The sequence below is a fragment of the Mucilaginibacter mali genome, from assembly GCF_013283875.1.
Lineage (GTDB): Bacteria > Bacteroidota > Bacteroidia > Sphingobacteriales > Sphingobacteriaceae > Mucilaginibacter > Mucilaginibacter mali.
The window spans coordinates 398,551-456,221 of sequence record NZ_CP054139.1; the positions used below are offsets into that span (position 1 = coordinate 398,551).

Below are 57,671 nucleotides of genomic sequence, written 5' to 3' on the forward strand. Positions count from 1 at the left end.
TGGGCGTATAAAACACTATTATCATCCCGCCGAACCGCTGGAATTACTTAAAACTATTGGGAATAATATTGCCCAATTGCCGGATATTATTCTACTGGACCTGCATATCCCTATTATCAGCGGCTGGGAAATGCTGGATCATTTTGCGGATATCCAGCGTATAGCCGGCAAACGCATAGATGTCCATGTCCTTTCAGATTCGCTGGACCACGCAGACCGGATCCGCAGCCAAAGCTATTCTTTTGTCCGCAACTTTTTTGTTAAGCCTTTAACAAGTTTAGCATTGCGGGAAATGCATCAGTATTATGCACAGTTTGCGGTTCTGCCTGTATAGTATCGGTATCAGGGGAATGAGTAAATATAACAGCTTTGACTGTTTAAGCATTTCTGTTTTGTTGGGGGATATTTTGTAAATTGCTGAATCAATTGTTAAAACCAACTATAAACATGTCGCAACCAGTTCATCCAGATTATATTAAAGCATCTAATCTTATTTTAATAACCTTAGTGTTATCTGTTATAAGTTCGTTTTTTACGCCTAACATTGGTATTGTTACGCCGCTAATGAAAATAGGCGTGGTGATTTTATCAATAATCATCAATGGGTTGATCGCTTATTTTATCCGCAGAGGGAGCGAAACTGTTAAGTACATACTTTTAATATTGTTGCTGTTTGGATTAGCCAGCATACCCATGATGATCAGTTTGTTTAAAACCAGGCCTGTGTCATCCATTATTAGCCTGGTATTAATGGCCATACAGGTTTGGGTAATAGTGATCCTGTTTAAGATACCCAAACACAACATTAGTTACAAGCCAGAAAGAGGTCCCGATGCCGTGTAATTTGCAATTATAAATGCCGCGAATTTTTAACCAGCCGATCAAGGATGAAAAAAACACTAATACCCCTGTTGCTTTGTGCCTGCGCTATTAATACAATCGCCCAAAAGAAAATAATAGTATCGCCCGATGGCAGCGGTAACTACAAAACCGTGCAGGAGGCATTTAACGCTGTGCCGCTTAACAATAAAAAGCCGGTAATTATTTTTGTAAAAAACGGCACTTACCGCGAAAAGCTGCATCTGGACAGCACTAAAAATTTTGTGGAGTTGATAGGTGAATCGCGGTTTAATACCACACTGATCTATGACGATCATACCGGTAAGACCGCGCCTGATGGTAAGGTGATCAGTACGCCCACATCTTACAGTTTTTTAATTAAAGCCGATAATTTTAAGGCGCACGATATCACCTTTACTAACGATGCCGGCTTTACCGCAGGACAAGCCGTTGCGGTAGAATGCCAGGGGGATAAGGCTGTATTCTATAATTGCCGCTTCACGGGTAACCAGGATATCCTGTTTCTGAACAGCGCCAAAAGCCGCCAGTACTATAAGGATTGCTATATTGAGGGGACTACCGATTTTATCTTCGGCGCGGCTACGGCCTGGTTCGAGAATTGCCATATCCACAGCAAAAAAAACTCGCACGTTACCGCGGCCTCAACCCCGCAGGATCATCTTTATGGCTTTGTATTTAACGATTGTACCTTAACCGGCGATAGCACCCTGCACATGGTATCCTTAGGCCGGCCATGGCGGCCTTATGCCTGGGTGGTTTACATGCATTGCTATATCGGCCAGCAAATAAAAGCCGAGGGCTGGAGCAACTGGAATCAAACAGAAAGCTATAAGACCGCACGATATGCCGAGTTTGAAAATTACGGCCCGGGCGCCTCAGCTAAAGGGCGGGTTAACTGGGCCCGGCAATTAACCGCAACAGATGCTGCTAAAATTACGCTGGCCAATGTTTTCCCAGGCTGGGATCCCTTAGCCGAACTCCGTTAATTGAATATGGTACTTTACACATTGCTATCCGCGCAGGCTTGTACGTACCTATAATTCCACAGGTAGATTTTTTATTAAACAACACCACCCATCACCGGGTCCGTAAAGCTTGATTTGCCGGTTTCTACCCGGCCTGCATATCGTACAGCAAACGAATTGTGCCCGTTAACTTTTACGCTGAAATCGTACCATCCGTGATTTTTTTGCAGGTCGATAATCAGCGGTTCGCCTTGTGTTTTACCTTTTACTACTTGTTTGATATTGTTATTGTGATATCCATGATGGTTGATCTCGACTGTGTAGTCCTTGCCGCTTAAATTATTAAGGCGCAGGCTTACATTGCCTGTCAGCGTGTTTTTATTTAAACGCGAACGCTGATATTCCAGCGTAATGGCCAGTTGCGGATCTTCGGCATTGCCCATAAACTCGCGGTAAAAGCCGTTCGGGCCGTAAACTCTTAAATGGTAATTGTCGTGTTCAAATTCGTGCAATGGCCATTGATCGGCTAAATCGGTGCCGGGCTTTAAGCCATAAGCCCAGGTGCGCAGCGGCGCTAACTGATCCTTACCCATCTGCATATAGTTACCCGGTGCATAAACATTAAACGGCGCGCCCGCGGTGGCTTTGCCGAACACCTCGTTTTTATTGTCGAATTTTATTTCAAACGATTTCTTATCTGCGCTTAAACGCCCGTCAACCTGTAACTGGTAAGGGATTGAACACGATGGTTTAATGCCTGCTTCCTGTTTGGGCATGTAAGGCGATGCATGTGGCGTGCTGTTAAATGTCGTGATCTCATCCGTGGTAAGTTCGTGATAGTTATCCGGCAGCTTTTTAAACTTGGCCTGGTGGATGCCTGCCAAAAATTCTTTTCTTGGTACCGGGGCCGGACTATGTAAAGGCGCGGCGTCGCCGGATCTGAACACTGAAGTCAAATCGCCGCAGATAGTCCGGCGCCAATCGCTGATGTTTGTTTCTTTTATTGGTTTGCCGGTTTTGTGGCTTATAAATTTTTCCAGGAATTGGAGAGTAGAGGTATGGTCGAATACTTCCGAATTTACCCAACCGCCCTTGCTCCACGGCGATGCGATAACCAGCGGAACACGGAAGCCTAAACCGATCGGGCTTTCGCGGTCGTATTTTTCGGGGAAGCCTTTTCGGGCTTGCTCCTGTTCCAGCGTTACAAACTCCACACGGGTATCCATTCCGGGTGTTACCTTGCCGGTGCCGGCCTTGTGCGAGTGCGGCGCAACAAAGGGAGGGACATGATCGAAATAACCGTCATTCTCATCGTAGGCTAAAATGAAGATGGTCTTTTTCCAAACCTCGGGATTTTTGGTCAGGATATCGATCACTTCAGATACATACCAGGCCCCGAACCATGCCGAGGTGGGGTGATCGGAAAAGTTTTCGGGTGCGGATATCCACGATACCGTAGGTAATTTACCACTATCCACATCGGCACGGAACTGGTGCAGCACATCGCCCTTAGGGATTTTTAGCATGCGTTTGGTGCCGTTATCATCGTATTCAAGGTCAACCAGTTCACGGTGATCGGGCGCGTTACGATTGGTATCGAAAGCTTTGCGGTGCAGGCTTTTTTGTTGTTCGGTTAAACTGTCAAAAGGTTTTTTGCGGATGTTTTCCAACTGTGTGTTAACCGATGTGGCCTCGGCCTGCATTTTAGCCAGTTTAGCCTTCAGTTCTTGGGTTTTCGCATCACCCGCCGGCAGATCGGCCATTTGTTTTTGCAGTTGAGGGATGCTCTCTTTTAAGTCGGCAGCGCCTTTCTCTAAGGCACGCACATGCAAATCATACAAATGGATATGATACTGCCCGAAAAACTCCAGCGGGTTATCCTGGAAATTGGAAAGCCAGGCATCTTCCTCGCCTTTAAAGCCTGTATCAATGGCTACTTCATTCTGATAGCATTTCCACGATACGCCGCGTTCTTCCAGGCGCTCAGGGAAGGTGGTCCAGTTCAGTGTGCCGTAATCCATGTCGTCGTTCCACACATGTGCCCTCGAGTTTTCGTTTTGTTCGGCTCGGATGGTTCCCGTCCAAAAGTGTAATCGGTTAGGGTTGGTGCCGGTAAGCGACGAGCAGAAGTTTTGATCGCACACGGTAAAGGCATCTGCAAGGGCATAATAGAATGGGATATCCTCGCGGGTGTGGTAGCCCATTGTTAAAGGCATATCGGCATAGGCTTTTGTGCCGCTACGCTTCACGTTTAGCCATTGATCGTAACGGCCATCATTGCGGGCATCAACCTGGTTTTGCCACGAGTGCGGCAGCGAATGCATCCAGGTAGCCTTGGTACCCTTAATATCCAATCGGAAGGGCGTATAGGTTTTACCCGCGGCATTGCTTTGCAGCCAAACCTTATTTTTATTAGGCAGGTCGATAGCCTTTGGATCGTTAAAACCGCGTACACCCTTCAGGCTGCCATAGCAATGGTCGAACGAGCGGTTTTCCTGCATCAATATCACAATGTGTTCAGCATCCAGGTAGGTGCTGCCCGGCGCGGCGTTTATCGCCATCGCCTTTTGTATCGATTCGGGGATCAGGCCTGGCAAACTTGCCGCGCCGGCTAATAATGCTGCTTTTTTTAAAAAATCTCTGCGGTTGTCCATTTTAGTTTTTGTCAAAATTACCGGGCATCAGTTGTTTGCACAGACCAAAGGATAAGGTCATGCCGTTGCCGCCTACGCCGTTTATTACGGTTACGCCAGGTTCAATGTTCATAATAAGTTCAGTTTCACCGTTGGTCATTTTGGGGTAGATGCCATGCCATGATTGCAGCAATTCCCAGTTTTTAAAGTTAACGAATGTACGAAGGTAATCGATTATAATAATGGCCGATCTGCCCATATATATACCCGGCTCTTCGCTGATGTGAAATAAGCGGGGCGTGTCCACCTGTTTTTGCATGCGCTATGTGATGAAATTGGTATTGTTGCTTGCTGCAAAACTAAGATTTTAAAGTTTTTGAAATATAAACCGATGGCGATACGCCAAACTGTTTTTGAAACGCCCGGCTTAGCACGGCGCTTGAGGTAAAGCCAACCTCTTCTGCTATCTCGTAAATTTTGTAATCGCCGGTAGTCAACATTTCAGCTGCTTGTTTTAACCGGGTTACCGTTACCAGTTCGGCGGGCGACAGATCGGTAATGGCTTTTACCTTGCGGTATAGGGTAGGCCGGCTTAAATTCATTTGCTCAGCAAGTTCTTCCACATCAAAATCCTGCTTTGTGAGGTTCACTTTGATCAGTGTATCCAGCTTATGCAAAAACTCGCTATCGGCTTTGGAGTGCGCCATTGTTTTCAAATTGGCCACTGGCGAATGCGCATAATGTTCCTTTACAATGTCCCGGTTCTTCAGCAGGTTAACGATCTGCATTTTTAAATGCCTTGGTGAAAAGGGTTTTTCAATAAACGCGTCCGATCCGCAATCCAAGCCCTCTATTTTGCTGGCGAAGTTGTTTTTAGCTGTTAAGAGGATGAACGGGATATGGCTGAAATTGATATCGCTTTTCAGCTGCCTGCAAAATTCAAACCCATCAATACCAGGCATCATCACATCGCTTATGATCAATTGTACCGAATGCTTTATCAATATTTCCTTTGCATGCGCGGCATCGCCAGCCGTTAGTACCGAGTAGGCTTCCGACAGAAGGCTTTGTATAAATTCACGAAAATCGGGTTGATCCTCTACGATCAGTACCACGGGTTTGGTCGGTTCAGTCTCAATTTCAGGCGCTGTGGCCGTACTTGTTTCGCCTGAATTATCAGGCCCGATATTCATTTCCACAGCCTGGTGTAGTGGAATAACGAGTTTAAAAGTGTTAAGCTGATCCTGTTCGGCCAAATACTCCAACTTACCCTGGTGAAGATCTACCAGCGCCTTGGCCAGTGGCAGGCCAATCCCGGTACCCGGCTTATGACTGTGCTGTTCTCCCCGGACGAAGGGTTCAAATATCTTTCGTGCGGTATCCGGCGATAGAACTGGTCCATCATTCTTCACAATGATGCAAAACTCATCTTCGTTCTCCTTCAGTAAACGAACGATCATCCTGCTATCGGCATATTTGATGGCATTGCTCAACAGGTTGCTCAATATTTTATTGAATGCATCGTGATCGATATAGGCAATCAATTGGCTATCGGTTACATCTATTTGCAGATCGAGTTTGGCCTGTTGGGCCTGCTCACGGAAAAGCGCGCAAAGGTTGATCAGTAGTGCCGATATATTGGTACGGTTAAAATTCAAACTGTAACCATCTATCTCCGTGCGCCTGAACGAGAGCAACTGATCAACCAGATCCAGCAGGCGGTCGGTATTACGGTTAACCAGCATCAGGTCGTTTTTAGCGGTGCCGATATCGTCGGCCTGCATTACTTTTTCAAGCGGGGCTTTAATGAGCGATAGCGGCGTACGGATCTCGTGTGTTACATGGGTAAAGAAATCTATCTTGGCCTGGTAGATCTCCCGTTCCTTTTGGGTTTCCAGGTAGGCAATTTTGCGGCGGTTCTTTTCTTCTGACCTATCATGCAGTAGTTTATACACAAAGTATATGGCCACGCAAACCAGTATCATATAAAAAATGGTGGCCGGCAATCCTGCATAAAATGGCGGGGTAATGCTGATCTTTAGCGTACGCACCGGTGTCTGCACACCGTTATCGCCAACAGATGCACGCACTTTAAAAACATAATCGCCCGGGGCTACCTGGGTATAATATACGCGCCGGTTAGCTGGCAGGGTGATCCAGTTTTTATCCAGCCCATCTATTTTATAGCTGTAAATAGCTGTACCGGGTGAGGCGTAACTCAAAGCAGAGAAATCTATACTAAAGGTTGTTTTGCCGGGACCAAGCGTTACATGGCCGGCATAGGGCAATTGTATCTGTCCATCGTCCGTGTCATCGGTTGTTTGATGATCAGCCTGAAGCCCGGTGATGTATAGCTGCGCGCGCGTTTGCGCATTTACCGGAGCCTGCTGCCAATGGCGTATAAATCCCTTAGATGAGCCAAAATACAGCCGCCCCTGCGAATCTTTAAAAGCCGAACGGTAGTTAAACTGGTCATTCAGTAACCCATCGCCCTTGGTAAACGCGTGTACATTGCCCTGTGCCGGTTCCATACAGATCAACCCGCCCGAACTGGTTACCCATAAGCGCCGCTTATTGTCTTCTATTACATTAAAAAGGTACTTATCGTTAAACTCGGCCGGCAGCTTATACTTGGTAAAGCCTGCTTGCTTTATATTGTACTGGCATAAGCCGCCGTTTTCGGTGCAAAGCCATATGCGTTGGCTGCTGTCCTCGTAAACGTCGGTAACAACGTTGCTGGTCAGGGTGCCCTGTACGTCGGGCTGATGCTCAAAATGCGTCCAGTATTCATTTTGGGGCGATAGGGTATAAACCCCGTTGCCAAAGGTGCCCACCCATATTTTACCCGAATGATCTTCGATAATGCTGGATACGTAACATACGCCCAATTCATTAACGTGTGTAAAGTTATCGCCGGTTTGATTGTAGCGGTAAAGGCCAAGCTGCGTACCGAGATAGATCTGCCCCGACCGGGTTTTAAAAAGCACGTTAACAAAGTTGGTCTTCAGGTCGTGCTCCCCCGGGCCAAAGCCATAATGGCGGATCACCTTTAAACTATTTATATCCAGGATATCCAGTCCATGCTGATAGGTGCCCACCCATAGTTCCTTACCCACACTCAGCAAGCCATGGATGTTATTGTAGGAGATACTGCCGGGCTTCCCGGTAAAGCCTACGTGCGTAAAGGTGTTATCACGCAAATTAAGTCGGTTCAGGCCGGCATCTTCTGTACCTACCCATAAGTAGCCGTTGGTATCCTGGCAAAACTCGCGCACCAGGTTGCCATGCAGCGATCCCGGTGTGTCCTTGGGGAAGAATTTTTCAAACTGCGCGCCCGTTGCCGAATAGTAATTCACCCCGCCGAAGTAGGTGCTGATCCACATCCCCTTCTCGCTATCCTTAGTAATGGTATAAACGGCATTGTCGCTTAGGCTGTAGGGGTCGTAAAAGTTTTTGCGCAGGTTTCGTATCGATCCTGTCGTGGTATCATAAATATAAATGCCCGATTCGGTACCGATCCAGATATGGCCATTCCCATCCGGGCAAAAGGCGCGCGCCATGATCTCGGTATGGTCTTCGTCAAAAGTGAGGATGTCCTTATAGGTAATATCGGCAATATTAAGCAGCTTAACCCCATGATTGGAGGTGCCGATGTACAAATGACCCGCACCGTCCTTCCATATTTTTTCGATACGACGGGCCGTTATAGCGGGTGTGTTTGCAAATACATCGTAGTATTTAAACGACCAGGTATCGGATGCGAAGCGCACCACATAACCCGATTCGGTAGCCAGCCATAATTCGTTAACCGAGCCGCGGGCAATTGCAGTCAATCGTTGCGCGTTGGCTATTTCTATGGTCTGGAAATGCCCGTCGTGCGTAATGCAGTATAGCTTACCCGAAGCGATGAACCAAACGTTATGCTTTTCGTCTATCACAATACCATCAATAATTTTGCCGGCGGTGCGTGTTTCCAGTTCAAACCGCTCCAGCTTCATATCAAAGCGGTAAAGCCCGTTTTTGGTGCCGATCCAAAGCTTATAGGGATCGTCCTGCGTTAGGTTGTATACATAATTGTTGCCCAGGCTAAACTTATTGCCTGGCGTGTATTTGTACGATTTAAAAAGATACCCATCAAAGCGGCACAAGCCATCGCGGGTGCCAAACCACATAAAGCCCTGCTTATCCTGCAGGCTGCATAACACGCTGTTATAGGGCAAGCCGTCCTCTACCTGGTAATGCCTGAAATAGTAAGGCTGCGCGATGGAAAATACCGGCGCGAGGCTGAGCAGGAAAAGGAAGATGGTAATTCGCTTCAATGGTTTTAGTGCAATTGGTAATGTGGCAGTACGAATATAAATATTAAACGCTGCTACGAAAGCCGCAGCTATGGATTTGAACGCTGGTGCAAACAAATTGAACGATTGTGCACATCTGCCGCACCCATACGGCTAAGCAGGTAACATCACAATTGAACGATTGCGCAAACAAATTGAACGCTTGTGCCAACCAGTAAGACCCGATTCCTGCCCAATTTTGACTTACCGGATGCATTGCCGACCAGGCACCGCCGGCTAACAACCAATTAAAAAACCTATTTATTACTTATGATGACCAAATTTACCTGGCTCATTCTTTTCTGCTGTATCCCGTTCTGCCTTTTGGCGCAGGAAAAACCGAAGATGTATTATACCGACACCTCGTCCACTGGTATTAAAATAGCCAAGGACCCGGTTGTGGTGAAGTTTAAGGGATGGTACTGGATGTATTATTCAAAACAAGCCTTTCAAAACACGGCCGACGGTATGCAGGGTTGGAACATTGGCATAGCGCAAAGCCGCGACCTGTACCATTGGAAAAAGGTTGCCGAAATAAAACCCGATGCCGCTTATGAACAGCATGGGCTCTGCGCCCCGGGCGCTACGGTAAGGGGCGGGAAGATCCACCTGTTTTACCAAACCTATGGCAATGGCCCTAAGGATGCCATCTGCCATGCATGGTCTGCCGATGGCATTAATTTTACCCGCGACGCTACCAACCCTGTTTTTTCTCCCAAAGGCGAGTGGACCAACGGCCGGGCCATCGATGCCGAGGTATATCATTACAATAATCAATACTTCCTGTTTTTTGCAACGCGCGATAAAGCCGGCGAGATCCAGAAGCAAGGCGTAGCTACGGCGTCAAATAACACCAATTTTAGTCGCGGCGAGTGGAAGCAGGCCACCGATGATGCCATACTGGCACCGCAACTGCCCTGGGAGGGCAAATGCATAGAGGGCGCCAGCATTATTAAGCGCAATAACAAGCTGTATATGTTTTATGCCGGCAGTTACAACAACATGCCCCAGCAAATTGGCGTAGCCGAAAGTGCCGACGGCATTCACTGGCGCCGTGTATCTGATAAACCCTTTTTGGCAAATGGTAAGCCCGGCAGCTGGAACTATAGCGAATCGGGGCACCCAGGCATATTCGAAGATGACGACGGGCAGACCTACCTTTTCTTCCAGGGGAATAACAATCATGGCAAATCCTGGTACCTGTCGAACGTAAAAATCGGCTGGAACAGCGAGGGTCCGTACTTAATGCCCGAATAATTTAAAAAAAGAAGAGCAACCCTAAATAAACGCGTATGGCAAGAAACGAGCAATCCATTTATTAAACCACAATAACCAAATTATAACCAACCAAAAATTATGAGATATAAACCTTTACTTGTAAAAATGATGGCAACGGCGGTTTTGCTGTTGATTGCCATAAGCTTTACGGAGCATGTGCTGGCCCAAACAGCAAAGGCCCCGGTAACCATCACCGGTAAAATTGTTGATGAGCAGACCGGCGAAACCTTGCCCGGCGTTACCGTCAAGGTAAAAAACACCACTCGGATGACCAGCACTAACCTTGCCGGCGTTTACAGCATCGCCATAAACAATCCGCAGGAGGTGCTGGTGTTTACCTTTGTGGGTTACGAGCCACAGGAGCGGGCTGCCGGATCGTTAAAAACCATCAACATATCCTTAAAACCTACCGCAAGCAACCTGAACGAGGTGGTAGTAGTGGGTTACGGTACGCAGAAGAAGCAATTTCTGACAGGTTCTGTAGCCCGGGCCAACCTTGAGGCGTTTCACGATGCGCCTGATGCCAACTTTGTACAAATGCTGCAGGGTACGGTAGTGGGCCTAAACATTGGCCAGGTAAACGTAGCCGGCCAAACCCCGGCGATACAAGTGCGTGGTGCATCTACCCTAAATGGTAATACTACGGTGCTGATCATCCTGGACGGGATCCAGTATAATGGCGACCTGCAATCTATCAACCCTGATGATATTGCCACGATAGATGTGTTGAAGGATGCCAGCGCTACCGCTGTTTACGGGGCGCAGGCTGCTAACGGGGTAATTTTAATTACTACCAAAAAAGGTAAGCAAGGGAAAACCCGTGTAACTGCCTCCAGCTCGTACGCTACGCAAACGCCAACCCAAAATCTGAAACCACTTGATCCTGATGCATATCAGGAGCATGTGCGGATGCTTTACTATCAGCAGGCTTATTTGGCGCCCGATTATACCACGCCCGACCCTACTTTCAACCTTAATCTTCATCTTGATGCGGCATCAAGAGCTAACGCCGCCGCCGGAAACAGCTACGATTGGTGGGGTAATTCTACCCACCTGGGGCATATGTACGATAATAAGGTAAGTATTTCGGGCGGGACGGATCAGATCAACTACCTGATGTCGTACAATAACACTAATCAGCAAGGCTTTATTGTCAACGACCTTTTCAAAAGGCAAAGTGTGCGTGTGAACCTGGAAACCAAGATAGCTCCGTGGTGGACAGCAGGTGTGCAATCATTCGCCACATTTGTTAATAAAGATGGGGCAGAACCTACGCTGGCAGATATCATTCGCTTTTCTCCGTTTGTTGTCCCTTTTAATGCCAGTGGCGACTTGCTGCAAAACCCGGATAACACCGTTGGCCTTAACCCCTTCCTGTCGCAATATGTTGATGATATAGAACGGAACGATTACTTCTTCGCCAATTTTTATACCGATATCAAATTTCCCTTTATGAAGGGGCTGTCATACCGCATCAACTACGGTAATAACTACCGCGATACTAAACAGTACCGTTCAAGTAAATACGCGCAGAACGGGCTTGGCGAAGCTTACAAAAACAATACCTTTTACAACGATTATACACTCGATAACATCCTGACCTATCAGCGCGATTTTGGCAAGCATAGCATAGAGACCACTTTGCTATACGGTTCAATCGAGCGTAAAAACCAAAACACCAATGCCGATGCCCGCCAGTTTACGCAGCTAACTTTAGGTTATGATGGTATACAGCAGGGCGCTATTCAGCTGGTATCATCAAGCGCCTATAAAGAAGCTTTGGCTTACCAAATGGGGCGCGTAAACTACAAGTACGATAATAAATACTTATTGACCGGTACGGTACGCCGTGATGGCTTTTCGGGTTTTGCCCAAAATAACAAATGGGGCATTTTCCCTTCGCTATCGGCCGGCTGGATAGTTACCAACGAAAAGTTTTTGAAATTACCATGGCTTAACTACCTTAAATTACGTGGCGGTTATGGCATAAGCGGTAACCAAACCAACCGGTATGCCTCGCTGTCAACCGTATCATCAAGCGCGGCCTATGTATTTGGCGATGTAAGCACACCGGCTTTTGGCCAGCAGCAAACCGCCATCGGTAACTCCAACCTGCGCTGGGAGAAAACAACCGGCAAAAGCTTGGGTATCGATTTTGAAGTGCTGCACTCCCGCTTAACCGGTAGTGTAGATATGTATGATAATATTACAACCGATCTGCTGTACAATGTGGCCATCCCTTATGCTACGGGCTACAGTATCATCGCCACTAACATTGGCAAACTTCAAAACCGCGGGTTAGAAATTTCATTGACCAGTAAGAATATCAGCAGCAAGGATTTTGACTGGACAAGTACCGTAAACTTCTCCACTAACTCTAATAAAATATTATCGCTGCTGGGGCAGGATAATAACCACGATGGTGTGGAAGACGACCTTATTGCCAGCAACCTATTTATCAACCGCTCCATCGGTACGGTTTATGGTTATCAAACAGCTGGGATATACCAGCTTGCTGATAAGGATATCCGTACGGGATATTTTCCGGGGAACTATCGCATAGTCGACCAGAATGGAGATAACCTGATTACCCCGACCGACGACCGCGTGGTGCTTGGCCGCACCGAGCCTGCGTACCGCGTTAGTTTGCTGAACACTTTGCGTTACAGCAATTTTACCTTAACCTTTTTCCTTAACTCCATACAGGGTGGTAAAAACGGTTACTTGGGCGCAAGTTCGGTACCACTTGTTTTAAATGATAACACAGTTAGATGGAATTACTTAAGCGCGCTGAACTACTGGCAGCCTAATAACCCTGGCGGGACACAACCTTTTTCTGTAACCGCACCGGCAATAGCCCCGACTATTTATTCGGACAGGAGTTTTGTACGCTTACAGGATGTGACTTTAAGTTACCGGGTTCCTAAAAAGCTGACTGATAAATTACACCTGCAAAACCTGAGTGTGTTTGCCAGTGGTAAAAACCTGGCTACCTGGACAAAATGGAAAGGCTGGGACCCTGAAACCAACCAGGCGCTGATCCCTGATGGCAGGCCTGTGTTAAAGGGCGCTTCCTTTGGTTTAAATGTCTCATTTTAAATTAATTGACAATGAAAAAGTTATCTTTAATACTGATCTTAACGACATTTTTTACCAGCTGTAAAAAAGATTTCCTGGACGAGAAACCTACCGCGTTCCTCAGTTCAACAAATGCTTATACCAACTACGCCGGCCTAAACGCTACCGTTACCAATATTTATGGACTGATACGCAGCGAGTTTATAGCAGCGATGAGGTAAAACCCTTCGATTACATTTATGGTACCGACCTGATTTTTGACGGACAGGCGGCCATAGACAGGCACACCAACATGGTTGGCGCTTATGGTGTTACCAGTGCGATACCGCTGGTGCACTATCAAAGCCTTTTTAAAATTGTATCCGAAGCCAATATCGCCATCACCTATGCAGCAACGGCCACATTAACGGATGCGCAGCGTGATGAGATAGTTGGACAGGCCTTATTTTTCCGTGCTTTTGCCTACCGTACCCTGGCTTACATGTATGGTGGCGTACCGCTGATCACCGTGGCAGTAGATGCGCCGCGTACCGACCTGGTAAGGGCAACGCGCGACGCAGTTTTAGCACAATGCATTACCGATTTAACCACTGCCGCGCAAAAATTGCAACCCATTAATAAGGTAGCCGATGGCCGGATCAGCAATTTAGCCGCCTATCACCTGCTTTCGGAGGTAGATATAGCCGCCGGAAAATTCCAGGATGCGATAACCGCTGCGTCTACCGTTATAAGCGATCCTAATATGGCGTTAATGACCACCCGTTTCGGTTCGCGTTCAACCCAGGCCGGTGGCGATGTTTATTGGGACCTGTTCCGCGAGAAGAACCAGAACAGGGGCGCCGGTAATAAAGAGGCGATTTGGGTGATCCAGTTCGAGACCGACGTACTTGGCGGTGCCAACGTATCAACATCCCGAACCAACGGTTATATGCTGGAAAGGCAATGTGTGCCCGGCTTTGGTATTTCATCGGGCGGTGTAGCCTTAATGCTTTTCCCGTCAGATGCCGGTACCAACGGCCTCAGCACCGGTACCGGTGGCAGGGGGATTGGCTGGGGGCCAACTACCAAATATTTCACCAACACCATTTGGGCCAGCGATTTTAGTAACGATATCCGCAACTCGAACATGAACTTTATACGGCAAACCGTTATTAATAACCCTGCTTCAAGTCAGTACGGCAAGATACTGAATACCGAAGCGCCGCCAACTGGATATACATCGCCCAGCAGGCAGTTTTTCCCATATCAGTCAAAAGCCACAACATTACAACACCCGGCTGCATTATACCTAAATGCAACAACCGGTACATTAAGTGCGAATGCCGGCGATACCTACCTGGATCAATATATGTTCCGTTTAGCCGAGACTTACCTGTTGCGTGCTGAAGCCTACCTGGGTTCGGGCGACCTTACCAAAGCTGCTGCCGATATCAACGTGGTTAGGGCACGTGCAAAAGCATCGGCAGTATTACCTGCAAACGTGAACATCGATTACATACTTGATGAGCGTATGCGCGAACTGGGTATTGAAGAAAAGCGCCGGGTAACCCTGATGCGTTTAGGCTTGATATACGACCGCGTGAAGAAATGCAATCCATATTACGCTGGCGAAATGTTGCAAACCTATAACCTGTGGCCCATCCCGTCGGCAGAGATCGAGCGTAATAAGGATGCCGTGCTGACGCAAAACCCCGGCTATTAAAATATAACAAAGGCCCCGGGGTTAGCAAAATTTTCCGCCTGCGGAAATGGTTTATTGTTAAAATTGGTATAGGCCCGGTGTGTTCTTGCGGCGCACCGGGTTCCCCGGGGTTTTTAAATGATATTTGATCTACCTATAAAACATACCCATATGCTAAAGTTGAGTACTTTAAAAAAAGGATGCGTTGCCCTATCGATAGTTACCCTGGCTTTCAACGCATCGGCACAAAACAAGGAGAACCGGCGCCCCAACATCGTTTTAATTATGGCCGATGATATGGGATATTCGGATATTGGCTGCTATGGCGGGGAAATAAAGACCCCCAATATCGATAACCTGGCGAAGAATGGCTTACGCTTCTCCCAATTTTACAATACTTCGCGCTGCTGCCCTACACGGGCATCCTTGCTGACGGGTTTATACAGCCACCAGGCCGGTATCGGCGATATGACCTTCGATCAAAAACAGCCCGGTTACCGTGGTTATCTTACCGAAAACACCGTAACCATTGCCGAGGTATTAAAAAAAGCAGGCTATCAAACCGGCATGGTAGGTAAGTGGCATGTTTCAAACACTTTTTTAGGGCAAAAGGATGAGCACCTGAAATGGCTGAACCATCAAAGTTATAAGCCATTCTTTTCGCCGGTTGAGCAATACCCGGTGAACCGGGGCTTCGAAAAATATTATGGCACCATCTGGGGGGTAAACGATTACTTCGATCCGTTTAGTTTAGTGAATGGTACCGAACCGGTTAAAACCGTGCCTAAGGATTTTTACTATACCGATGCCATTAACGATACCGCGTCGGCATATATTAAACAGTTTAGCAAAACCGGGAAACCGTTTTTTCTGTATGTGGCCAATACGGCACCACATTGGCCGCTGCATGCCCTTCCCGAGGATATTAAAAAGTACGAGGATACCTACAAAGCCGGCTGGGATGCCATCCGCGAAGCGAGATATAAAAAACTGATAGCCGAAGGGGTGTTCCCTGCCGATAAAAACATCTTATCTAAACGCTGGAAGCCCAATCGCAAATGGGAGGATAACCCAACCAAAGACTGGGATGCGCATACCATGGCCGTACGCGCCGCAATGATAGACCGGATGGACCAGGGCATAGGCCGTATCATCAAAACATTAAAGGAGACCGGTCAACTGGATAATACCCTCATTATCTTTTTAAGTGATAACGGCGCCAGTTCGGACGATGCGCAAAAATATCTGCCCGGAAACGACCGTCCCGGTGAAACACGGACTGGTCAGAAGATCATTTACCCTGCCAATAAAGATGTGAACGCGGGCCCCGAAACAACCTTTGCCTCGGCCGATGAAATGTGGAGCAATGTGGCTAACGTGCCCTTTAGATATTGGAAAACAGAACCTTTTGAAGGTGGTATCTGCACCCCCATGATCGCCTACTGGCCAGCTGGCCTTAAAACGCCCAAGGGCAGCGTAACCACGCAAATGGGCCATGTGATGGACTTTATGGCCACCTTTGCCGAACTGGCCGGAACTACTTACCCTACTGAATTTGAGGGCAGAAAAATCACCCCAACATCCGGCATAAGTTTGGTCCCTATCCTTAAAGGCAAAAAAAGACAAGGCCACGATTACCTGTTTTTTGAACACATTGGCCGGCGGGCGGTGATACACGGCGATTGGAAGCTGCTTGCCCTGAACAATGCCCCGTGGGAACTTTATAACTTAAAGGAAGACCGCTCAGAAATGCATGATCTGATAACCGAACACCCCGATATTGCGGAAAATTTAACTAAGGCCTGGCAGGAATGGGCCAACAGCCACAATGTATTGCCCAAGCCAGTAAAAGCCGAAGCTAATAAGCAACCGGCAGACATGTCTAACGACTAACAGATTGACGTGGTGCATTCAAAAAAATTGATAATGACTTTTCTAAATACAATACGTTTAACTGCTTTAATTAATATCCTACTGTTTACCGCTAACGCTTTATTTGCCCAAAACAACCCGGTGATTGATAATGTGCCAGATGTTGGTGTCATTAATTTTAACGGCAAGTACTATTTGGCCGGCGTAAATACCAATGGTGGCTTTTATATCTCGGATGATCTGGTGCACTGGAAAGGGCCGGAGCATGTGTTCACCATGGCTAACGATTGGACGAAAGGCAAGCCATTTGGCGATAATCAGATCCACGCGGCAGATATCCGGTATATCAACGGGAGGTTTCACTTTTATTGGTCGGTTAATTATTGGGGTGGACAAAATACCACCGTGCAGATTGGTCATGCCGTTGCTGATAATATTATGGGGCCATACATCGAACCTGATAAAAAGAACTGGTTTGATGAGCGGATAGACCCGCATCTGCTGGTGGACAGTGATAGCTCGCTTTATTTTTACACCGTTAAATTTACCGATGGCAACACCATTTGGGGCCAACAGATGAGGGATCCATGGACACACCGGGGATCGCCTAAATTATTGTTTAACTCGCTGCCCCTAACCTGGGAGCGTATGGACAACAGCGTAACCGAAGGCCCGGAGGTGATTAAATACCGCTCAAGATACTACCTCATGTACAATGCCAACCATACTGGCAACACTTATGGTAATTATGCCTTAGGCGTTGCCGAAGCAGATGAGCCATTAGGTTTTAACAGCGCCAATAAATACCCGCACCCGGTAGTGCAGCAAAATTTAACCGATGACCCATCCAAACAGCGGCGGGTGTTCAGTTCATCGTTAGATGGTTTTACTAACTGGAAATACACTTTCAACCAACCTGGCGAAAGCTGGAACACACCTGCTTTTACAGACACTGAATGGAAAAAAGGCGACAAGGGCTTCGGCAACCAGGTGTTAAAAGGTAGTACCCGTATCAATCCGCAAACCATGTGGCGCACAAACGATATTTGGGTACGGAAGCATTTTAAAATACCATGGGCATTATCAGGCCAATTGCAGCTAATGGTCAATCACACCGGGCCGACTGAAGTTTTTATGGATGGGCAGTTGATCTACAATGGCGTAGCGGCCAATTACACTACTGTTAACCTGCTGCCGCAATTGGTTAACGAGTTGAAAACGGGTGAGCACGTACTGGTCATCCACGGTGAAAAGGCTGAACGCGGCGCTAATATTGATGTAGACCTGATCGAAAATTTAGCCAGCCCCGGCGATGATATCCTATATAATCCCGGTCAGCCGAACCTGCTGAAAGGCCCAAACGGTTTTGAATGGTGGCTGGTTTATTTCGCCATAAAAAACGGTGGCAAAAAAGGGCAGTTCATCAACCGGGTACTTTTTAACGATCATGAACTTACGGTGGATGGCCCTACCAGTAATAAAACAACTGGCTATCACCCCGATCCTGCTCTGCCAATTTTTGGGGATAGTTTTGAAGATGAGAACATCAAAGACAGATGGTCGCTTCAATCGGGCAAATGGCGGGTGCGTAATGGTGAATTGATGCAGGAAGGCAACACAGGCAAAAGCCTGGCATTAATCAAAAGTCGTGCATCCAGCAATTATCTATTTAAGATAGGTGTAAATCCCACCACCTTAAAAACAGCTAACGCGGGCATTATTGCCTATTATACTGATGCATTGAATTTTTTAGAGATCGGCATCGATCAGGCTAAAGGTGCGTGGTACTCGCGTTTAGTGCGGGATGGTAAGGAAATCATCGTGATAAACAAGCTTTCACCGGTATTCAACTTTAATGTATACCACAGCCTATCGGTTTACAAAAATGGCAATACGGTCGAATTTCAAATCGACGATCAGCCGGCCCCAGGTAAGCATCAAATTATAACATTGTTTGATGAACCGGGTTTGCCGGGCATCTTTACACAAGCTACTACCGCCACATTCGATGGCGCGATATACACCCCGGGCTGGGATGAGTACAATGCCGGCATCACTGGCTGGGGGAATGCGGTTAATAGAAAACAAGCCACCGGGGAATGGGGAGTGACAGAAAAAGGAATCACCATTAATAAAACTCAGGGTGAGAGCACTGTTTATAAAGGCGATTTGTTAAATAGTTACGAATTTGCAACCCAGATTTACAGTAACGGTGCAGGCACGGCAGGCATTTTTCCGGTATACACTGATGAAAATAATTACGTAAAGGCCGCTATCGATTTTCAGCATAACTCACTTATTGTCTCGGGAAAATTAAACGGCGCAGCTATCCCTGGAAAAACAATTCTTTTAAAGCGAAAGATGGTTCGCTATCCCGATCAGCGTTATAGCGACCACAGTAATAAGGTTTATACCTTAAAGGCAAACACCAGTATCAGCAATATCGAAATTGTAAAATTCCCGGTCGATAATAAGCAGCTTTTAACCATCAACCTGTTCGATTCGTTAAAAGTGGAGTATCATCATCATGACGAGTGGCGGCCATTAAACTTTGAGAAAATACCAACCGGGATACAAGCCGTAGACCAGATCAAATTCCCGCTTATAACAGCAGATGCATTGCGCATCAGAAGTTCGGGCTTTAATACGCGGATGCCGGCAGTGTATAAGATCTATACGGATGAAGATGGAACATCGGACTATAATCTGCGGGCGGTAAAGCTTAAAGATAAATTGCTGCTATTTTTAGATAACGGGTTAATTGCGGATATTGACGGTACGTGGCCCCCATCGCAGGTGGGTTTGTTTGGTACAGATGCAGGCGCTTGTTTTAACGGACTGATGTTGTTTGAAAAACGCGATAATTAAAAATTAAACAGATGAGAATTTTAAAGGCATTGTTGTTGCTATTCACCTGCTTCGGTGGGCTAAATACATTCGCGCAGGTTAAACTGCCAAGGCTAATTAGCGATGGCATGGTGTTGCAGCGCGATAAGCCGGTCCACATCTGGGGCTGGGCTTCGCCCGGCGAAAAGGTGGCTATCAGTATCGGCTAGCAGCGGCTAAATGCAGTTACCGATCAGCAGGGTAAATGGTCGGCCGATTTAAAGGCGATGTCCGCCGGAGGGCCTTACCAAATGGATATCGCGGCCAGCAATCATATCACCATTAAAAATATTTTAATAGGCGATGTATGGGTATGCTCCGGCCAATCTAACATGGAGTTTATTATGCAGCGGGCAAAGGATAAATATGCGGCCGTGATCGCGCAGTCAGATAACCCGGCCATCCGTCAATTTATGGTTAACCAGGCCTATAATTTTTCAACTGAGCTGGATGATACAAAGTCGGCGGGATGGAAGCAGGCTACCCCGCAAAATGTGCTGCAGTTTACCGCCGTAGGCTATTTCTTCGCGCGCGAACTTTACGCCAAATATAAAGTGCCTATCGGCCTCATCCTGTCGAGTTGGGGTGGTACCCCTGCCGAGGCCTGGATGAGCGAAGAAGCTTTAAAGGCTTTTCCTAAACACTATGATCGTGCAAAAAAATTGCAGGACACCGCTTTTGTCAACGATATAAAAAACCGGGATAAGATCACGAAGAAAACATGGTACGACCAGTTGTTGCAGGATGAGGGATTATCGAACAGAAGCCAGCCGTGGTTCAGTAATAGCTATGCCGCGACAGACTGGCCTGCCATGCAAATGCCGGCATATTGGGAAGACCGGGGTATGAAAAATGTCCCCGGCGTGGTTTGGTTCCGTAAAGAGATCGATCTCCCGGCTGCGATCATCGGTAAAAATGCCAAATTGGTATTAGGTAACCTGGTTGATGAGGATTCAACTTATGTAAACGGTGTTAAAGTAGGGGCAACCTCCAATAGGTACCTGCAACGTAATTATCTGCTGCCCGATGATTTACTGAAACCCGGCAAAAACATCATTACCATTAGGTTAATTACTCATGGGCCACAAGGTGGCTTTGTTAAAGATAAACCCTACGAGTTGTTTGCGGATGGGCAGCGTTTCGGTTTGGATGGGACGTGGCAGTATAAAATTGGCAAGGCTGTAGAACCTTTACCGGGTACAACCACCTTTCCTTATCAGCCGCTATGCCTGTTTAACGGGATGATCCATCCATTGCTTCCCTATACCATTAAAGGCGTGGCCTGGTACCAGGGTGAAGCCAATGCGTCAAGAGCGCCGGAATACCGCAAACTGTTCCCGGCCATGATAGCCGATTGGCGTCAGCATTGGCAGCAAGGCGATTTTCCGTTCGTGTATGTGCAATTGGCTAATTATTACGAAACTAAAACAGAGCCATCGGAAAGTAACTGGGCGGCCTTGCGCGAAGCCCAATTATTTACGCTTGCTGTGCCCAATACAGGCATGGCCGTCATCAGTGACATTGGCGAGTGGAATGATGTACATCCGCTTAACAAACTGGATGTGGGCAAACGCCTGGCACTTGCCGCCCAAAAAGTGGCTTACGGCGATCAGCAGGTGGTTTATTCCGGCCCTACCTACCAATCGATGACGAAGAATGGTAACAAGATCATCATTGCTTTTAAAAACGTTGGCAGCGGATTGGTAAGCAAAGGCGGCGAATTGAAATACTTCAGCATCGCCGGCGCCGATAAAAAATTTGTTTGGGCTAAGGCTGTTATCAACGGGAATACCGTTACCGTTTGGAACGACGATATTGCCAACCCTGTTGCCGTTCGCTATGCCTGGGCTGATAACCCTGATGGTGCAAACTTGTATAACAAGGAAGGCTTACCGGCTTCTTTGTTCCGTACGGATGATTGGGTGGCTGATAAACACTAAATAAGTGCTAATTAATAGTTTGCCGGGGCGTAAAATACTAATGGACAGGCACTATTAATACGGTATTGGCTACCTCTCGTTCGCCCGCGTGGTCAAACTTCTTATTGTCTGATGGGTAATTTACTATGCCATGTTCCGGTTGGCCTTTGATGTACATAGCCGATGATCCGCCGCCATCAAGATTAAGTGCCGTAACGCAACCCAGCCAGCGCATGGTTTGCTGTAATTCTATCAGGCTCATCCCTGCCGATTCTTCAAAGCGGCCATCAACCACCAGTAGCATTGTAGAGCCATCGGCCAGTTTACCTACCGCTGTACGCGGGTGACGCTTTTGGCTGAAATCATCCGTAGAGATAGCCATGTTTTTACCATTAAGCATTAACAAGGGGCCCGAGGTCATGATATCCCGGGCGGCAAGGGTATTTTCCCATTCAAAGTTCAGGGTATCGGGTTTCAGTATGGCTGCTCCGTTATCGCTTAGCGCAAGTACGCCCAGTTGCGGCCGCCTGCGGGTGGTTTGTTTGGCTGCTATTTTGTTTGGCGCTATTAACTGTCCATCCTTGCGCAGATAAGTACCCGCGCGGTTATAGGGCAGTTTGGATGGTTCCAGTTTAGGTACGTGATTTAATTCGGGATGATCATCGGGATCGGCCCCACGCATTTTAAAGAACGAGCCGTTGATTCCTGCCAGCGCGTTGTTCCGCATAGCCTGTTGCGAAGTGGTTTCCAGCGAATCGGAATATCCAACCACTAAGCGTACGCTTTTGGTATGCGCCGGGATGATGATCACGTTGATATTCTCGTTCGCGCCAAACAGGCTGTGGTTGGTCAGGTGCGTAGTTTTCCAATATACTTTGGCGTTTATCTTTTTAAGCTTCCATTGCGCGTGCGCCAAATTAGCAGAGTCGGTTTGCGCGAATAGATGGATACTGAATAATAAAGCGCTTAATAACAGGTAATACTTTTTCATTAGATGGTTTATTATTAGCCTTGCTTTGCAGCGATGCTAAGATAGATCAGAAATGACAAAAAGGAGCCCTCAAAGCAGGAGGGCTCCTTTTTTAAAATTAGTTGGCAATTACCGCTATACAATCCTGCATGCTTTTACGCTGCTGGCCGTAGCGGCTGTAATCCATTCCGGATATGGTACAGCTTGAGTCCCAATCGGGGTAGCTGATCACCGGTATGCCACCGGACACACCGCCGGTCTGCCCGTCGGTAGCGCCCATCATATACATACTGGCCGATCCGCCGCCGTCCATATTAATGGCCCAGCTGGGGTGGAAGAACTGTTGTACAAATTGGGTAGCGTCGGCAGTGGTCATACCATACCGGCCCGGCGCGCTGATGCCATTCGAGGCGTAGCAATCTATGCCATTTTCAACACCGTCAATACAGATCAGCAGCACGTGTTTATTAATTATAGGTAATGCCACAATAGCCCGCGGCGCGATAATCACCCGCAGGGTTTGCGGCGGAGTGGTGTTTGATACGCCCCAGTTGGTAGGGCTGGTGATCTCTATCGGTACGCTGTTTTTGATGAGCAACGGTGCGCCCGACATCATGTATTTCCTTGTTGTTGGGCTAAATGGTAGTTGCGTCATGTTGCTTTGTTCCATACCCGGGGTGCCGGTGGCATCAACATAAAACATGCCATCATGATAGTGCCAGTAGCCATCGGGATATAAAGCCTCCTCGGCATCGGCCTTCCAATAGGTAACATCGTTATTGCGCAGGTACGATGCAAATTTACCATGGTGATTGCCCGTAGCAAAAGTGCCGCTTAGCGCTGCGATAACGCTTGTAGGGTGCCCAATGATATTACTTACGGTAGTTTGGTTAGCAAAGGAATCGACATGCATAAATTCAAAATGGTTTACCGACATATCGATATCTATAATATTGATATTTTGAATTGGGTTGCTGGCTGTGCTGGGCAGCCAAAACCGGTTGCCGGTATACCTGTAACGCTTTACGCCGGCATAAGTGCTGGTATCCATCGGTGTCCAGCCCTCGGTGTATTGTATCACCCGGGTTTCGGGCTTCATCTTGCGGATGCGATTGTTGCTCACATCGGTTACATAAAAATTGCCCGAATTATCTATCGCTACCGAAGTAGGCACGTTAAAGCGGGTATTGAAGGTGCCATCGGCATAGCCCGATGTGCTGTAGCCTGCAACGGTAGCCACAAAGCCACCATGATTGCTGATGCGGCGTACGTTATGGTAGTTAATATCGCATACATAAATACAGCCATCATTAGCTACGGTAACGCCATAAGGTTCGCCAAAGCTTGCCTGTAGGGCAGGGGCATCCAGATCATAAACCGTACCCGGTATACCAGCCAGCAGACTAACCACACCACCCGAAGTTATTTTGCGGATGCAATTGTTCATGCGGTCAGCCACAATGATATTTCCTGAAGCATCTATAGCCACGCCAGCCGGGAAGTTGAATTTAGCCGCGCTGCCGGTACCATTGGCATAGCCCAGGGTAGTTTGCCCGGCCAGTAAAGAAGTAGTGTAAGTGCCGCCGCTAAGTGTAATTTTTTGGATGCGGTGATTTTTAGAATCGGCAACGTAAAGGATGCTGCCATCGCTTTTTACGGCAACATCAACCGGCCAGTTAAACTGGGTGGCGCCGCTGCCCGCTGTGCTGCCGGCAATGGTAGTTACCACGCCTGCCGAAGTGATCTTGCGGATTTTGGCGTTGTCTCTGTCGGCCACGTAAATATTGTTGGCTGCATCGATAGAAAGCCTGATAGGCGTGCTGAATTTAGCAGCTGTACCAGTACCATCGGCAAAGCCGGCTACGCCTTGTTGACCAGCGAATGTAGAAATTACGCCGCCAGTGGTTATTTTACGGATGATCTGGTTATCGCGGTCGGCTACAAACATGTTGCCGCCGCTGTCGAATACGATTCCCTCCGGCGAATCGAACGAGGCGGTAAGCAAATTGCCCGATGTGCCGTTAGAGAAGGCCGCGGTGCCGTTACCGGCATAAGTAGATATGGTAAAAGCCGAATCGTTGCTGGCTACAATGCCCATATCCTTAAGTTTTAAGCCACCGCCTGTAATGGCGGCAGTGTTGCCGTTTTCATCGGCAACCTGGTTTTTTTTACACGAGAACATACACATTGCCAACGCAATGCCTAAGAAGATAAAATTTTTCATACGGTGTTTTTAATTAGTGTTAAGTAGCAGTAAATAACATTTGCACATATGCAGCAGCCACATTGGTTGTGATGGCTGCCGGGTAGATCATAATATTGGGTTACCTCCTTTCTTTAGTTTTTGGAATCTGATCGTGGTGCGTCTAATTATAGGTTCCCTTTATTGGGTAGATGTAGGGTCGGTTTATTTGAAGTACTTTTTAAGGATATCGGCTATCATCGGTTCAATTTTTTCCACAAATCGGTAACTGCCCAGATCGTTAGGATGAATGCCGTCCGTGCTGCCCTCGTGGTCGTCGCCTAAAAAGCCTTTGGTGTCGATGTAATAAAAGTCTTTAGTGTGTTGCTTTACCAGGTTTTTGGCGATGCTGTCTATCGCCGCGTTTTGGGCATTTACCATGTTGCCAACCTTGGTGTCGATATAGCCGGCCTCGCGGGTAATGGAGTTGACCATAATGATGGGCTTCCCGGGATGCGCGGCACGTATGGAATTGATCATATTCAGGGCGCGTTCCTTAACCACCACATCCGATGAATTGGGAATGCAATCCAACACGTAGGCATCGGCCTGTATATCATTTATCATGGCTATTACCGCCGGTTCCATTTTGGCGCTGCCACTTAGGCCCAGGTTCATAAAGTTTAAACCGGTAAGCCTTGATAACCTTGCCGGGTAAGCCAGTCCCGAACGACTGGCCGAGGCCCCCTGCGTTATGCTCGACCCATAGACCAATACCCGTTTTTGAAAAGGGAATGGTATGGGTTTTATGCTGGCACCGGCATCTGTGCCTATTTCAACATTGCCTACCTCATCGTAAATGGGCAGGTAAAGCAGGCATTCCTTTTCACCATCAGCCATGTTGCTTACCAGCGTGGCTTCGGTGCATTGCCCATCGGGGCGGCCAACGCCTGCAAACTGCCATTTGCCATCTTTTTTAATGTATAGGTCTAAACCCTTATTGGCGATAGGAGTAAGGTTAGGGTAAGGCTTGCTGCCACTGCTGCACCATTTGGCTGTTAACTGCTTGCTGTTGGTGGTAAAGCAGATCACCTTGCCGGCCGATTGTGTTAACAGGCGCTTTACCACCGCGGGCATGGCCGGATATTTTACCGTATCCACCCGGTGATAGGGGTTTTGTGTCGGCATGATATCGCCGGCGATGGTGAGATCGGTAGCTTTAGTGTAAACCGGTTTGGGTACCTGTGCGTAAACCTGGTAGTGGAATACGATGGCTACAAACACTGTTTTAAATAATGTTTTCATGTTTCCTGCAGTTTTAATGGGATATTTGCATTAGCATTAAGCAACACCTGATCTGTGCGGACCAGGTGTGCTACCCGGGTATCCGTCTTTTTCCGGGCTGGCAGCGTGAGTATTCGCGCTGCTATTATTTTATGGTTGATGACCAACTGCCGCGCCATACCCAAAAGGCAAAGCCCGGGCAATAGGACAGCTAATGCCGCCATCAATAATGATGATATCGAACTCATTGGGATTGCTTGATAAATGGTACTCAACCTAAGTAATGGGCACCCGGTGTATAGTGTACATCCGGCTGCCCAAACGGTGGCCCGGCTTATTTCCAGCCGGGGTTTTGCGTGATTTTTGGATTTAAAGTAATATCCTCTGATGGTATGGGGTACAGGTAATCTTTGTTTTCATCAAACGTAATAGTGATGCCTTTTAACGGGAAGAAGTTGCCCGAAGTGCCATTGGTAAGCGCCTTTTGTGTAACGTTAACTACGCTGCTGGTACCCGCCGGCGCGCCCGAGGCATTGCCGTTGTGCAGGTATACATCGGTTTTGCCATCGTTATTAAAATCGAACGAGCCAAGGCTGGGGAAGTAGATGCCTACCATAGGTTGTTCCAGTTTTTTGCCTTCCTTCCAGCGCATCAGGTCGTCCCAGCGCAGGCCTTCGTTAAACATTTCAATACGTCGTTCACGACGGATCTCCAGGATAACACCCTTATTAGCGCCCTTCTCCACATTCGGATATTGTGCCAGCAGAAAAGGATCGGGTGTGGCGTTGGCCGCAGCCATATTCATGTTTGGCATACCGGCGCGGGCACGCAGCAGGTTAACGGATCTGTCCAGGTCGGCCTGGGTTAGGGTGCCTAATTCGGCCTTGGCTTCAGCATAAACTAATAGTGCCTCTGCATACCTGAATAGAATGAAATCAGAGTACCCACCATTAGAAACCCACTGATCGCGGGTAGAAAGCGCCTTGATAACACGATAGCCTGTTGTGGTGATGCTCAGGTTCACCGGTTCGCGCGCGGTTTCCAAATAGGCTGCAAAATCGGGCCCGGCGGTAGTTTGGGTTAAGCGCGGGTCGCGGTTTTGCATTTCATCGTAAAACTGCTTGGTTTGGTAGTTGGGGATATCGGTAAAGCGGGTGCCATCCTTCATCAGGTAGCTGTTGATCATATCCTTGGGGATACCATAAGCGCCACCGGTGGCCGATGTCATAAAATAATCTACCCCGTTAACCTGTACCAATTTGCTGTAATCGCGGGCCAATATGGTTTCGGTAACATCCTGGTCTACACGGGCAAACAGATCGCGGTAAGCTGTATTGGCCCCGCCGGTAGTATACAGTTTGTAAGCACCCGAACTGATCAGCGCGTCTGCGGCAGAAACGGCTTCGTTAAGCATGCTTTGATAGTTGGCTATGCCATGATACTTGCGCCAGGTACCTTCGTAAAGGCAAATGCGTGCTTTTAAAGCCAGCGCGGTATAGCCGGTAATGTTGTTCAGCGCTACGGTTTTAGGGATGTTGGCTATGGCGTAGTTGATATCAGCCAATACTGTATCCATTACTACAGTGCGCGAATCCCGGGGTTTGTACAGGTCGGGGTCATCGGCTGTTAATACTTTGGTATAAAGCGGCACATCGCCAAAGGTTTTTACCTTATCGTAATAAAAATAAGCCCTGAAGTAGCGTGCTATGCCGCCGTATTTTTGCTTCGCGGCAGCATCGGGGCATTTACCATAATTGGCCAGGAAGTAATTGATAGACCGTAAACTTGAGAACGACCAGCCGCCTGTACCACGCGCAACCGGCACTACGCGTGCACCCTTAACACGGTCTACAATTTGCAGGGGCAGTATATTGTCAGACGATGCATCGTCGGTATAAACGGTATAAGTCAATCCCGAAGTTACGGGAACCTGGTCGTAAAAGCCGTTGGTGTATACTTGCAGGTCGGTGGCATTGTTAAAGAATACCTGCGCGTCTATTTTATCGGGCGGCGTTACGTCAAGGTAATTCTTTTTACAGCCCATCGCGCCAAGGGTTACTAAACCTATCAACGCTATATATATCTTTTTCATTTTTTTATAAAGTTTATAGGGTAATACTTAAGCCAAGGGAATATACTTTACCCAATGGATACGATTCGCCCGCGCGGGCTATCGAGCTTGAACTGGTAGACACATTCATCGGGGTTGAGTAATCTATACCCGAACCAGCTGTTTCCGGATCGATATATTTGGTTAAATGACCGAAGCTCCAGGTAAACAGGTTCTCGCCGCTAACGTAGAAGCGTAGCTTTTGTATACCAACCTTCTGAGTGAGTTTTACCGGCAGGGTATAACCCAGGGTTAGGTTTTTTACCCTCAGGTAGCCCACATTGGTCAGGTAGTAATCATTGATCTCGCCCAGCGAACGTAATGCGCCTAACGACGCGTAACCACGCACCGCCTGCGGATAAGTGTTAGTCGGGGTTTCCGGTGTCCATGCGTTCTGGATCAGATCTTTACGGATGAACGACAGGTAAGGCCTTTCATACGGGCCCCAGTAAATATCGCCGGTAGGGTACCAGTCCTGGTGCATAACGCCGGTACCGGCTACCATCAGGTCGAAGTTTTTCCAATCGGCAGCAAAATTAAAACCGAAGGGGAATTTAGGCATGGTGTTGCCTATTTTAACCAAATCGCCATGGTCGGCAAGGGTGTTTTTACCTTTATTGATAGCACCGTCGCCGTTTACATCCACATATTTAATATCGCCGGCGTGCAGCCCCTTCCATTGGGCGTTTTGTACAATATTGATCTCGTAGTTGTAAACCTGACCTAAGGATGTCGCCGGATTAACGAATTTAGCCTGGTATGCCGCAGCTTCGGCATCCGACTGGAACTGGCCATCGATATGATAGCCATAGATATCGCCCAGCTTTTGCCCTTCGTAAAACGCGCTCATCAGGCCGCTGGCGTTAGGGTATTTGGTAATTACACCTGTAAAATTGTAGAGGCTGATTGTTGATTTAAGGCGGAACGGCGAACCAGCTATATCAAAGCCGGCATTATAGCTCACCTGCAATTCAAAGCCCCTGTCGCGCAGGCTGGCGATATTTTCCCGCGGTTCAGGCGCGCCAAATACCGATGGCAGCGGCTGGCCGGGTACATACATGCCTGATACATTTTTCTCGTACCAATCGAACGATACATTGAATTTATCGTTAAACAAGCCCAGGTCGGCGCCTACGTCTATCGTTTTTGAATTTTCCCAGGTTACCACACTTGGCAATGGGGCAGGCGCGCCAACATAATTAAAGCGTACCGCGTTTGAAGCCCAAATGGTTTGCCCGGTTGACAGGATCTGCGAGAAGGTATACAGATCGATATTCTGGTTGCCTAACTGACCGTACGAGCTGCGTAACTTTAACGAACTGATGGTCTTCTCCAGCGGTTTAAAGAAATCCTCGCGGCTAAGGTACCAACCCGCAGAAACCGATGGGAAGAAGCCATAGCGACTGGTTACCGGGAAGCGTGATGAACCATCGTAACGGCCATTCACCTCTAACAGATACTTGTTTTTATAATCGTAATTAAGCCTGCCGAAATAACCACGGATAGCCCACAAGCTTCCCGAGCCGTTTGCCGCAATTAGGTTGGTGCCCAAATTAAGGCTCGACAAGTTGCTTACCAATAAGTTACCCTGCTGGGCGCTGATATTATCTGAACTAAAATCCTCCTGGTTATAACCTAAAAGCAGTTTAAAGTGATGGGTATCGTTAAACAGGTTTTTATTATAGGTGCCATACACGTTTAGCGCGTTGTAATAGTTACGGTTGCGCGCTTCGGTAAGGGTGTTTAAGCCTACGGTTTGCAAATTGGCCTTTAGCGTGGTTAAATAGGTGATAGGATTTTCCCGGGTGGTAACTGCCACATGGTTAACCGTGTTGGCGTAGTCAATATTCACCACCAGGTCTTTCACCGGGTGCAAGCGGGCGCTCAGCGTGTTTACAAACTGTTCTGAATAGGTTTTCTGGAAGCTGCTTTTATCACCCAATGCGGCAATTTCGCCATAGCCGTTATAATCGTAAGGTACGCCGTCTATGCTGCTGGGCATAAAGGGGAATAAAAAGTAATAAGTGTTGCCGTTGTAAATGCCGCTGCCATTGGTAACATAGCCGGCTTTAGAGCCGCCGTACTCGGTCATATCGGCAGTGCTTACCTGGATGTTATCCGAAATATCGAGCCATTTGTTCGCTTTAAAGTTCAGGTTGCCCTTGATGTTGTATTTGATCAGGCTGGCATCTACACCGGCCTGTATGGTGCCGGTATTATAAGAGCGCCCCGATAAGTAGCCCTGCAATTTATCGTTACCGCCCGAAATGGAAAGGTTATGCGTTTGCGATGGCGCCCATTTGCGGAAAAGCAGATCGTACCAGTTGGTTTTGCCAAAAAACTTATAGGTTCCATCGGCCTGTTTTTCATTAAAGGGGGCCAGGGTTCCATCGGCTACCTGGCGCTCCTTCGCATAATCGGCATCGGTATAGTTGGTGTAGGTAGTACCGTTGTAGCCCGAGAGGAACGCGTCGACTATTTTCCCGTATTCGTACGGGTCACTAATGTAATCGGTACGTACAATTGGGGTGGTGCGGCCAATATTGTTGGTATAATTAACTACTGTATTGCCCGCCTTACCTTTTTTAGTGGTGATCAATATCACGCCGAACGAGCCGCGGGCGCCATAGATAGCGGCCGAGGCGGCATCCTTTAACACCGACACTGTTTCTACATCTAACGGATTAACGCGATCGATATCGCCCTGTATACCATCTATCAGTATCAGCGGCGAGCCGCCATTAACCGAGTTAAACCCACGGATGTTGATATCGGGTTTATCGCCGGGGTTGCCGGTATTAGCCTGGATGTTTAAGCCGGGTAGCAAACCCTGCAACGAGTTGGCAATGTTTGGAGTTGCGTGATAACCAATATCCGTGCTTGATATTTGAGACACGGCCCCGGTAAGGTTTTCCTTTTTTTGCGTACCGTAGCCTACCACAACCACCTCGTTCATAGCTTTTACATCCTCCTCTAAAACTACATTGGCAATGCCGGGATCATTAGCTGGTATTTGTTTGGTTACGTAACCGGTGTATGAAAATATCAGGATCTCATCGCTGTTGATATCTTTTATCTCAAACATGCCGTTAACATCAGCGACTACGGCTTTATTAGCCTTCTTTGCGCTTACGGTGGCGCCAATCAGCGGTACGCCCTTGTTGTCGGTGATCTTACCCTTTACAGTGATCGGTACGGGCGGTGCCTCGGCAATTGCTGTTGGCAGATTTTTTTGTTGTAGCAGGATGGTCTTGTCGGCAATTTTATAGCTTAAAGGGAGATTCTTAAGGCATTCGGCCAAAACATCTTCTATAGAGGCATCGCTGATGTGGACGTTTACCTTTTGTTTCACATCCTTCGAATCGTAAAAGAATACGTACCCCGATTGATGCTCGATGTCCTGGATCACCCTTTTTAAAGATACGTTGTTCTCGTTAAGCGTTATCCGCTGCCCGAAGCTTTTTGCACTGACCTGCACCAATGTGATGAGCAGCAAAAGCGTAGTTAATTTCATCACCATCAATAATTTAGGAGGGAGCCATACCTTGGGCATGGCTTTAGTAAAAACATAAAATTTCATTACTTTTGTAAAGTTTGGGTTAATGACCAGAAATAGTTCGCCAATTATTTATCCCGGTTGCTATCGGGAAGGGGTTGGCCCAAATATTACCGTAGATGTGCTTCGACTCACTTCTGCGGTTTTTTTTTGAGCACCCCGGGTGCGCCTGGCGCCTTAGATGTAAATGTGTTTCATGTTGGTGTTTGTTTAATTTTTATTGGTTGTTGGGCTAAGGCATTACGATGATCTTGCGACCTTCCAGCCTGAAATGGATCTGTTTATAACTTAAAATATCTGATACTTTTAAAGCGCTGGCGTTACGGTATATTTTACCCGAAAACTGGCGCGGCGGTATTTTACCCTCGTAACTTACATCCACATCATACCAGCGCGATAGCTGGCGCATTACCATTTCTGTGCTGGCTTCGTTAAATTTAAACAAGCCCTGGTGCCAGGCAATTGCCTCTTCCATATCGGCACCGGCATCTATGGTGATGTTTTGGTCAGCCTTGATAACGGCTTGCTGCCCCGGCTTCAGTACCAAATTACCGGTGCTGTTTGATACCCTGATGCTGCCTTCCAGCAGGGTGGTTTTTATAGCCGGTTCATCGGCATAAGCATTAATGTTAAAATGTGTACCTAAGTCTTCAATAGTTTGCCCGGCCACCTTTACGCGGAATGGTTTAGCAGCATTATGCACCACTTCAAAATAAGCCTCGCCGGTAATTTCCACCTGTCTGTCCGGCCCGTTAAAGGCGGATGGATAGGTGATGGATGAGGCCGCGTTGAGCCATACCCGGGTACCATCGGCCAATGTCAGATCGTACTTGCCGCCGCGAGGGGTTTTTAAGGTGTTGTAGGCAAGTTCGGTAGCGGCCTTGTTTTGTTTGTCGGATTGATAAACTACCTTACCATCGGCGGTTTTATTGATCAACATGTTGGCCTCTTTTGCCAGGCGGCCGTTTTTGGCGTTGGTAAGATTGATCTGCTGTCCGTTGGCCAATATTAAAACAGCTTTGTTGCCGCCCGGGGCAATATCATGTTGCGGCAAACGCTTTGCTACCAGGTTTGGTTTGCTATTTGGTTGTTGTTGATGGGTAATGAAATACGCTGTTACACTCAGGATAAGCAACAGCGATGCGGCTACAGCAATACGCGGCCAAAGACGTTGTTTCTTGTGATTGGGTATGTTGATATGGCGAATTTCAGCCGGTTTGTTGTTTTTGCCGATCTGCTGCCTGATGTTTTCAAAAGCTTCGGCCGTTAAGGTGTACAGGTGTTCATCGTTCAGATCGGGTTCAGGGCTTTCTAATTCCTGTTCAATAAGCAGGCGCAAATAAGCCTCGTTATCCGTATTAAAATACCCGATCAGCGTTTCTACCTCGCCCGCAGTGCAGCGGTTTTCAAGGTATCGGCTAAAAATTTCTTTGAGTTGATGATTTTCCAAACAGATGCTTTTTAACGCTATTACGCACGAGGCGCAAGCGACATATGCTCTGCCGGAAAATATTTTTTACGATTTGAAAATATGCGGCACGCTGGCCATCATCAGGGTAAGCAGGGCCAGATCGGTTGTGTTAAAATATTTCTTTACGGCCCGGCCGGCTTTCACCATATGGTCGTTCACAGTCCCGGCGGATATACCCAGCAAAGCGCCAACCTCTTCGTAGCTCTTGCCTTCGATTTTGCAAAGTATAAATATCTTTTGGCGCTGGGGTGGAAGCGCGTTGATGGCTTGTTTCAGGATAGATTCCCCATCTTTCAGGTTGATCGTATCCTCGGTATCATAACACACTTCGGTTGATACCGAGACCAGGTGCTCCAGTAATTTCCTATCGTAAGCAGCGCGCCTGAACAGGTCGGTAATTTTGTTTTCGGCAATGCGAAATAAGAACGGGCGCAGTGATTGTTCAGCATCAAGGGTTTCGCGTTTCTCCCAAAGCTTTAAAAAAATATCCTGCAGCAACTCAACCGCTACATCTTCATCTTTAACAAAGCGAAGTAGTTTTTTTAATACCCGGATGCTGTATAAGCGGTATAGCTTTTCAAAAGCCCGCTCATCGCCCTCTTTTAAAAGGCAAATCAGGTCCTTTTCCTGCTGTAACGCTTCCGGGCTTTGAGAATACATACAAGGGTGTACTTAAGAGTTTAGCGCTCAATAATAAACAATCCGCACATAAAGCTAAGTACAATTCATCAATCTTAATATAGAGTAAACAATTATTTAATTTGAAGATGAAAGACGCGCCCGATACAGGTGTTCATTATTTTTTGTTTACACCCTTCACTTTTAACAGTACACAACCATGTGCCGGTACTTCTACCGTATAGCTTCCTTTTAAGGTGCCGAGGTTTTTGTGCAACCACAGATCCCGTACGCTTTGCGCCCCCTTTATACCAATATCAGACCATTTAACAGTGATCTTTTGCGGTTCGTTATCCAGGTTAACCAACCCCACAGCCTTAGTGCCATCAAACAACGGCCTTGCCCAAACCTCCCGGTTGCCATCCTTTACCAGGCGGCTGGCTGGTTTGCCCAAAGGGTCCTGGTTAATGTCGATAGTTTCGTCGTTAGCCAGCAGATCCAGCGTAAACTGATCCATTTTGGTCATATCGCAGCCAATCAGTATCGGTGCGGCCAAAAGGCTCCACATGGAGATATGCAGTAACTGTTCGTTAGGTTTTAAATGGGTAGGATGCGTTTTGCCAAAACCAACTACACCTACCATCAGCATATCCGGGTCATTCCAATGGCCCGGCCCGGCATACACCTCGTGCCCGGCCTGGCTTTCAATAATTGATTTTAAACTGCTCCAGTTATCCAAAATATCGCCGGTTGTGCGCCAGCAACTACCACCTACCGACGGATCGGCGCCCCATTTCCAAACATCGCCCATACCGTATTGGCATAAAGAGTACAAAATATCGCGGTTAACCTTATTTAATGCCGCGCCCATCACCTGGTAGGGTTTCATATAAGCAGCCAACGAACGGTCGTCCTTAGCGATAGTCCCGTAGCTGCACCAATCGTATTTTAAATAATCAACTCCCCAGGCTGCATAGCTTGCCGCATCCTGCTCCTCGTGCTCGTAACTGGCAGTATAACCGGCGCAGGTTTTAGGCCCCGGCGATGAATAGATACCGAAGCGTAAGCCTTTTTGATGGATATAGCCTGACAGCGCAGCCATGTCGGGGAATTTTTTGTTGGTTTGAATATTGCCTTTTTCGTCCCGGCCTGCTTCCCAGGTATCATCTATATTAATATAGGAGTAGCCATGCGCGGCAAGGCCCGAGGAGATCAACTCATCGGCAGCGGCCTTCACTTTATCCTGGTCGACGGCTGCAGCCCATACATTCCACGAGTTCCAGCCCATGGGCGGTGTTAATGCCAGCTTATGCTCGCCGCCTACTATCGTTAAATTGCGTTTTGCTATCCCTTTTGGCCCTCGCACACTCAGCATTACCTGGTTTGTACCGGCAGATTGTAAAGCGCCGGAGATGACGCCGGTGGATGGGTCCAATTTAAGCCCTGCCGGCAGATCTTTAGCGCTGTATATAAATGGCCCTTTGCCTGTTGCAGGTACCAGGAAAAGGAAATCGTGGCCCGGCGTAGCGCCAACAATTCGCGCACCATGAATTTGAGGCACATCGCTTTCGCGTTGATGTACATATCGCGGCGGGGCAACCGGCTTAACAATGATCCCGGGTTTTTGCTGTGTGCCAGGCACAAGATCTAATTTAGCATCGGCCCAGTCGCCGTGGTCGTTATTAATGCCGTCGCCTGCATCGTCTAATTGCAGTGTTAACTTTTTTGCGCCGGTAACATCTACTGAAATTACCTGCGGCGCGTCGCCTTTTCTTAAAGCCGGGGTTTTAACCAACTCTTTGCCATCGGCAATTACACTAAAAACAACCGAGCCTTCTTTAGTAGCTTCATCATCCACACCCACTGTTGCCGAAAAGCGGGTAGCGGCGCCATGCAGGGTAATTACAATGGTACTTGCCGCGTGCGTACCTACGCCATGGGTGTATACCACATTAGCCAGGGTGATGGGATGCCCACCAACCGATCTCCCGGCCCGGATCTGCCCCCAACCTTGCTCTACCTCGGTAAGGTTCATGGCATCTATCCATTGTACATTTGAAGCCGGGGCCGATTGTTGCGCCTGCACTGATAAACCCAAAACGCATAGGGCCATTAAAGTTAGGCCGGGCAATAAAATATTTTTCATGTTGAAAAAAAGGTTGATGATTGTGGTATTGAAGATACTACATTTTATTTTTAATAAAACTCTATCCTAAAGCTAACAACGGTTTAGCATTAATTCATTGCCCCGCGTTTCACCAAATAGGCTTTTAGTATCTGGTTGTAGCCATCGTGAATATTAGCGTCTATCAGGTCGATATGATATTGGGCACACTTTAGTTCCAGTTGGCGGCGGTAGTCATCAAGCGCGGCTTTGTAAGTTTCGCGGATGCGGCCGGGATGCACCTTCATTTCATCGCCGCTTTCCATATCAATAAAATGGTGCGGGCGATTGTCGAAATCAAAATCCAGTTCCTTCTTTTTGTCAACCACGTTAAAGATGATCACCTCGTGTTTTTTATACTTCAGGTGCTGGATGGCGGCAAACATGGCCTGCATCTTGTCGGCATTCAGGCTGTTCTCCAGCATATCGCTAAAAATGATCACCATCGATCGCTGGTGCACATCCTCGGCTATATGATGCAATACATCGCTGATATTGGTTAGGGTATTTTCTTTTGGCTGATTGAAAGCCTTCTCCAGTTCGGCAAACAGGTAAAACAAATGTGTGGTGGTTGATTTGGCAGTGCTCAGCCAATCTACCTTGTCCGAAAACAGTCCAAGCCCAAAGGCGTCGCGCTGCTTTTTGAACAGGTACATCAGCGAAGCGATAGCATAAACAGAGAACTGCAGCTTGCTCATCCCTTTCTCCGGGAAATTCATGCTCGACGAGGTATCCAGCAGCAGGTAGCTGCGCAGGTTGGTCTCCTCTTCAAATTGCTTAACAAACAGCTTATCGGTACGTGCAAATAATTTCCAGTCGATGTTTTTTACCGATTCGCCATTGTTGTACAGGCGGTGCTCGGCAAACTCCACCGAGAAACCGTGGAAGGGGCTTTGGTGCAAGCCGGTGATAAAACCCTCTACTACTTGCCGCGCCAGCAACTCCAGGTTAGCCAGGTGCCTTATCTGCTGATCGTTATTTAATTCTGCCATTAAGGCTAAGGTAGTGAATTTTTGAAGTGTTTTTTGTAAGAGTTTTGTGGTGATATTTTAACCACAGAGCCTGTCTGAACCAGAATTTTCAGAATTTAAGAATGGACGGAATTCTGAAAATTCAATAATTCTGAAAATTCTGGTTCAGACAAAATTCAAACAAAAGCCCCACATCTTGCTTTTACCATACATGATAAAACGCCGCCCATCCGCTAAAGAAACATCTTATACGCACAAGGTATGGCAAACGGTGGCTATTGTGGCGTTGCTGGCGGTGGTGATACTGATAGCCCGGGTAGCTTTTAACGTATTGCTGATGGTGCTGGCCGGCGCGCTGATAGCTACCTTTTTTCACGGTTTTGGCGATCTGATACAACGGCATACCCGCCTTGGCCGCCGCCCGGCCATGATCATTGCCGTTGCAGGCTCGTTCGCCTTGCTGGGGCTGATGCTGTGGTTTATGGGGACTACCATACAGCACCAGGTAGCCGAGCTTAGCGATAAGCTGCCGCAAACCATTAGTAACGTAAAAGCTAAAATGTCCACATCGCCTATAGGGCAAAAAATACTTCAAAGCGTATCGGGCGATAATTCGCAAAAACTGATGACCACGGCGCAAACCTTTTTCAGCACCAGTTTCGGGGTGCTGGGCGATATTTATATCATTATGTTTTTGGGGATATTTTTTACGGCCAACCCATCCATGTATAAAAACGGCATACTGGTATTGGTGCCGTCCGGTCAGAAAGACACGGGTAAACATATCATCAACCGTATTAGCCTGGCGCTAAAAGGCTGGTTAAAAGGGCTGATGGTATCTATGGTGCTGGTTACTATCATGATATCTACCGGGCTGCTTATCATTGGTGTACCCGTGGCTATGGTACTGGGATTAATTACCGGCCTGTTAGAGGTAGTGCCCAACTTTGGTTCGGTGCTGGCTATGATACCCGGTGTACTGCTGGCGCTTACCATCAGCACCAATACGGGTATTATTGTAGCCCTGCTTTATATTACCTCGCAAACTATCACGGCAAATATTGTTAACCCGCTGATCCAGAAAAAAATGATCAATCTGCCGCCGGCCTTAACATTAATTAGCCAGCTAATTATGGGGGCCATATCCGGCGCGCTGGGTATTATACTGGCCGTACCCTTACTGGCCATTACGGTTATTTTGGTAGATGAACTCTACGTAAAAACAATAGACGGCGGCAAGGTAACCGATGAAGGCGAATTGGAAGCTAAAACCTAATTCACCGTAAACTTAAATGTTTCCGATTTAGACACATTTCCCTGCTTATCATAAGTTTGCACATACCAGTAATAAATACTGCCCGATGTTACACTTGTGTTAAAGCTTGTATTTTGTGTATTGGCTATAACCTGTTGTAATGGTGTGGCATTCTTATCGCAAAAAACAGTATAGTAATTGATGTCGTTGTCTACATCGCTGCCTGTCCACGTCAGGGTTACTTTACCCCCGGTAGCTGTAACAGATTGATTGTAAGTTGGCGACACCATGGTAGCCGGGAACGGCGCGTACGACGTGATACCTAAACCGGCATTGTAAAATCGCCACTCATTACTTTTTGTCCCGTTCGGCACTCCCGCAGAAACCGAATTAACCGACCATGAATAAGGCGCATTTGCCGGTATAGTAACTGCCATCTGGTTATTCGCTGTGTTTTTTGTGATCACTTCCTTCGTTACCAGGTTTGTAATGATAAGCTGGTAGCCATCGGTATGCTCGGTGGTATTCCAGGAGAAGGTGACCGTGCTTTCGGTAGCTGTTATGTTAGTACCTGTAGTACACAGGGCATCCTTAGCAGGGAACACCAGCACAGCCTTGCCGGGTGGTGTATGGTCGTCCTCCTTTTTTGTGCACGATGCCAGTATGGTTATTATAGCGAGTAAAAACAGGGGCCTTCTCATTTTTTGATGATCTTATTAATGTATTCTGTATTGTCGACGGTAAGCTTTAATATGTAGATCTGCGTATGTTCCAACGTTGACAGATCGAGTGTGACCTCACCGCTTTGATTGGTATATTCCTTACTGAAAACCTGCTTGCCCGATGAATTAAACACCTGCACCTGTGCCTGGCCGACGACTTTATCGCCAAGGTTTAGGGTGAGGTTGCCCTCAAACGGGTTTGGATAGGCCGTTATATTATCGCCGATAACGATCCGTTTTTCTACAATGCCCTGGCAAGGCTTATCTGTAGTTACCGAGATATTGTTTACGCCCTTAGTCAGTGGTAGGGTGATGTTGCTGCCGGTGGTGTTATAGTCTACTCCGTTCACTTTAATATTGTAGGTAGTGCCACCGTCCAGTGTCAGCGCTAAACTATTGGTATTTTTGTTGAGGGCCGAATAAACCGACAGGTCCTTAGGCTCGGTAACTTTAATCGAAAAATACTGCTCGTACGTATACCCGGTAATGTTGATGTAAAGGTTGTATGTACCCGCCGGTAAATTGGGGATGGTAACGCTGTTTGTAAACGAATAAGTAGTAGTGGGTATGTTATTGCTTAAAACTTTTACGGTATAAGGCAAATTGACCCCGGCAGTAATTTTTATAGTGCCGTTTGCCGATCCCTTGCACACCACACTGGTTGCCTGCGTGGTAAAGTTTGATGGAGCTAAAGACGCGTGCACATTTACTGCGTCTGATGTTAGCGATATACCATTTGATGCTATTGTTACCTTGTAAGCTCCTGATTCGGTTGCTGTATATGCATTTGTTGTGCCTGCTGTTGTAATGGCTATACCATCCTTATACCATTGATAAGAATAATTTGAATTAGCAGCTGTTGATAATGCTACCGAACTGCCAATATTAATTTCGGTTGAACCTGCCGGGGTTATAACCGGCGCGGCCACGTATACAAAGCCTGTTTTGGTTGCTGTGCCATTGGCGTTGATGACGGATACCGCTCCACTTGCGCCGGCGCCTGCGATGGCCGTAATACTTGTTGGCGATACAACCGTAAACGATGAGGCAGCCGTGCCGCCAAAGCTAACCGCGCTTGTACCTGTAAAGTTTAAGCCGGTAATAGTTATTGTAGCGCCGGCTGTTGCGGCTACCGGACCAAAGCTGCTGATAAATGGTGCCTGCGTATAAGTAAAGCCGGAAAGTGTAGCGGTTCCACCAAATGTAGTTACCGTTATACTGCCCGATGTTGCGCTGCCTACAACAGCCGTGATACTGGTTGGTGATACAACGGTAAATGAAGTTGCAGGAAGGCCACCAAATGTAACTGCTGTGGCCCCGGTAAAATTAGTACCGGAGATGGTTACCGTAGTGCCGGGCGTAGCCGATGTGGGGGTAACTGAAGTAATAGACGGCGCCGGCACCGGAATATAAGTAAACCCGCCTTTGGCACCCGTTCCCGAATAAGTAGACACGGAAACATCGCCGGATGCGCCGCCCGGGCCAACAACGGCTGTTATACTGGTTGGCGATACCACAGTAAATAAATTTGCGGCTACTCCGCCAAAGTTAACTGCCGTAGCGCCGGTAAAGTCGGTACCGGTGATAGTTACTGTACTGCCCGGCGTGGCCGAGGTTGGGCTGAATGATGTGATAGTTGGCGCAGGCAGGTTGGTTATGGTAAACCGGGCCTGGTAAGATGGCGAGTCTCCGCCCGGGCCTTTAAAAGATATGATATTGTCATAACCCGGGCCCACCACAGCTGTTATAGTTGTTGATGATAGCACATTGAAATTTAAAGCAGGCACTTCGCCAATAGTCACCGAAGTAACCCCACCTAAATTATAGCCGTTAATAGTGATAGTTGTGCCCGGCGGGCCTGATGAAGGAACAACAGAGGTAACGTATGGAGTGGTACTTGGTGTATACGTAAAACCTGGCCAGGTTGCTGTTCCCGATGGGGTGGTCACTACAATATCGCCCGTTGCGCCTAAGCCTACAGTAGCTACAAGGGCATGATCGGGGTCGAGCCCGTATGGTGAAAAATTCAATGCGGGAACCCCACCGAAAGTAACGGAAGTGGCTGTACGCAAATTAACACCTATCAGGTAGATATCGCGCCCCAATGTACCTGGCATTGGCGACGACATGGATGTGATGACCGGCAAACTTGAGGGAATGTAGGTAAATCCTCCTGCGGTTACCGTGCCACCACCATTGGTTACCGATACAAGCCCGCTTGTGGTTATGGGCACTATTGCAGTTACAGTGGTAGCGTTAATTATTTTGTAGCCCATTGATGCTACGCCGCCAAAGCTAACGCCGGTAGTGCCGGATAAGTTGGTGCCGGTTATAGTTACCGTACTGCCCGGCGTGGCCGATGTGGGCGTAAAAGAAGTGATAGTTGGCGCCGAAGGTGGGGTTAAAGTGAAGGTATAACTGCCATCGGCATTATTGCCGCTATCGTTAAACGATATGGAGTTATTATGCCCCGGGCCAATAACCGCTGTGATGCTTGTTGGGGATACCACGCTGAATGACAACGCTGGCTCACCGCCTATTTTAACCGAAGTGATGCCACCCAGGTTATAACCGTTTATGGTAATCGTTTGGCCGGGCGATGCATACGACGGTACTATCGAGGTAATATAAGGGCTGGTACTTGGCGTATAGGCAAAACCGGGCACAGCGCTTGTCCCTGCCGGGTTGGTCACAACCACGTCTCCCGTTGCGCCTAAACCCACTGTGGCCAAAAGCGCGTGATCCGGATCCAGTCCATAGGGTGCAAAATTTAAGGCAGGCATCCCGCCAAATGTAACCGAGGTGGCTGTACGCAAATTAACACCTAAAATGGTTATTGTACGGCCCAATGTACCCGACATAGCATCTACATACGCAATAGTTGGCGCACTTGATGGTATGTAGGTAAAGCCGCCGGCCGTTGCAGTACCCCCCGCGTTGGTTATTGCTACATCGCCGCTGCTGGTTACAGGCACCATGGCTGTTACAGTAGTAGCGGAAACTACTTTATAGATGGCCGCTTTTACACCGCCAAAGCTAACGCCTGTTGTACCAGCCAAATTAGTACCTGTTATGGTAACCGTAGTACCGGGCGTTGCCGATGCCGGCGAGAAGGTGCTAATAGTTGGCGTGGACGGCACGGTAAGCGTAAAACTATAAATGCCTTCAACCCCATTACCCCCGGGCCCGTCGAATGATATATGGTTGCTATAGCCCGGCCCTACAACCGCTGTGATACTTGTTGGCGATATTACACTAAATGACAACGCAGCTACTTCGCCTATAGTAACCGAACCGACGCTACCCAGGTTATAACCGCTAATGGTTATTGTTTGCCCGGGCGCCGCAGATGATGGGGTTATCGAAGTAATGTAAGGCTTAGTATTTGCCACATAAGTAAAACCCGGCATGGTTGCCGTTCCCGATGGGGTAGTTACCGCTATATCCCCGGTTGCGCCTAATCCTACAGTTGCTACAAGCGCCCTGTCCGGATCCAGTCCATAGGGTGCGAAAATTAATGCCGGGACACCGCCAAAAGTAACCGCGGTAGCACTGCGCAAATTAACACCTAATATGGTTATTGTGCGGCCCAGCGTACTGGGCATGGGTGCGGAAACAGATACGATGACCGGCAAACTTGAGGGAATGTAGGTAAATCCTCCCAATGTGGCCGTGCTGCCGCCAACACTCGTTACGCTTACATCGCCGCTGCCTGTAACAGGCACTATGGCGGTTACAGAAGTGGAACTTACTACTTTAAGCCCGAGCCCTGCTACCCCGCCAAAGCTAACACTTGTTGTGCCGGCTAAATTGGTACCTGTTATAGTTATCATAGTACCCGGTGTGGCCGATGTGGGTGCGAATGAGGTAATGGTTTGCGCAAAACCATTAACAGCTATTAATATGATAAAAAATAATAGTAAATGTTTTTTCATTTAGCAGGATAGGTTATTGGCAGTGTGGGCAAATATGATTAGGGAATATAAATATAAAGTATTATAAATCAATGTGGATAGGATTGGTTTATAAATATTTTAATATTTACTAATAGGCAATATTTGTTTATAAAATGCAATAAGCAGATACCTGCTGTTAAATGCAGCAAGCAATGATATCAAATGATATCAAAGGAAAAGAAGTGGTAAGCCGAACATGAGAAATTAAGGGGCGATTACCACATCGGGATTAACTCCCGGCGGATATATTAGCGTCCACCTGTTTTCAGGTACATGTAAACAACAGCTACTACAACCAGTACAGCCAGTACCACCAGGCCGGTGATACCCATTTTACGGTTCTTATCCTGTTTGATCAGCCAAACCAGGAACACGACCAGTGGCAGCACAAACACTGCCCAAAATATTAGTGATGGAATACTCATGTCTTTGTAGTCCGGAAGACGGAAGAGTCCGAAAGTCCGGAAGTTTTATAGTGTAAATATACGTTTTATCTTTCGGTCTTCCGGACTCTTCCGTCTTACCGACTGGCGCTTAGCGCCTAAAATGGCATCCTTGCCAGCGGCGCGATATCCTGGCCAACAAATTCGCCTTTTAAATATTTATAGTAACCGGCAATGGCTATCATGGCGGCATTATCGGTACAGTATTCAAATTTGGGGATAAAGGCATTCCAGCCTTGCCCGGCGGCCAGGTCGTTCAGGCCCTGGCGCAGGCCGGTATTGGCCGATACGCCACCTGCTAAGGCGATATCCTTTATACCGTACTCAATAGCCGCCTTCTTCAGTTTATTCAGCAGGATGATTACCACACGCTTCTCTACCGAGGCGCAGATATCAGCCATGTTCTCCTGCAAAAAATCGGGGTTTTTAGCCACGTTATCGCGGATGAAGTACATAATGGATGTTTTCAAACCGCTAAAGCTAAAATCAAACCCCGGGATCTGTGGCTCGGGAAATTTATAGGCATCTGCATTGCCCTGGCGCGCGTATTTGTCTATCAATGGTCCGCCGGGATAGGGCAGTCCCAATACCTTACTGGTTTTATCCAGCGCTTCGCCGGCGGCATCGTCGGTAGTTTGGCCGATGATCTCCATATCGAAGTGATCCTTCACCAAAACGATTTGCGTATGCCCGCCCGAAACGGTAAGACAAAGGAAGGGGAAGGTTGGTTTATGATCGCCAATAAAATGCGCCAAAACGTGGCCCTGCATGTGGTTAACCTCTATCAGCGGCTTACCTAAAGCCAGCGCGAACGACTTAGCGAACGATACGCCCACCAATAAACTGCCTAAAAGGCCCGGTCCGCGTGTAAAAGCTACCGCATCAATGTCATTTTTGTTTACTTTTGCCTTGAGTATGGCTTGTTGAACAGCAGGGATGATGTTTTGCTGATGCACGCGCGAAGCAAGTTCGGGCACAACGCCGCCGTAGGCTTCATGAATGGTTTGATTGGCAATAACATTGCTCAGCATTTCACCATCAACGCAAACGGCTGCGGATGTTTCATCGCACGATGATTCTATTCCTAATATAACGGGCACGATACTTAATTTTAATAGGCTGCGTTTTTTAAACAAGTGAATATGACAGATATTTAAACTATCTGCCGCAAATGCTGTTTAACATTTCGAAACTCACCTGTTAGTTAACGCAACAAGTTTTAAAGGGACAAAGTTATTAAAAAAGTACTCAAAATAGCGCTAAGTATCGTTCTGCTCTTGCTGCTGATGATCAGCGTGCTGTTATTGGTGCTTCAATATAAACCCGTACAAACCTGGATAGCCAAAAAAGTGGCCGACCATTTCTCGCAGGAGTGGAAAACTAAGGTTTACATTGGCGGCATCTACGTTAAGCCATTCTCGTCGGTAGTGCTGGATAGCATGTATGTGCTCGACAGGCAAAAGGATACCCTGGTGCATACCCCTAAATTAACGGTTGAACTGAACGGCTTCTCACTCTTCAGCAGCATTGGCGAGCGTAAGCTGCACTTTAGCCGCATACAGTTGGATAATGGTTCGGTATACCTTAAAAAACTGAACGATACGACCAGCAACATCGATTTTATTGTAGATTACTTTAACAAGCCCGATACTACGCACAAAAAAAGCAAACCCTGGACGCTCATCTTCGAGAAGTCCATCGTCAACAATTTTCACTTCCGCTTTAAAAATCTCACGCGCGATACAGTCATCAGCAACCGCATCAACTTCGACGACCTGGATGTTTACCATTTCGGCGTAGAGGTGCGCAATATGGACCTGGTGCACCACATGTTTAAGGGCGATGTGCGCAACCTTACTCTGCGCGAGAAAAGCGGTTTCTATGTTAAAAACCTGACGGCCCTTGCCACCGTTGATAGTAACCAGATCCTGGCCCAACACCTCTACATCGAAACGCCGCACTCCAAACTGCGCGATTATTACCGCATGCGCTTCACGCATTTTGCCGATATCAGCGATGATTTTGAGAACAAAGTGCAGGTGGATGCCGATTTTAAGCAATCGCAGATATCATCGGCAGATATCGCTTACTTTACCACATCGCTGGATAAAACTAAGTTCGATCTGGGTATCGACGGGCACGTAAAGGGATTAGTGAGCAACCTTAAGGCCAGCCACCTCACCATAACCGGCGGCCAGGCCACCTACCTGAAGGGCGATTTCGCGTTTAAGGGCCTGCCCGATTGGGACAACACCCTGCTTGAACTTAACTTCGACCAGATAGCCACCAACCGCAAAGACCTGGAATACCTGTATAACCGTTTTGGCGGTACCACCAACCGCAAGCTTCCCGCTATTATCGAAAAGTTTGGTAATGTAAACTTCAAGGGCAAGTTTACCGGTTTGCAGAATGATTTTATTGCTTATGGCGAATTTAAAACCAAGCTGGGCCGTTTCCAGTCGGATGTAAATTTGAAGATCAGCAAATCGGGCAATCCCAGCTATAGCGGCAATATAAAAGCCTATGATTTTGACCTGGGCACGCTGATAGACGAGCCCGATCTGAACCGCACCACTTTTGTAGCCGATATAAAAGGCAGCGGCGACGAGTTAAAGAACCTGGTTGAAAAAGTGAACGCTAAAATTGCTTACATCGATTATAAAAACTACCGCTATCAAAACGTGGCCATAAATGGTTCGGTGGCTAAAAAGGTATTTGATGGCACGGTTAACATCAACGATAAAAACATCAACCTATCAATAAAGGGCAATGCCGATCTTAATCCGGCCCTGCCTAACTATAATTTAACCGGCAGTATTATCGATGCGCGGCTGAATACGATACATTTATTAAAAGATACCATTACGCTGAGCGCCAATATCGATACCCACTTTAGCGGCAATGACCTGAATAACCTGACCGGGAAAATATCGCTTAACCCTATCCGTATTATTGATCCAAGGCATAATTACCTGGTCGATTCGGTAACGCTGACAGCATCGGGTACCGGCAGAGAACGCCTGATCAGCCTGCAATCGCCGATAGCTGATGGCAGCATCAAGGGGAACTATGACCTGGCTACGCTCCCGTCATACTTTAAAACCATCGTAAAAAAGTATATCCCATCTTTAAAAACCAATATCGTACCGTTTAAGTCGCAGCAGTTTGATTTTAACTTCAAGGTGAAAGATATCGACCCGCTCATCGCCCTGTTTGTACCCGACCTGAAGATCCCCGATCAGGGTACCTTTGTGGGTCAGTTCAACTCGGCCGATCAAACCGCTACGTTAAGCGGCTATGTAAAAACCATCAATTACGGTGGCATGGTGTTTCACGATCTGATCCTGGACGAAAACACCACCGATGGCTTCCTTGGCCTCAACATATCATTAAACCGGATAGACCTGAGCAAGGACCTGTTCATCAAAAACATCAACATTGTTAACTCGCTGAAAAAGGATAGCCTCAATTTCAACATCAAATTATCAGACAAGGACGCGACCAACCAGTTAGACCTTTATGGCCTGGTTGCATTTGGCAGGGATACCACCGCCAAGCTGTCGCTGCTGCCATCAGACGTGATACTGGAGCACCAGCGCTGGAAGATACAGGAACAGGTACGCATCCGCCTGCTGGACGGGAAAACGCAGGTATCCGGCTTCGAGCTTTCAAGGGGGACACAAAAGGTACGCATTAATGGGTTCGTATCCGATAATCCGGCTGATAAGTTGAAGGTGGAATTTGATAAGTTCAGCATGGCTACGCTTAACCAATTGACCAGGCCATCGGGTATAGAGCTGAAAGGATCGTTAAACGGCGATGTAATACTGAGCGGCATTACCAAAACGCCGGGTATGGAAGCGCATTTGGGTATCGATTCGATGATGATGAACGATACGCAAATTGGTAAGGTGAAGCTGGAATCGACCCTGGATAACGACCGTAAACAGGCCGATGTGAAATTGAATATCCTGAGCCGCGGACTGGAAACCATGAACATTGCCGGTGTATATAAACTGGGTAAGGACGCGGGGGACAACACGCTTGACTTTGATGTGAAGATGAACCAAACCGAGGCCATCATCTTCGATCCTTTTGTGAAGGACCTGGTGAGCAGCCTGAGCGGAACGGTATCTTCCGACCTGAAACTGACCGGCAGCCCATCCGAACCAAAGCTGAATGGCAAGATCATCCTTAACAATACCGGTTTGACAGTAAACTACCTGAAAACCGCCTACAAGCTTAACGATGAGCTGACCGTTACCAACAGCCTGATAAAAATAGATAAGCTGAGCATTAAGGATATTAAAGGTAACGAGGCCATTGCCAACGGCACGGTTGACCTGAAAAATATATCGAACCCGGATCTGAACATCAGCGTTGAGGCTAAAAACCTGATGGCGCTGAACACCACCTTTAAGGATAACCACATTTATTACGGAACGGCCTACGGCAGCGGCACCTTTACCTTTACCGGCCCTACCGATAATATGAATATCGATATTAAGGCCACCACCGGCGAAGGCACCGTGTTCAATATCCCGTTGAACACCTCATCAACCGCCAGCGATTACGATTTTATTCGCTTTGTTGGTCATCGTGATACCGCTAAACTGGCGGAGCAGGTGAACGCATTTAAAGGGGTTACGCTTAATTTGGAACTGACGGTTGACGAGAAATCGCTGGTGAAGATCACTACCGATTACGGCAAACTGGAAGGACGCGGTGTATCGAACAAATTACAGCTGAAAATAAACAGCCTGGGCGATTTTGAAATGTTTGGCGACTACCTCATTCAATCGGGTAAGTTTGAGTTTACCGCCAAGGATTTCATCAGTAAGAATTTTACTGTAGACCAGGGCGGTACCATCCGCTGGACCAGTAACCCCGGCAACGCCGATATTAACATGACGGCTGTTTACGAGGTACGTACCGATATCAACAACTTGTATAAAGCGGCCGGGCTAACATCGCCAACGGGTAGCCAGCAAAAGCTGGTTCAGGCCCAGTTAAAGCTAACCAATACGCTGCTGCAACCCCGTATACAGTTTGATTTTAGCTTCCCGACAGACCCGCAAATTAAGGATGACCTGGCCACTTACCTAACCGACGAAAGCAACCGAAACCAGCAGGCGCTTAGTTTAATTGTACGCCGCCAGTTTGCTACCGGTACCACCAATAACTTAACCAACCAGGTGGCCCAAACCGCCGAGCAGGCGTTAAGTGAGTTCGCTTTCAATAAACTTAATACGTTCATTTCGCAATCAAACATCAGGTTTGCCGATATCAACATCCGCTCTACCAGCGATGCCAGCTTTGCCTTCCGCTTCTTTAATGACAGGTTGGTGCTGAACGGCAGCTTATACAATACCAATGGCAATAATAACCTGTTTGGTGGCACATCGGGCAATTTCTTTAATACCGATATCAGCAGCTTTACCAAAGACTTTGAAGCCGACTACCTGCTGCGTAAAGACGGCCGCCTGCGGGCGCGATACTCGTACCGGGTACTTACCGGCACCACGCTGGATCTGTATAACAACCTGAGCGTGCAATATGTTAACGGCTTTGGTTTGGTTTATCAGCGCGATTTCGATACGTTCGGCGAGTTTTTCCGCAGCCTGTTCAGGCGCAGCCGCAGGGTGCCGATGCCTAAGGTTACCAATACCGACGTTGCCCCCAAAAGCGAAATGGATGACCGCGATGATGAAAAGGAAGAATAGCATATGCGAAGTGAGTGAGGTTGTCAGTCTCTTGTCGAAGACTTGCGCGATGGGCCTGCCCACAATGCTTCGACGGGCTACTCATCACATATTTCTTTCCCGACAGCAAAACGGCTTCCGGGCGAAAACGAGCAGAACATGGTGGTCTGTGTGGCGGGAGAGGGCATTAGCTTGGTGCCTGAAGCGGAGGAATCGCGGGTGCGAAGCAGCGGCATCAAGGTTCAGCCCCGTGGTTCTGCTTGTTTTGCAGGGCAAAGGCCCGTGCGGCAAAGGAAGCATTTTTGTTGTCTTGAATTTTGCTACTTTTTTTCAAGAAAACGGCGTAGCCCTCTTGAGTGCCTTTAAAAATAAAACAAACACGAAAAAAGTAGTAGGCCCCTGCGGCTATGAGCAGACGAACTTTGATACAGCACCACCGATCATCCTATGGGATTGCCATGCTATCGCTCGCAATGACAACGTTTCTAATGTCAATGCAGCCTTAAAGACCATCTTTTTTTCAACTCGGCATGACACCTTGCTCTCAAATACCTTTTACCCGTCGCCATGCTGATCTGCCCGCTAATTATGCTTACCGTATGGTGGGGGCTTGCCGTTTACCTGGTGATTAACAGCCGCAAGATAGGTTTTTTGCGTGATGTGAAGCCTGCACAGGATGAACCATCGCTGGCTATTATTGTGGCCGTGCGTAACGAGGAAGCCGACCTGGAACACGCGCTAAGCAGTGTTTGTAACATCAATTACACCAACTACAAAGTAATTGTGGTGAACGACCGCAGCACCGACCGTACCCCGCAGATCCTGGAAAAGTTAGCTGCACAATATCCGCAGATCATCACCGAAACTATAACCGAACTGCCGCCCCGCTGGCTTGGCAAAAACCACGCGCTTTACCGTGGCTACTTGCAAACCCATGCCGAATGGCTGCTGTTTACCGATGCCGATATTGTGTTTGAAAAGGATGCCATAAAAAAGGCGCTTACTTATGCAACCGCAAACCACATCCACCATTTGGCGCTGATGCCTAACGTTATTTCCCGTTCGGCTATGCTGAACAGCATTCTGCAAACCTTTGGCATTATGTTTAACCTGAAGATAAGGCCATGGGAGGCGCGCGATCCTAAATCGAAGGCGGCGGTTGGCGTTGGCGCGTTCAATATGGTACGCCGGCAGGCTTACAAGCAGGCGGGCACTCATGAGGCTATCAGGCTACGGCCGGATGATGACCTGAAGTTAGGGGCGATAGTGAAACAGGCGGGTTTTAGATCGGATGTATTATACGGCACGGGCGAAATTAGCCTGGAATGGTATACCAGCGTTGGCCAGTTTGTTAACGGGTTGATGAAGAACGTATTTTCGGTGTCGAAGTATAATTTGCCACTGGCCTTATTTAATGGTGTATCGGCTTTTGTTGGTTTTTGCCTGCCCGTGCCACTGGGTTTATTATCCGGCTCGGTGTATGGTGTGTTGATCAGCCTTGGGATATTGCTGTCGCACTGGTTTCTTTTCTGGTTTACACCGGGGCGCAAAAAATGGTGGTATTTTTTAACGCTGACGTACGCCGGAGCGGTGATGGTTTATATCATTATTAAATCGGCGCTGCTAAATGTAAAGGATAAGGGCATTTACTGGCGCGATAGTTTTTACCCGCTGGAGGAGTTGAAGAAGGGGTGAGATTCAGCCCGGTGCCTGTGAGGACACAGGCACCGGGTGGTTATCTATAGTCGAAATCTGCACAATGGCGATCACAGCCTGTAATTTTGCAGAATATACCTGTATTAATTAATTATTTTGGTGGCGCAAATTTGTCAGTACCCTCAAAAAACAAGGTTGTATTGAGAAACCGGAATTTTGAACAAACGCATCTATTTGATTATTAATCAATGTGTTACATGTTCAATTCTTGTTCAAAAAACAAGCTTTTTTGTTCATTTTTTTTCTTTGACTGAGACAAGTAGCCCCAGGATATACTTTGTACAATAAGTTATTGCCCACCCAAAATGGCGTGATCCATTTTATCTCTTTTGGTTTTTAGATAACTTTCGTTATGCGGGTTTGGGGCAATCTCAATAGGGATATTCTCCACCACTTCTAATCCATAGCCGATAAGCCCGGCGCGTTTTTTAGGGTTGTTGGTCAGCAGGCGCATTTTTGATATGCCCAGATCCCGCAATATCTGCGCACCGATGCCATAATCGCGCTGATCCATCTTAAAGCCCAGTTGGATATTAGCCTCAACGGTATCAAAGCCATTCTCCTGCAGGTGATAGGCTTTCAGTTTATTTACCAGGCCAATACCACGGCCTTCCTGGTTCATATATACAATGGCGCCCTTACCTTCTTTCTGGATCATCTCCATAGCTTTGTGCAACTGCGGGCCGCAATCGCAACGGCAAGAGCCAAAGATATCACCTGTAACGCACGAGCTGTGTACGCGTACCAATACTGGTTCGTTGGGTTCCCAACTGCCTTTAACAAGGGCTAAATGGTTTTCGCCGGTATCAATTTGGGTGTAGGCTATCATATCAAACTCGCCCCACTGGGTTGGCATTTTAACAGCCACCTCTTTGGTCACCATACTTTCGGTACGCAGGCGGTAGGCAATCAGGTCTTCTATCGAAACAATAACCAGGTCGTGCTCCTTGGCCATCTCCAGCAAGTCGGGCAGGCGGGCCATTTCGCCGTCCTCTTTCATTATCTCGCATATTACCCCGGCAGGCTCAAACCCGGCCATCACCGGCAGGTCGATAGCGGCCTCGGTATGGCCCGAACGGCGCAGCACGCCACCATCTTTGGCAATCAGCGGGAAGATATGCCCGGGGCGGCCCAGTTCGGCAGGATCAAGGTTATCATCAATTAAAGATAAAACAGTTTTAGAACGATCGGAAGCCGAGATCCCGGTAGTGCAGCCATTCCCCAACAGATCAACCGATACGGTAAAAGCCGTTTCATGCGATGAGGTATTGCGCATCACCATTGGCTCCAGCTGCAGTTTTTTGGCGCGGGCGGCGGTAATAGGCGCGCAAATTAATCCGCGGCCATACTTGGCCATAAAGTTGATGGTTTCGGGGGTAGCGTTGCGGGCGGCAGTTAAAAAGTCGCCTTCGTTTTCGCGGTCGGCATCATCAACAACAATAATGGTTTTGCCGGCCTTTATGGCAGCTATCGCTTCTTCTATAGTGTTCAGCATCTTTTATGCAGGTAAAAATTGGCTTATAATAACAGCCGTTATCCTTAATACGTGCAAAGGTACGTTAAGGTGGCTTTAATAAGCGTCTGTAGTTTGTAAAATCAAACAGGCTTCTTTTTGGTGAAATATCCCGTCATTTTTTTAATGAACTTATTGTAAGCCTCTACGTTAAACAATTCCGAATCGTTAGCGGCTTTGTAAGACAGGAACATGCCTATCGGCGTCAGCACCGCGATAGCGATCCACATGCCGATGGTGGGCGCAAGGTCGCCATCCTTCACAAATTTTTCGCCAATGGTTGATATAATGTAATAGATGAGGAAGAAAATAACGGCTACTACTACCGGTAAGCCTAATCCCCCCTTACGGATAATTGCCCCCAGCGGCGCGCCTATCAGGAACAAGGCCAGGCACGCGGCCGACAGGGTGAATTTCTTTTGATACTCTACACGGTTACGACGGCTCTCCAGTGTCAGGTCGCCAAAGCGGGTGGCGCGTTCTTTCACCCTGTCTTTAAAACTCTTAGCCTGGTTCAGCGCGTTGGCCAGTACCGATGCCTGCTTTTCGTGTGTAAGGCTGCCTAAAAAATCAGAACTGCCTTTATTAAATGGCTTATCCTTATAAAATTTATGCGATACCGAAAAATATTTAAAATATGGGCTAAGCAAAGAATAGTTACGGCTTAGGCCAAGATCTATCAGTTTGCCGGTTGAATCCTGCCAAAGGTTTAGTTGCTTCAGGTTCATCATCTGGAAAGCGCCCCTGAATTCGTTTTCATCCGTATGCCCCATCGCGAAGCCCGAAAGATCGAACTTTTGCACACGCTCGCTAAATCTGAAGCGGGTGTATCGCTGGCGGGGCAGATAACCACCTTCGCCAGGTAATTCCTGGTGCTGGATGCCGTTCTTTAACCGCAGTATCAGTGATTTGTTATCGGGCGAGCGGAACATAATACCCTCCTCGGCAAATATCACATCCATATTGGTGCTTTGTATATCGGGCTTATGATACAGCATAATGCCGCGCAGGGTTTGCCCGTCGGGATCCTTATGCTTTACGCGGATGGAATAACCGGGGAAGCTGTTGTTAAAAACATTTTCGGTGATCAGGAAAGCTGTTTTTTGCTTGCGGGCATCGTACAGCAGGTTATAATATTTGAGGTTGGCCACCGGCAGCATATACTCAGAAAAGAAAAAAGCCGATACGCTGAGCCCGCAAACGGCGATAAGCATGGGGTAAAGCGCCCGCCTTAACGATATACCGGCCGATTTGATGGCCACCAGTTCGTAATTTTCGCCCAGGCTGCCGTAGGTCATGATGGATGACAACAGCACCGACAGCGGCAACGCCATAGCCACGTTGGTAGCTGATGAGTAAACCATCAGCTCCATAATAATATACCACTCAAATCCTTTGCCTATCAGGTCGTCGATGTATTTAAATAAAAATAACATCAGCAACACAAACATCACAATGAAAAAGGTAACTATAAAAGGCCTTATGAACGATTTAAGTATTAACAGGTGGATCTTTTTCACAGCGCAAATTTAGGGAATTTAACTATTCCCGCCGGTAATAATAAAAGCCGTGTTTAACACGGCTTTCTTACTAACTTATTTGATGTTAATTTATTGTTTGACAGCGCCCTGATCAGGCCCCTAAAACGCTGATGAGGTAATCTATCTGGTTATCCCAAATCAGTTTTCGCTCGGCAATGGTATCTTCGGTAGCAAAGTCGGTAACGCCCAGGGCAACATCGTTGGTTAACTCGTCCTGCAGTATTTCCATTTCAAAGTAACAGCTGGGGTCGTCGTCTACCCACTTAAACCTTACCAGCTTATTTTCCTTCATCAGCAGCAGTTTAGCCTTCTGCTGCTCCCCATCCCATGTAAAAGTATAAACCTGATCTCTGACAGCCACATCATCCGCAAACCACTGGGTTAAGCCGTTCGGTTCGCTTAAAAACGAGTACAGTATACGCGGAGATGACTTTATTTCATACTCAATATTAAATTTTTTCTTGTCAGACATATTGGTTCAAATCAATTGGTTAGCCTTAGGCGGCTATAAAAGTTAACATTTTTTCTAAAGGAAAGTAAATTATCCTATATTTGCAAACCTTTTAAAAAAAGGCAGCTTGTTTTGGCCGGTGATAAACCAATACCGCGATAATAAACAAAACAGGCGTAAAATACGGCGGGGTAGCTCAGATGGTTAGAGCGTAGGATTCATAACCCTAAGGTCGGCAGTTCGATCCTGCTCCCCGCTACTTGAAGATGAAGCAGTTGCATGAAAATGTAGCTGCTTTTGTTTTTTCTGGTCATGTAGGGTTCTCCTATTTTTATCTTTCAATTTATTAACAGAAATTGCCCGCTGAATTACCAGCAGTTGTGGCGAAAAATAAAATTGGCCGACCTGCTGATATGAGCGAAAATACAAATGAAAAACTGTTATTATCTCCTGTTGCTACTGATCACTCTTGCATCGTGCAATAATGGCAATAGCGACGTGGGCAAAACCATCTTCAATATCAATATGGATGAAGGCCTTACCAGCATGGACCCTGCTTTTTGCCGTAATCAAAATACCATCCTTACCGATAACCAGTTGTACAATGGACTCGTGCAGATAGACGATAGCCTGGCCACCCGCCCCTGCATCGCCAAAACCTGGGAGTCGGACGAGGCAGGTTTAGTGTATACCTTTCACCTGCGTAACGATGTTTATTTTCACGACGATGCGCATTTTGCCGGAGGCAAAGGCCGCAAGGTGATAGCGCAGGATTTTGTGTACAGTTTCGGCCGGTTGATCGATCCTAAAGTGGCCTCGTCAGGCGCATGGATCTTTAACGATAAGGTGAACGGCAAGCAGGATTTTATAGCTGTTAATGATAGTACGTTTAGTATCCGCTTAAAACAACCATTCCCGCCATTGTTGAGTTTGTTAACAGCGCAATACTGCTCGGTGGTACCCAAAGAGGTAGTGGAGTTTTATGGGAAGGATTTCCGCGCGCACCCTGTTGGTACCGGTCCGTTTATGTTTAAATACTGGAAAGAGGGGGAAGTACTGGTGCTGCTGAAAAACCCGCGTTACTGGGAAAAAGATGCAAACGGAAAGCGCCTGCCTTACTTAGATGCGGTGCGATCGACCTTTATCGGCGATAAGCAAACCGCTTTTATGGAGTTTATTAAAGGCAAAGAAGATTTTTTTAACGATATAGATGGCAGCTACCGTGATGATATCCTGAGCAAATCGGGCCACATTACCAACAAGTATAAAGGGAAGTTTATGATGAATACCCGTCCTTTCCTTAACACCCTGTACATGGGCATGCTGGTAGATACTAATGTAGCTATTGTAAAGCATTCGCCGTTGCGTATAAAGAAGGTGCGGCAGGCGATCAACTATGCCATCAACCGGCAAAAAATGGTAAAATATTTGCGTAATAGCCTGGGCACGCCGGGCACTTCGGGCTTTATACCCATGGGCATGCCTGGATTTGATACTACCGCGGTAAAAGGGTATCAATACAATCCTGAAAAAGCACGCCGACTACTGGCCGAAGCGGGATTCCCTAATGGTAAAGGCTTCCCCGAAATTGTGTTGCACACCACTGTAGGTTACCGCAACCTGATAGAATATGTGCAGGGCGAACTGGCCCGTATCGGCATCAGCACTAAGGTAGAAATTGTGCAGGGCAGTAGCCTGCGCGAATTGGTGGGTAAAAACGGCGTTAACTTTTTTTACGGTACCTGGATAGCCGATTATCCCGATGCCGAGAATTATATGTCGCTGTTTTATTCAAAAAACAAGGTTCCTTTCGGTCCAAACTATACCGGTTTTCATAATAAGCAATTCGACGCGCTGTTTGAGCAGGCTTACCATGTAAAAGATAATGCCCAACGCTACGCACTTTACCGGCAGATGGATAACCTGGTGATGGAAGAATCGCCGGTGGTAGTTTTATATTATGATAAGTTGGTGAACCTGTACCAGAACAATATCAGCGGGTATAGCAACAACGCGCAAAACCTGCTGATATTGAAGCGGGTGGTAAAGCATTAATCCATCACTACAAATTTAGTTTGAAGCCCAGCCCATAGAACTTGCGGTTATCGGTAATAGTGGATGCCGTGTTTTGCATTAGGTTACGGGTATTGGCAAATACTTCAGCCCCTTTGGTCCCCTTTACAGCTACGTTGCAGCCAATGTATAAATTTTGCAATACAAACGAATTAACCCTTGTACTATTGGTAACCGATCCCAGCGGGTAAACACGCTGGTTTATGCGATAAAGCATATCGATACCCGCAAACGCTTTCTTGTAGCTTAAGCGGTTAATAAAGCCGCCTGTAATAATGCGGTTGATGAAATAATCGTAAAAAGTGGAATAGATGGGGATATTTGATACATCAAGCTGTGTTTTGATAACAGATGTATTGATGCCCGACCGCCAGTTAAAATAATGAGTGTTTATCAAACTCATATCAACACTTACCCGGTGCAGGTATACGCCGTTATCGGGGTGGTAATAAACATATGATGGCATGCCGCTTGGTGTAGGATTAACCAAAACAAACATAATATCATTGCGGCTACTGCTGTAATTATAGCTGATATTAAGTTTATCCTTTAGTAGCGACAGCGTGGTACCCGCTTGTATTTGCGTATAAACCTTGTATGGGTTATACAGCGTACTGCTATAAGCTAAAGATCCGTTACTGCCATAAGCAAAAACACCATACCCGGGGACGCCCGGCGTGCCGTTATCAGTAAGCCCGTTTGTGTATACAGACATGTTAGACATGCTGCGCGCTATCGAACCGTAGATCTTTAATTCTGTATCGCCTGCGTAGCTATTATTTAAGTGTAATAAATTTACCGTTGCCGAGGCAAATGGGAATACTTTGGCAGGCTTGTTAGGGTCGTTTGGTAAGATGCTTGTATTATTCAGGAAGGCCTGTAACCCACCTTGTACCAGGAAAGCCCGGGAATAGGCAAATGATAACGATGGCGTTAATGAAGCCATGTTTTGCGTTGAGGTGAAGGTGGCTGTGGTGCTGTAAAACGAGCTGGAGGACGTGTAGGCATTGCTGTTGCCGGCATCATCTTTAAAATGCGTATAGCTAAAATTAAGATTCGGTTCTATCTCCCAATTACCTTTTTTCAACGGGTAAGAGATATTGTCTTTTACAATGAATGCCGTCGCGTGCTCGTTGGTATCGATACTTGTGCTGCTACTAATGAAGCCTGGGCTGACGGGTAGGAATGCTGTAGTCATACCGCTGTATTTTGATGTAAACGTGTAGTGCTGGATCCCGGCGCTCAGCTCATTGTTAAGTCCGGATAGTTTGCTATGCAACTTTACATCGGCATGCAGCAGGTTTTCCTTACTACTGGAAACAGACTGTGTTAGTGATGCTACAGTAGCGGTAGTATAATCGTCTGTTGTTTTTTGCGGTACAAAACCCGCGTTAATGCTAAGCGAATTATTGCTGTCCAGCTTAGCATCAAAATAAGCGTTCAGTTTAATTCGGTTTAAGTTT

36 protein-coding genes and 1 tRNA gene (2 of these 37 only partly in view) are annotated in these 57,671 nt (G+C 47.3%); 17 read left to right on the forward strand and 20 right to left on the reverse strand.

All coding sequences use genetic code 11. The features are described 5' to 3' along the window. The 3 genes from HQ865_RS01860 to HQ865_RS01870 form a co-directional block, all read left to right on the forward strand. Positions 1-334, forward strand: the 3' portion of a protein-coding gene (locus tag HQ865_RS01860; RefSeq protein ID WP_173413255.1) for a response regulator. 86 nt of this gene lie to the left of the window's left edge; 334 of the gene's 420 nt are visible here — the last part of the coding sequence; the start codon falls outside the window, past its left edge; its stop codon occupies positions 332-334. A 113-nt stretch (positions 335-447) separates the two neighbouring features. Continuing rightward, a complete protein-coding gene (locus HQ865_RS01865) occupies positions 448-843 on the forward strand; it encodes a hypothetical protein (RefSeq protein ID WP_173413256.1) in 396 nt (131 codons plus the stop codon). Positions 844-887: 44 nt separating this feature from the next. Then, on the forward strand, positions 888-1,847 hold the full coding sequence (locus HQ865_RS01870; RefSeq protein ID WP_173413257.1) for a pectinesterase family protein: 960 nt from the start codon (positions 888-890) through the stop codon (positions 1,845-1,847). Positions 1,848-1,921: 74 nt separating this feature from the next. On the opposite strand, the gene HQ865_RS01875 is transcribed toward HQ865_RS01870, so the two are convergent. The 3 genes from HQ865_RS01875 to HQ865_RS01885 are packed head-to-tail and all read right to left on the reverse strand — an operon-like array spanning position 1,922 to position 8,778. Next, entirely contained in the window at positions 1,922-4,480 is a 2,559-nt protein-coding gene (locus tag HQ865_RS01875; RefSeq protein WP_173413258.1) for a phosphocholine-specific phospholipase C, read from the reverse strand. Between the two features lies 1 nt (position 4,481). Beyond that, entirely contained in the window at positions 4,482-4,778 is a 297-nt protein-coding gene (locus HQ865_RS01880) for a hypothetical protein (RefSeq protein WP_173413259.1), read from the reverse strand. Between the two features lie 40 nt (positions 4,779-4,818). After that, entirely contained in the window at positions 4,819-8,778 is a 3,960-nt protein-coding gene (locus HQ865_RS01885; RefSeq protein WP_173413260.1) for a two-component regulator propeller domain-containing protein, read from the reverse strand. A 288-nt stretch (positions 8,779-9,066) separates the two neighbouring features. On the opposite strand from HQ865_RS01885, the gene HQ865_RS01890 reads away from it, so the two are divergent. From HQ865_RS01890 to HQ865_RS01915, 8 genes are all read left to right on the forward strand, one after another. After that, on the forward strand, positions 9,067-10,053 hold the full coding sequence (locus tag HQ865_RS01890) for a family 43 glycosylhydrolase (RefSeq protein ID WP_173413261.1): 987 nt from the start codon (positions 9,067-9,069) through the stop codon (positions 10,051-10,053). A 99-nt stretch (positions 10,054-10,152) separates the two neighbouring features. Continuing rightward, positions 10,153-13,173: a SusC/RagA family TonB-linked outer membrane protein gene (locus HQ865_RS01895; protein ID WP_173413262.1), complete on the forward strand. Its 3,021-nt coding sequence runs from the start codon at positions 10,153-10,155 to the stop codon at positions 13,171-13,173. 11 nt (positions 13,174-13,184) lie between these two features. Then, positions 13,185-13,373: a hypothetical protein gene (locus HQ865_RS25830; RefSeq protein WP_202020438.1), complete on the forward strand. Its 189-nt coding sequence runs from the start codon at positions 13,185-13,187 to the stop codon at positions 13,371-13,373. Positions 13,374-13,444: 71 nt separating this feature from the next. After that, complete coding sequence (locus HQ865_RS01900) at positions 13,445-14,854, forward strand: RagB/SusD family nutrient uptake outer membrane protein (RefSeq protein WP_202020439.1); 1,410 nt, start codon at positions 13,445-13,447, stop codon at positions 14,852-14,854. Positions 14,855-15,004: 150 nt separating this feature from the next. Beyond that, positions 15,005-16,726: an arylsulfatase gene (locus tag HQ865_RS01905; RefSeq protein ID WP_173413263.1), complete on the forward strand. Its 1,722-nt coding sequence runs from the start codon at positions 15,005-15,007 to the stop codon at positions 16,724-16,726. 33 nt (positions 16,727-16,759) lie between these two features. Next, entirely contained in the window at positions 16,760-19,573 is a 2,814-nt protein-coding gene (locus tag HQ865_RS01910) for a family 43 glycosylhydrolase (protein WP_173413264.1), read from the forward strand. An 11-nt stretch (positions 19,574-19,584) separates the two neighbouring features. Continuing rightward, positions 19,585-19,761, forward strand: a complete 177-nt coding sequence (locus tag HQ865_RS25915) for a hypothetical protein (RefSeq protein ID WP_237073711.1) — start codon at positions 19,585-19,587, stop codon at positions 19,759-19,761. A 57-nt stretch (positions 19,762-19,818) separates the two neighbouring features. Then, on the forward strand, positions 19,819-21,531 hold the full coding sequence (locus HQ865_RS01915) for a sialate O-acetylesterase (RefSeq protein ID WP_237073713.1): 1,713 nt from the start codon (positions 19,819-19,821) through the stop codon (positions 21,529-21,531). A 37-nt stretch (positions 21,532-21,568) separates the two neighbouring features. On the opposite strand, the gene HQ865_RS01920 is transcribed toward HQ865_RS01915, so the two are convergent. The 9 genes from HQ865_RS01920 to HQ865_RS01960 all read right to left on the reverse strand — a co-directional run bounded on the left by HQ865_RS01920 (position 21,569) and on the right by HQ865_RS01960 (position 36,857). Further along, the gene (locus tag HQ865_RS01920; protein WP_173413265.1) at positions 21,569-22,501 is read right to left on the reverse strand and encodes a phosphodiester glycosidase family protein; all 933 of its coding nucleotides are present in this window, start codon (positions 22,499-22,501) and stop codon (positions 21,569-21,571) included. 97 nt (positions 22,502-22,598) lie between these two features. Then, positions 22,599-24,704: an SMP-30/gluconolactonase/LRE family protein gene (locus HQ865_RS01925; protein WP_173413266.1), complete on the reverse strand. Its 2,106-nt coding sequence runs from the start codon at positions 24,702-24,704 to the stop codon at positions 22,599-22,601. A 183-nt stretch (positions 24,705-24,887) separates the two neighbouring features. Next, entirely contained in the window at positions 24,888-25,967 is a 1,080-nt protein-coding gene (locus HQ865_RS01930) for an SGNH/GDSL hydrolase family protein (RefSeq protein WP_173413267.1), read from the reverse strand. Positions 25,968-26,280: 313 nt separating this feature from the next. After that, entirely contained in the window at positions 26,281-28,038 is a 1,758-nt protein-coding gene (locus tag HQ865_RS01935) for a RagB/SusD family nutrient uptake outer membrane protein (protein WP_173413268.1), read from the reverse strand. A 13-nt stretch (positions 28,039-28,051) separates the two neighbouring features. Further along, the gene (locus HQ865_RS01940) at positions 28,052-31,636 is read right to left on the reverse strand and encodes a TonB-dependent receptor (RefSeq protein WP_237073720.1); all 3,585 of its coding nucleotides are present in this window, start codon (positions 31,634-31,636) and stop codon (positions 28,052-28,054) included. Positions 31,637-31,844: 208 nt separating this feature from the next. Continuing rightward, complete coding sequence (locus HQ865_RS01945) at positions 31,845-33,062, reverse strand: FecR family protein (protein WP_173413269.1); 1,218 nt, start codon at positions 33,060-33,062, stop codon at positions 31,845-31,847. A gap of 66 nt (positions 33,063-33,128) precedes the next feature. Then, entirely contained in the window at positions 33,129-33,743 is a 615-nt protein-coding gene (locus HQ865_RS01950) for an RNA polymerase sigma factor (protein ID WP_173413270.1), read from the reverse strand. Positions 33,744-33,879: 136 nt separating this feature from the next. Beyond that, complete coding sequence (locus HQ865_RS01955) at positions 33,880-35,847, reverse strand: NPCBM/NEW2 domain-containing protein (protein WP_173413271.1); 1,968 nt, start codon at positions 35,845-35,847, stop codon at positions 33,880-33,882. Between the two features lie 89 nt (positions 35,848-35,936). Then, the gene (locus HQ865_RS01960) at positions 35,937-36,857 is read right to left on the reverse strand and encodes a DUF58 domain-containing protein (protein ID WP_173413272.1); all 921 of its coding nucleotides are present in this window, start codon (positions 36,855-36,857) and stop codon (positions 35,937-35,939) included. A 190-nt stretch (positions 36,858-37,047) separates the two neighbouring features. On the opposite strand from HQ865_RS01960, the gene HQ865_RS01965 reads away from it, so the two are divergent. After that, the gene (locus HQ865_RS01965) at positions 37,048-38,112 is read left to right on the forward strand and encodes an AI-2E family transporter (RefSeq protein WP_173413273.1); all 1,065 of its coding nucleotides are present in this window, start codon (positions 37,048-37,050) and stop codon (positions 38,110-38,112) included. Here the strand turns inward: HQ865_RS01965 and HQ865_RS01970 are convergent. The 4 genes from HQ865_RS01970 to tsaD all read right to left on the reverse strand — a co-directional run bounded on the left by HQ865_RS01970 (position 38,109) and on the right by tsaD (position 44,312). After that, a complete protein-coding gene (locus tag HQ865_RS01970) occupies positions 38,109-38,792 on the reverse strand; it encodes a hypothetical protein (RefSeq protein ID WP_173413274.1) in 684 nt (227 codons plus the stop codon). The two genes, HQ865_RS01965 and HQ865_RS01970, sit on opposite strands and share 4 nt — an antisense overlap. Next, positions 38,789-42,748 (reverse strand): IPT/TIG domain-containing protein, encoded by a 3,960-nt coding sequence (locus HQ865_RS01975; RefSeq protein WP_173413275.1) that lies wholly within the window; start codon positions 42,746-42,748, stop codon positions 38,789-38,791. Before HQ865_RS01975 ends, HQ865_RS01970 begins: the two co-directional genes overlap by 4 nt. A gap of 269 nt (positions 42,749-43,017) precedes the next feature. Continuing rightward, positions 43,018-43,194 (reverse strand): hypothetical protein, encoded by a 177-nt coding sequence (locus HQ865_RS01980; protein WP_173413276.1) that lies wholly within the window; start codon positions 43,192-43,194, stop codon positions 43,018-43,020. A gap of 116 nt (positions 43,195-43,310) precedes the next feature. Continuing rightward, entirely contained in the window at positions 43,311-44,312 is a 1,002-nt protein-coding gene (tsaD, locus tag HQ865_RS01985) for a tRNA (adenosine(37)-N6)-threonylcarbamoyltransferase complex transferase subunit TsaD (RefSeq protein WP_173413277.1), read from the reverse strand. Positions 44,313-44,498: 186 nt separating this feature from the next. On the opposite strand from tsaD, the gene HQ865_RS01990 reads away from it, so the two are divergent. The 3 genes from HQ865_RS01990 to HQ865_RS02000 all read left to right on the forward strand — a co-directional run bounded on the left by HQ865_RS01990 (position 44,499) and on the right by HQ865_RS02000 (position 50,609). Continuing rightward, positions 44,499-48,935, forward strand: a complete 4,437-nt coding sequence (locus HQ865_RS01990) for a translocation/assembly module TamB domain-containing protein (protein ID WP_173413278.1) — start codon at positions 44,499-44,501, stop codon at positions 48,933-48,935. Positions 48,936-49,164: 229 nt separating this feature from the next. Next, positions 49,165-49,488 carry a hypothetical protein gene (locus tag HQ865_RS01995; RefSeq protein ID WP_173413279.1) on the forward strand — a complete coding sequence of 108 codons (324 nt, stop codon included), beginning with the start codon at positions 49,165-49,167 and terminating at the stop codon, positions 49,486-49,488. After that, the gene (locus HQ865_RS02000) at positions 49,482-50,609 is read left to right on the forward strand and encodes a glycosyltransferase (RefSeq protein ID WP_173413280.1); all 1,128 of its coding nucleotides are present in this window, start codon (positions 49,482-49,484) and stop codon (positions 50,607-50,609) included. The genes HQ865_RS01995 and HQ865_RS02000 overlap by 7 nt, the downstream gene beginning before the upstream one ends. 310 nt (positions 50,610-50,919) lie before the next feature. On the opposite strand, the gene HQ865_RS02005 is transcribed toward HQ865_RS02000, so the two are convergent. The 3 genes from HQ865_RS02005 to HQ865_RS02015 all read right to left on the reverse strand — a co-directional run bounded on the left by HQ865_RS02005 (position 50,920) and on the right by HQ865_RS02015 (position 54,156). Further along, a complete protein-coding gene (locus tag HQ865_RS02005; RefSeq protein ID WP_173413281.1) occupies positions 50,920-52,125 on the reverse strand; it encodes a bifunctional 3,4-dihydroxy-2-butanone-4-phosphate synthase/GTP cyclohydrolase II in 1,206 nt (401 codons plus the stop codon). Between the two features lie 101 nt (positions 52,126-52,226). Beyond that, complete coding sequence (locus HQ865_RS02010; protein ID WP_173413282.1) at positions 52,227-53,663, reverse strand: LptF/LptG family permease; 1,437 nt, start codon at positions 53,661-53,663, stop codon at positions 52,227-52,229. 112 nt (positions 53,664-53,775) lie between these two features. Beyond that, positions 53,776-54,156, reverse strand: a complete 381-nt coding sequence (locus HQ865_RS02015) for an START-like domain-containing protein (RefSeq protein ID WP_173413283.1) — start codon at positions 54,154-54,156, stop codon at positions 53,776-53,778. Between the two features lie 164 nt (positions 54,157-54,320). On the opposite strand from HQ865_RS02015, the gene HQ865_RS02020 reads away from it, so the two are divergent. Both HQ865_RS02020 and HQ865_RS02025 read left to right on the forward strand, forming a co-directional pair. Beyond that, positions 54,321-54,394: transfer RNA gene (locus HQ865_RS02020), tRNA-Met, on the forward strand. Between the two features lie 170 nt (positions 54,395-54,564). Next, on the forward strand, positions 54,565-56,190 hold the full coding sequence (locus tag HQ865_RS02025) for an ABC transporter substrate-binding protein (RefSeq protein ID WP_173413284.1): 1,626 nt from the start codon (positions 54,565-54,567) through the stop codon (positions 56,188-56,190). Between the two features lie 7 nt (positions 56,191-56,197). Here the strand turns inward: HQ865_RS02025 and HQ865_RS02030 are convergent, their stop codons facing one another. After that, a protein-coding gene (locus tag HQ865_RS02030) for a hypothetical protein (protein WP_173413285.1) crosses the window boundary here: on the reverse strand, positions 56,198-57,671 show its 3' portion. The gene runs 611 nt beyond the window's last position; the window shows 1,474 of its 2,085 coding nt (coding positions 612-2,085); its start codon lies off the right edge, out of view; it ends in the stop codon at positions 56,198-56,200.

Bases quoted from the DNA above. Each gene is read 5' to 3' on its own strand.
- HQ865_RS02025 (WP_173413284.1), top strand. From the start codon at position 54,565: ATGAAAAACTGTTATTATCTCCTGTTGCTACTGATCACTCTTGCATCG.
- HQ865_RS01935 (WP_173413268.1), bottom strand. From the start codon at position 28,038: ATGAAAAAGATATATATAGCGTTGATAGGTTTAGTAACCCTTGGCGCG.
- HQ865_RS02000 (WP_173413280.1), top strand. From the start codon at position 49,482: ATGCTGATCTGCCCGCTAATTATGCTTACCGTATGGTGGGGGCTTGCC.
- HQ865_RS01950 (WP_173413270.1), bottom strand. From the start codon at position 33,743: ATGTATTCTCAAAGCCCGGAAGCGTTACAGCAGGAAAAGGACCTGATT.
- HQ865_RS02005 (WP_173413281.1), bottom strand. From the start codon at position 52,125: ATGCTGAACACTATAGAAGAAGCGATAGCTGCCATAAAGGCCGGCAAA.
- HQ865_RS01955 (WP_173413271.1), bottom strand. From the start codon at position 35,847: ATGAAAAATATTTTATTGCCCGGCCTAACTTTAATGGCCCTATGCGTT.
- HQ865_RS01890 (WP_173413261.1), top strand. From the start codon at position 9,067: ATGATGACCAAATTTACCTGGCTCATTCTTTTCTGCTGTATCCCGTTC.
- HQ865_RS01895 (WP_173413262.1), top strand. From the start codon at position 10,153: ATGAGATATAAACCTTTACTTGTAAAAATGATGGCAACGGCGGTTTTG.
- HQ865_RS01925 (WP_173413266.1), bottom strand. From the start codon at position 24,704: ATGAAAAATTTTATCTTCTTAGGCATTGCGTTGGCAATGTGTATGTTC.
- HQ865_RS01990 (WP_173413278.1), top strand. From the start codon at position 44,499: ATGATCAGCGTGCTGTTATTGGTGCTTCAATATAAACCCGTACAAACC.
- HQ865_RS01910 (WP_173413264.1), top strand. From the start codon at position 16,760: ATGACTTTTCTAAATACAATACGTTTAACTGCTTTAATTAATATCCTA.
- HQ865_RS01865 (WP_173413256.1), top strand. From the start codon at position 448: ATGTCGCAACCAGTTCATCCAGATTATATTAAAGCATCTAATCTTATT.
- HQ865_RS01940 (WP_237073720.1), bottom strand. From the start codon at position 31,636: ATGAAATTTTATGTTTTTACTAAAGCCATGCCCAAGGTATGGCTCCCT.
- HQ865_RS01870 (WP_173413257.1), top strand. From the start codon at position 888: ATGAAAAAAACACTAATACCCCTGTTGCTTTGTGCCTGCGCTATTAAT.
- HQ865_RS01930 (WP_173413267.1), bottom strand. From the start codon at position 25,967: ATGAAAACATTATTTAAAACAGTGTTTGTAGCCATCGTATTCCACTAC.
- HQ865_RS01915 (WP_237073713.1), top strand. From the start codon at position 19,819: ATGTCCGCCGGAGGGCCTTACCAAATGGATATCGCGGCCAGCAATCAT.
- HQ865_RS01905 (WP_173413263.1), top strand. From the start codon at position 15,005: ATGCTAAAGTTGAGTACTTTAAAAAAAGGATGCGTTGCCCTATCGATA.
- HQ865_RS25830 (WP_202020438.1), top strand. From the start codon at position 13,185: ATGAAAAAGTTATCTTTAATACTGATCTTAACGACATTTTTTACCAGC.
- HQ865_RS01980 (WP_173413276.1), bottom strand. From the start codon at position 43,194: ATGAGTATTCCATCACTAATATTTTGGGCAGTGTTTGTGCTGCCACTG.
- HQ865_RS02015 (WP_173413283.1), bottom strand. From the start codon at position 54,156: ATGTCTGACAAGAAAAAATTTAATATTGAGTATGAAATAAAGTCATCT.
- HQ865_RS01875 (WP_173413258.1), bottom strand. From the start codon at position 4,480: ATGGACAACCGCAGAGATTTTTTAAAAAAAGCAGCATTATTAGCCGGC.
- HQ865_RS01970 (WP_173413274.1), bottom strand. From the start codon at position 38,792: ATGAGAAGGCCCCTGTTTTTACTCGCTATAATAACCATACTGGCATCG.
- HQ865_RS25915 (WP_237073711.1), top strand. From the start codon at position 19,585: ATGAGAATTTTAAAGGCATTGTTGTTGCTATTCACCTGCTTCGGTGGG.
- HQ865_RS01965 (WP_173413273.1), top strand. From the start codon at position 37,048: ATGATAAAACGCCGCCCATCCGCTAAAGAAACATCTTATACGCACAAG.
- HQ865_RS01900 (WP_202020439.1), top strand. From the start codon at position 13,445: ATGGTTGGCGCTTATGGTGTTACCAGTGCGATACCGCTGGTGCACTAT.
- HQ865_RS01960 (WP_173413272.1), bottom strand. From the start codon at position 36,857: ATGGCAGAATTAAATAACGATCAGCAGATAAGGCACCTGGCTAACCTG.
- HQ865_RS01975 (WP_173413275.1), bottom strand. From the start codon at position 42,748: ATGAAAAAACATTTACTATTATTTTTTATCATATTAATAGCTGTTAAT.
- HQ865_RS01880 (WP_173413259.1), bottom strand. From the start codon at position 4,778: ATGCAAAAACAGGTGGACACGCCCCGCTTATTTCACATCAGCGAAGAG.
- HQ865_RS01920 (WP_173413265.1), bottom strand. From the start codon at position 22,501: ATGAAAAAGTATTACCTGTTATTAAGCGCTTTATTATTCAGTATCCAT.